The sequence below is a fragment of the Cardinium endosymbiont of Philonthus spinipes genome (assembly GCF_964030745.1).
Classification (GTDB): Bacteria; Bacteroidota; Bacteroidia; order Cytophagales; family Amoebophilaceae; genus Cardinium.
The window spans coordinates 692,056-749,726 of sequence record NZ_OZ034918.1 but is presented as its reverse complement, the minus strand read 5'-3'; the positions used below and the strand labels follow the sequence as shown (position 1 = coordinate 749,726).

The window sequence follows — 57,671 nt, the reverse complement described above, 5'->3', positions numbered from 1 at the left end:
TCACCGACCCGCAGAGAGATTCGGTAAAAACATTTCCTTATCACTATCACTATGCTGAATATCCTCTTCACCTTGTCTGTTTTTGTTTAATTTGATATCTGTTAAACCTGCTGGTTTACAAAAGAGTGGTTCACTAAAGTGATAAGCTTCTGCATTTTTCTTCACATTGAGGCCGTTGCAATAGACCTTTACGATTTGCCATAAAAAGTATCTTTTTATTTTTTAGAAGAAGGTAAAAAAAGGTTAAATTCTATTGATTTTTTTAGGTATTGATGCTTAAAACTTTTAATAATATTGTGTATGTCGCTCAAGCAAACTAAGCAATTAAGTTTTTCAGATATTTCCGCCAATAAGCGTAAGTGCAAACACACTTTCTTTGATCAAATCAACAAGCTAGTTAATTGGTCAGTAGTAGAAAAAGCACTCCGATTACATTATCCTAAAGGTTTACGTTTATCAGGCAAACCGGCCTATAGTCCTCTGCTTCTATTCAAAATGCTATTGCTACAGACGTGGTATGGCTTGAGCGACTATGCAGTCGAAGAAGAAGTGAATGATCGTATCACTTTTAGCAGATTTTGTGGTATTTCGATGGATAGTTCTGTTCCAGATCATAGTGTACTAAGTAGATTTAGAACTACCCTTACAGAGAAGAATGCTTTAGAAAAGTTATTGCATATCATTAATAATCAGCTATCTGATCATGGTGTATTGGTTCAAAACGGTTCAGCAGCTGTAGATGCTTCTATTACCCCTACCCCTAGACGCCCTAAAGGTAAAAAAAGCTACGATCTGCATGAAGATGGAACCATAACCACAGCTGAAAGTTATCAAAAAGGAGTAGATCCAGAAGCAAGTTGGATAAAAAAAGGCCATCATCTCTACTATGGCTATAAGCGGCATGTTCTTGTGGAAAGCAAAGAGGGGTTGGTGCTAGCCGTAGGTACCACAAAAGCATCTAGTCATGATAGTGGGCATTTACAGGTATTATTGGATAAAGTAAGGCTAAAATCAGGCAGCAGACTCTATGCAGATAAAGGCTATAGCGGGTCGCCCAACGAAAATTTACTAAAGAAAAAGAAGTTAAAATCAGCTATTCAGAAAAAAGGGGCTAGAAACAATCCTTTATCACCCACTGCTAAACGGTTTAATAAATTAGTATCTAAAACGCGCTATAAAGTAGAACGGGTATTTGGAAGTATTAAAAGTTGGTTCCGTAGCTCAGGAGCCAGATATATAGGCCTTGCTAAAACCCATACGCAACATGTTATGGAGGCAATAGCCTATAACTTATATAGGTCCCCAAACATCATATTAAGAGGTATCTAGGGGAATGGTGTGTCCAAAATAGATTGAAAATGACTAAAAAATCAGTAAATAAATAGTTTTATACCACTATAACATCAAATATGGCAAGGAAATAACCCTGGAAGATTAATCAAAATTATACCTTCAACCTATCACAACGGCCTCACATTTTTCATACCAAACCTACCTGGCATCCCTCCATTTATCGAAGCCAATAATTGATAATGTCCACTATAGGCTAGATATTTATAGACTGGACTATTCTTTTGATCTAAATCTGGATAGTGTGCGCGAATAATCTTTGAATCAATCCAAGAACTCATCATACCAGTTCTATCCTTACCACTTTTACAACTAATGCCAATATGTTCTCCTAATAGCATCTTACATAATGCACAATCTGCAGCAAGGTTGGCAAAGCAATTATCATTTAGCGTAGTGTTTTGTTTCCACAAATTGCTTGCATCAAATTGTTCAGCAGCTTTGTTTAATCTTTCATGTGATTTACAATATTTTTTATTTTTTGAATCTTCTACTTCCTTGTTGTGAACAAGACTTTCACTAGACCCTGGTAAATTACTTGGTAGTGTACGAACTAGGTCCTTAAATATAGGTTTGGTTGCTAGTTCATTGATTGAGAAATTCATAAATTGATCAGGCCCTACTGCTTTTCGCGTATCTTCTACAATCTTTTTTTCACTCAGCTTCTTTAAGAATGGTATATTCTGTCCGCCCATATTACGATTTAAGGATAGCCATACCATATTGTTGAACTTTTGTCGGACTTGTTCCCAGTTCTGTTGAGTAATTTCCCAGTCAGCTGCTCTAGATTCCTCATCTTCGCGTGCATAAGGTGACGCTAATGATCCACTGTGGAAATAATGGCCTAATAGAATCTTATGATTTTGATCATAATACCAAACTTTTTTTTCATATGCATTTCTACACCCTATAATATCTCGAAGTTGGGTTGGAGTATAATGTTTATCATCTAAAAACTTATCTACATAGGCATTAAACAACTTTTTTTCAAATTCGTCTAAACGCTTAAACCAATGTTCCGATGCTCTGTTTCGTATTTTCTCTTTCTGTTTTTCTGTTAGTGGGAAACTCTTTTTATCTTCTAATTCAAATTCTTTTCCTTTTATCTTAAAGACAGTAGTAACGTCATAGTGTGTATCCTCTAGTCCAACATAATTTTCTGCTAATCTTAGTTGTTTGTTTATGATATCTAGAGCGACTCCCGGAAAGAGGTTATTTTGTAAATACAATACAACTGCTTCATTTATATTTTTGATTGTCTGTATCCAATGAGCTTCTTCTGCTGCTTTTTGGTTCTTTTCATAATCATGATAACGCTCAAATTCATCCTTATAATAATGAAGAAACCTACTGGCATCATCTACAATTTCAGACTCATTTTTTTTATACAATTCACAGACTTTTTTTGCGGCACGATATATATTGAGTCCTATAACGACATAGTCTTCTATAGCGTATAGGCTATTACAGCTATTTCCTACTACTCGTGTCAATTTATCTCCTGAAAGCTGCCATGTACATCCCCTGCTTTTATCCGCTTCTTTGCGCATTTCCTCAATTTCTTTTTTTAAGTCAAAACTTACATTTGTTTCTTCAGGCTTACATAAGGGTGGTATCGGTGGTGTAGGCTCATCATTAGATGCATAACCAGAACTATAAGTAGGCTCATAACCAGAACTATAAGTAATATCAGTATTAAGATTAAGATTAAGTTTAGGCCTAAATTCCGGAATAGACATGTAATTTGTTGCTATTGCATTGCCTAATGGCAAATCAGATACTTTAGAATGACTTAGAACTTGTTTGCCCTTACAAAGACCGCAGAAAAATAGTAAAAGAGGGAACAGAATAATAGTCCGCTTGCACTTACCTTGACTAGCTAAAACATCCACCAAACTGCACTGACCGCTTATTTTGATTGCCATGAATTAAACTTGAAAGTTATGCTGTTGATGTTACTGAATATTTTCATGGATGCATGACCATATTGCTTTCCCATAAAATATTTAGAAAAGCAAAGATAGTAAAAAACCATATTAATTGATTATGAAGATTAATATTATATAGGCTTCCTAAGTCAATTTTGTTTCCAGTAGAAGTTTTATAAACTTACATCTTATAAAATAGCGTTAAGTTTGTATGCACTTTTCCATGATACGGTTCAGGCATAAGCATTCTATACATCGCCTATGAAGCAGTTGATTAAAGCAAAACTAAAAGGAGACCCCATCATATGGGCCATTGCATTGGTATTGTCTAGCCTAAGTATTCTAACCGTCTACAGTGCTTCTAGCTCTTTAGCCTATAGACAAATGCACCATAATACCGAATATTATTTGCTTAGGCAGACCCTGCTCATAGGCGCTGGATTATCCGCTATGTGGCTAAGCCATCGGGTGGATCACCGCTACTATGCTGCTATGGCAAAAGTTGCGCTTTGGATGTCCATACCACTATTGTTGGTAACTTGGCAATATGGTTTAAAGTTAAATGAAGCTTCTCGTTGGCTGAATATCCCTTTTATCAATAAATCCTTTCAACCATCTGACCTAGCACAACTTGCGCTCATTATACGCATGGCCCATATGTTGGCCAAACAACAAAAAAATATCACTTACTTTAGAACTGCTTGTTTGCCTATGTTAACCTGGTCTGGCTTGATTAGCGGTTTAATCGCCTTAACCAATTTCTCTAGCGCCATTCTATTATTTGGTACTTGTTTGGTACTCATGTTCATCGGCAGAATTCCTATTAAGTACTTACTGATTATTATAATTTCTGGTCTCCTAGTTGCAGGGGGGGCATTGACCTGGGGGCAACGTGGCGGAACAGCCATCAAACGGATAGAAAATTTTCTCAAAGGTAATGTCTCCTTTCAAGCTGAGCAATCTTACATTGCTATTGCAACAGGCGGACTGGCTGGTAAAGGACCTGGTAATAGCACCCAACGTAACTTCTTGCCCCACCCCTACTCCGATTTTATTTATGCCATCTTAATTGAGGAATATGGCCTCATAGGCGGTATATTTGTTATAGTGCTTTATTTGCTTTTGCTCTATAGGGCCATCGCTTTGCTGCCTACAGCAACTAGTTACTATGGAGGCATTTTGGCTACCGGAATAAGTCTTTTACTTGTATTACAAGCTTTATTGAACATGGCGATTGCAGTAGGCCTTGGACCTGTCACAGGGTTGCCATTACCATTCGTGAGTATGGGTGGCACCTCACTTGTCTTTACAGGTATTGCACTTGGCATTTTATTAAGCATCAGTCAAGGAGAAATCGATACAGAGCTACTGAGTGTAAAAAAAGAAGTTGCTGGTATTCGCTATAATAGGTATAAAAAAAATCCCAAATAATTAAGATGGCACGTTAATGTTTTACAGCTATTTTTTTTGTATATTGTCAGGATTCCAACCTTACCGTTGTAAGCTGGAATCATGCTTAAAAAGCATAAATTGAGGGTTGCCATATAGCATCCGTTCGAGAAACGCAGGTTTGTGTAGCCTTGAATTTCTCTTTATTCTTCCTTTTTGTACGTATTTTATTGTATACGTGTGTATGTTTTAGTGATCAATGGATAGTAATAAATTAGTAGAATCATTTGCAGAATTTGCCAAATCTAAAAATATTGATAGGCCTACCGTCATACGTATTTTAGAAGATGTATTTCGTGCGGTTATGCTGAGCAAATTTGGAAATAGTGATAATTTTGACATCATTATCAATCTTGATAAAGGAGATTTGCAGATATGGCGTTTTCGTGAAGTTGTAGCTGATGATGCAGTAGATGTAGGCGCGCCTAATAAAATACCCCTTTCAGAAGCTAGAAAAATAGAGGCCGATTTTGAACTAGGGGAAGAGTTATCTGAGGAAATTAAAATTTCCGATTTTGGCAGAAGGCTCATACTGACTGCCAAGCAAATGCTTATACAAAAGATCCGAGAACTAGAAAAAGAAGCCCTGTATAATAAATACGAACAGCTAGTAGGTTGTTTGATTTCAGCTGAAGTAAATCAAATTTTGGGTAAAGAAATCATCTTATTAGATGATGAAAACAATGAGCTTTTTTTACCAAAATCAGAGCAAATACCTAAGGATCAATTTAAAAAAGGGGAACATATTCGTGCAGTCATTTGCAGAATAACATTTAACAATGCAATTCCTCGCGTCATACTCTCTAGAACATCTCCTCTTTTCTTAGAAAGGCTATTTGAAAATGAGATTCCTGAAATCCAGGATGGGCTTATTGCCATAAAAAAAATTGTAAGAGACCCAGGAGCACGCGCTAAGGTAGCTGTTGAGACTTTTGATGACAGGATTGACCCAGTTGGGGCCTGTGTAGGTATCAAAGGATCTCGTATACATGGCATTACCAAAGAGCTCCAATATGAAAACATTGATATCATCAATTATACTGATAACTTAGAACTATATATTGCGCGTACCCTCCACCCTGCATGTATCAATCGAGTCGAGCAAAATGGTGAAAGGGTATCTGTCTACTTAGAGCCCGATCAAGTCGCATTAGCCATTGGCAAAGGAGGTCAAAATATCAAACTAGCAGGCCTGCTCATTGGCAAAGAAATAGATGTTTATAGAGATATTCCCAGTCATTTAGAGCAAAATGATATTCCGCTTTCTGAGTTTAGTGATACGATTGAGCCTTGGATTTTGGAAGCGTTGCATAAAGTCGGTTTAGACTCAGCCAGAAGCGTTTTAGCCCTATCTAAGGAAACCCTTGAGCAACGTGTTGACTTAGAAGAGGAAACAATAGATGAAATCTATGCTATATTAGATCAGGCGCTTAATGGTTAACCTAAATATGCCTTCTAGATAGAGAACAATAGCCCATGAATGAAGAAAAAAACATGCGACTCAGCCAAGTGGCTCGAAAGTTAAATGTAGGAACAGAGACAATTGCCTCTTTTTTAGCCCAAAAAGGGTTTGCAGTAGACAATAAGCCCAATGCTAAAATAACGGCTGAACAATTTAATATACTGGCTGCTGAATTTATTTCAGCTGGTGTAGATAAACAAGAAGCCGCGCATGTAACCATCGGCAAAGCCTACCCCAGCCTTTCTGCCCCTACTGGTAAGCATGATCAGATAAAAAGCAAAGAACCTGCCAAGAAAGCACACACAAAAGTTAAAAACATCACGCAAGAAGAGACTGTCCTCCCTGATCATTACGAAGCTTCTGTTCCTGTTTTACCTGGCTTAAAGGCTGTTGGAAAGATTGACTTAACCCCTGAAAAAAATAAAACCGAAGGTGACCTCACTTCAGTTGATGCGGAAACCTTACCAGTTGCTCCACCAACAAGAGGCTCTGATGCTACATCACAGCCATTGGACAAAGCAACGGAGCAAGCTCCTGACAAACCAGATAAAATATCTTTTTCAGAACCACTTAAAAGACCTACTATAGTAGGTAAAATGACCTTACCTGAACACACTTTTAGAAGGCAGCACCATAGCCGTGGCACTTCATCACAAAAGCTTCATGGTGCAATAGACTCCCCTAAAACAGGAGAGCCAAAGCCACAAGTTAGAATAAAAAGCCCCATAAATCCCACTATTACATCTAGGCCTATCGGTAGTAAAGCTAAATTTACTACTACTCCCGTACGTAGAGAGAAGGATACTAAAATAAAAACAACCCCACAGGAACAAGAAGGCGTATCTGCTCAGGAAATAGAAAGCCAAATTAAAAAAACCTTAGCAAGATTGCACCAAACTGGCGGAGATGGAGCACGCTCTAAGTATAAAAGAGATAGACGTAGTGCCCATCTAGAAGCTGAAGAAAAACGTCAACGTCAGGAAAAAGCAACAGAAAAGGTTTTAAAAATTACGGAATTTATTTCAGCCAATGAATTAGCTTCTTTTATGGATGTTACCGTAAATGAGGTGCTTTCTACCTGTATGGCGTTAGGTATGATTATCTCTATCAACCAACGTCTGGATGCAGAAGCCATTACCGTTGTTGCAGATGAGTTTGGCTATAGCGTAGAATTTGTTGACCTCCATAACGAAGAAGCCTCTAAAGATATAGAGGAAGAAGGTGGTGAGCTTGTGGAACGTCCGCCTATTGTAACCATTATGGGCCACGTAGATCACGGAAAAACTTCATTACTAGATTATATCCGTACTACGCAGGTAACTGCAAAAGAGGCTGGTGGCATTACACAGCACATTGGGGCCTATGATATTACTACCGATCAAAACAAAAAAATTGTGTTTTTAGATACACCTGGTCATGAAGCTTTTACAGCTATGCGTACCAGGGGGGCACAGGTAACCGATATTATCGTGATTGTGGTAGCGGCAGATGATAGTATTATGCCTCAGACTAAGGAGTCCATTAGCCATGCGCAAGTAGCGGGTTGTCCCATTATTATTGCCATCAATAAAATTGATAAAACGCAAGCCAACCCAGAAAAGGTTAAAGAAGATTTAGCCAACCTCAATATCTTAGTAGAAGATTGGGGTGGAAAATACCAATGCCAAGAGATTTCGGCCAAAACAGGGAAAGGGATAAATGAGCTTTTAGAAAAAATTCTTCTGGAAGCATCGCTATTAGAGCTACAAGCAACCCCTTCTAAAAAGGCAAGGGGTACCATTCTGGAATCCTTCCTAGATCCCGGTAGAGGGTATATATCGACTGGCATTGTACAAGATGGCACCTTACGTGTAGGCGATATTGTGCTAGCTGGTGTCTACTATGGAAAGGTCAAAGCGATGTTAAACCACCAAAACATTCCCCAAAAAACAGCCTCCCCTGCAACCTCTGTACAGGTATTGGGCTTAAATGGTGCCCCTAGGGCAGGGGATACCTTTCGTGTGATGGATAGTATAAAAGAAGCAGGAGAACTGGCACAAAAAAAGCAACAGCTGTTGCGCGAACAAGCATTGCGTACCAAATCCCAGCTTACCCTTGATGAAATTGGGCGCCGCTTAACGGTAGGAAACTTTAAGCAACTAAACATTATCATTAAAGGAGATATGGATGGCTCTATTGAAGCATTAGCGGACGCATTGCTTAGGTTGTCTCATGAGGAGGTAGAGGTAAATATTCTACACAAGGGCGTAGGGGCAGTTTCAGAATCTGATGTACTCCTGGCTACTACTGCTGCAGCCATTATTATTGCTTTTCATATTAAACCATCTGCGCAAGCCAAAAAATTGGCTGAGAGAGAGGGAGTAGAAATCAAACAATATTCGATTATTTACAGTGCTATAGATGATGTGCGTGGTGCAGTAGAGGGACTTTTAGCGCCTACTATAGAAGAAGCACCTACTGGTCGCGCAGAAATTAAAAAGATCTTTACTTTTTCAAAAATTGGTAATATTGCAGGTTGTCAAGTACAAACAGGTTTTATCAAACAATCCAATCCTATACGCGTCATCAGGAAAGAGCAGGTTGTATTCACGGGTGTGATCCATACTATAAAGCATGGACTAGAAGAGATTAAGCAAGTAAAATCTGTTTCTGAATGTGGTATACATATTAAAAATTTTGACGAGATTGAAGTGGGGGACATTATAGAAGGTTTTGAGCGGAAGGAAATCAAACGCGAGCTCTAGGCCCGTAAAGCGCCCTTTTGCGCAATGTTACTGAGCAATAAATAAGGGTAACTTATGGAATTTTTTGTCTTAAAATCTGAAGCAGAAACTAAGCTTATTATGGTTTTAGTCTTTTGGGGCATTCGATGGCTATATAGCCATCTGAATGGATCGAATGATGTAGTATCCAATGAGGAACCAGATCAAGATGAGATAGAAGATCAGCCAGGAATCAAGGAGTACCCTCCTATTACGACAATACCCATCACTAGAAAAATGACAGATAAAACGCCTCAAGCTGCACCTTTATTCCAGAGCGTAACAGCAAAGCCCAACTCCTCCCAACCCGCTTCTAGCTCCATAACGGAGTGCAAAACCTCTTTTAGTAGGAAACAAAAATTATTTAGAAATGGACTGCTCATGCATGCATTTATCCAACGAAAATACTTTTGAAAGATTACAGATGAAAGATTACAGCCTACCCATACCCTCTCTAACAGAATATGCCGTTACCGTTACAAACGAACAAGCTAAGCTCCGTATAGACAAGTTTTTATCAGAGGCTTTGCAAATCAGTCGAAATAAAATTCAAGAAGCGATTACTGGTCAATCGGTTACTGTCAATAGGCACCTTATCAAGCCCAACTATGTCGTTCAGCCTGGAGATGCAATAGTAGCCCATATACCTACACCCATTGATATAGAAACGGTTACGCCAGAAGAGATACCATTGGATATTGTATATGAAGATGATCATCTGCTGGTTGTCCATAAACCAGCCCAAATGGCAGTACATCCAGATAGCGCACATCGCACTGGAACGCTCGCCCATGCATTACTGTATCGCTATAAGCATCTGCCTTTAAAAGACAATATGGCTACCAGACCCGGTTTGGTACATCGAATTGATAAAAACACATCAGGCCTATTGGTAGTGGCCAAAACAGCAGATAGCCTGGCTGATTTGGCCCGTCAATTTTACAACCATACGGTAACACGGACCTACTATACATTGGTTTGGGGCACCCCCCAACATGAGACTGGAACGATTCATATCAATGTAGGTAAAGACAGTCATAACTATCAAAGAATAGCAGCTTTTCCAGACAACCAACAAGGAAAAAGAGCGGTTACCCATTATCAAGTCATCAAACGGCTCCACCATGTTTCGCTTGTAGCCTGCAGATTAGAAACAGGACGTACCCATCAGATTCGTGTCCATATGAAGCATATAGGCCACCCTGTCTTTGGTGACCTTCAGTATGGGGGCAATGTGATCGTTAGTGGCCAACGGTATGCCTCCTATAAGGCCTTTGTCCAAAACTGTTTTAAGCTGATGCCTTACCAGGCACTACATGCAGCGGTACTTGGATTTAACCACCCAATAACAAAAGTAGCGCTCTCATTTGAAGCCCCTTTACCAGAAAATTTTGTTAAACTAATAGAGAAGTGGGAAAAATATGTAACCGCTCATAGGCATCATGTGGCGTAAGCTAACCCGTTGGATCAAACAAGCTTTTCATTTTTCTAATCGGGAAAGCAATGGTTTGCTCGCCATGATTACGCTGATGCTACTTTGCATCATTGCACCTAAGGTATACAAGTTATACTATACATACACCCATAAGCCACTGGACCATAGCGCAGCTATTGCGTTTTTAGAAAAAAAATTAACGCTACTGCAAGCAAACTCTGGTAAAGTATCCCTGATTAACATCAACACAGCCACTCCAGAAGCGTTACAAGAGATAGAAGGCATTACAGCACAGCTGGCCGTTCGCATCCTACGGTATAGAAACAAACTAGGTGGGTTTATTTGCTTCGATCAATATAAGGAGGTATATGGTCTATCGAACCATCTTCAAACACGATTAATCAAACGGACAACTATATGCACCTACTATAGGCCTAAAAAATTATCCTTAAACCAAGCAAGCTTTAAAACATTAGTCGCTCATCCTTATATTTCAGCTGCTATGGCCAAAGCCATTATAGATTATAGAAAACGAGCAGGGAAGTTTATAACTCTTCATACCATACAAAGGCTACCAGGGTACCATGCTAATTGGGGGAAAAAAATAATGCCTTATCTTACACTTTAACAACTTTCCTTTTTTTGATTTTTAGCCCAAAATCCCTACCATTATAATTGGTGTGCTAGGCTGACAACTATTTTTAATCTTTTTAAGAACGCATCCTTTATGATCTACTTCAGTATGGCCTTATTTATAGTAGCCGCTTTTTTATCCTTAACGCTGGTGGTAGGTATTTACTTTAGTAGAAAAAAAACCACCTTTCGGGAATATGCAGTGGGGAATAAACAATTTGCTACCGCCACCCTAGTTGCTACAGTATTGGCTACTGATTATGGTGGAGGAGGCTTAATACGTAATGTAGAGTGTATTTATGAACTTGGCTTATTTTGGATCATTGTTATACTTTTAAATTGTTTTGGTAATTGGTTCATTGGTAGATTAGCATTGCGTATGGGGCCATTTATGCAACACCTCTCTATAGCTGAAACAATAGGTAGTGTGTATGGTATCTATCCACGGATTCTTACTGCTTTGGTTAGTATATGTAGTTGTATCGTTATCATTACTAGCCAAATGATTGTAATGAGCAAGGCCATTGAAATTTGTCTGGTATTGACTAATCCCTATGTAATCACTGCCCTTGCAAGCTTACTCCTGATCTTCTATTCCACTTTTGGAGGTATTCGTGCCGTTACCTTTACAGATGTATTGCAGTTTCTAACCTTTTCCATTATTATTCCCCTTTTAGCTTGGTGTATGTTTGCAAAAGCAGACAAGCCAGCTGCAACCATTATTCCTATGCTACAAGGCCATACTAAATTTCAATTTAGTAGTCTACTCCATGGCTATACCATACTCATAGCGCTATTGTTGCGTGTGTTAAGTGCTTTAACATCTCGAGTAAGTCCACACACTATGCAACGGGTGTATATGGCTTCTGGCCCTATTCAGGCTCAGAAAGTTTTTTCATATGCTACTCTTTTTAGCCTTGTTATAACTTCTTTTATCACTTTAATAAGTCTATTTGTTTTTGTAAAAGCACCAGATTTACCGAAGGAAGCAATTTTGGAATATATAATGAACCACATCCCTCCTTTTTTTAAAGGATTTGTGACCATTAGTTTGCTGGCTATGGCAATGTCCACAGCTGATTCTTGCTTAAATGCTTGCTCTGTTATGGTTGGCCATGATATCGTGAAAAGTCTACAAAAAGGAAAAGAAATTACAGATGGCTATCAACTTAAAATAGCTAGACGGGCTACATTAGTGGTGGGTCTATTGGCTATGCTGTTAGCTTTTAAAAATCAAGACCTGTTAAAATTACTGTATTGGTCCCTTAACTGCTCTATACCTATCGTAACAGCTCCTTTTATCTTAGCTGCTTTTGGTTTTCGAGGGACTACTCGTACTGCTTTAGTCGGTATGGCAACAGGTGGACTGGCTATTGTAGCTTGGAACAAATGGGTTAAACCTTCAACAGGTATGGATGGCTCTTTCCCTGCTATGGTAGCAAATGGCCTAGCTATGATGGCAGCCCACCATTTATTTAAACAACCTAAAGACACGGGGTGGATGGATCCGGATTACCAGTTTAAACAACTCCAACAAGCTCATAGACGCAAACGTGTGGAACGAAAAGAAGCTATTAAAAATGGCTGGACCAATAAAAAAGCTATTTTACTCAAACTGATGCCCAGTGATCGTACCATACGCTTAATAGGTCTATATATGGTCGCTACTGCTATTCTAGATTATTGGTTTATTAGGCCCGATCACATCTATTGGGCGATTTGTCAAGTCCTTGTGGGGGCGCTTTTTACCTCTTCTAAAACCTTTTTTAGCAAAACCATTCCAGCTTGGTGCATGGGTGTGTGTTGGCTAATAGGACTAGCGGTTTACCTCCCTGTAAATCTACTTGAGCACTGGTGGAACCTGGTAGACCCGGTCTTTACCACATCCTTGTCGTTGGCCCATTGTGCGGTAATCTTATCGCTCTTTCCCCTCTATCTGGGTATAGGGGTTGTAACTGGTACATTACTACTGGCGCTTTATCCTATTTCCGTGGGATTTACGCTGCCCATGTTGTGTACCTTGTTGCCACTATTTGTGGTGAGCCTATTAATCGTTGCGATTATTATTTGGTTTAAAGTCAACCAAAATATTTACATAAATAAAATTCTTTACCTTGAAAATCATGAAAAAATAAGAAAATCCCAGCAACTCAAAGCCTCTCTTTATGATGCAGCTGCAGGGCCTACGGTTGGTAAGGCCAAAGGGTATGGTGCCATTCTAACGGAGGTAATAGGTAAGATTGAGGAATCTATTTCTTTTTTAGATAGCAATATTCCGCTTTATAAACAGGACTTTCAAAGTATTATCAATAAGCTCTACGATTGGGCGGCCTACTTCAATAGAAGGGCTAAAGCTAAAAAGCATGCACTGTTGCAACCTACGCAGATCACATTAGATAAGTTAATACGTAAGGTAGAGTTGGCCTTGTCGCAAGAGGTGACTGATCCACCTAGACTACTGGTAGAAACCATAACTAGTGCCAATGGGGGGGCATCCCCTTATATGGTATGTGATATCCATCAAGTAGTCTACTTATTGGTTAAGGCTGTTTTACGTGTCGGTAAGCTACAGGAGGCGGTTAGACCCGTTGTGCGGATACAACTCCATTCGACTGCTTTGCAGTTTAAGCTAGCCGATCCTGTTGATGGCAGCCAACCTGTATGCATTCTTTTTCAAGCTACGGCTTTGGTAATCAGCCAGGCTACTGCTGCTCCTGAAACACTACCTAAAGTGAAGCAGACCTATGGCGATGCCATAGATGCGATCGACCCTCAAGGTAAACCAGAAACACCACCCTCTATAGACTTGCAACAGGAAACCTTATCCAGTATTGTTGGTGCCCATTATGGCTATTGGGAAACGTTGGGTGGAAAAAAGCACCCCTCGATGCTGTTGGTATTGCCTAATGATGTCACAGATATCCTAGGTAGGATGACTACTACACTCCCTCTAGATGCCTTAACCTTAGAAGCACCCGCCACCCCTAAGGAGCAAGCCGATTCGATGATGGTACTCATGAAGTTCCATGACTATGTTTGCAAGTTCTCTTATCAGATGGATCCTGTGGATGTGGGCACTATTTCTGGATTGCTTTTATTGCTGAGGCAACATTTTGGTTTTAAACGACATGCTTCTGGTCAATTGTTTTATGTGCGGGCGGTAGGGATTGCTGAATTGGTAGTAGAGTGGGCTTTTCACTCTCCTAAAGTAATCTATGCTGCTTTGTTGTATGAACTGGTGCGTCGTACCTGTTTACCGCTTTCTTATGTCAAGGAACATTATAACTTAGGCGTCTATGCTTTTGTCTTGAATGTGGTAGGGATCGATAAACGGCAATCGCTAGACCATCCTTCTTTGCTATATGTGCAGAATCGACTGAAAGAAGCGATCAAGGAAGAACATATACAGCTTTCTGTTCTATTTATTAAACTGGCAGAACGGCTCTATGACCTACGCCATGCAGCAGGTTATATCCATCCAACAGAGGTGCAACATATGGCACAAGAAACATTGGCTATAGATGTGAAACTGGCCAATACGTACTTAGGCCCAGAGATAGCCACAGTATTAGAAGTAGCAGCTAAAAAGGCTCTGAAGGTAGGAAACAGTATCGAAAAAAATAACAAAAGGGATACAAGCAGTTAGTTACTATGTAAACAGATGGTAGCCTTTTTAGAGATGATTGGTTATATTGCAGCGCATTCACTCTTGGACCTCTTTTAAAGCCTACTTCTAATGGTAATTTTGGTTTCGCAAGGGTGGGGTATTCAAATCTATCATCATTATGATTCAAAAAGAACAAATTATAGCAGCTATTAAACAAGTGTATGATCCAGAGATACCAGTAGATGTTTATGAACTAGGACTTATCTATGACATTACCATCTTGCCGCTCAATAACATTGAGGTCTTAATGACACTTACTTCTCCCAATTGTCCAGCAGCAGATATCATACCTAGCCAAGTAGAAGAAAAGATTAAAGCGATAGAAGGAGTGCATGAAGTAAAGGTAGATATTACCTTTGAGCCTCCTTATACAATAGATCGAATGTCTCAAGCAGCTAAGTTAGAATTGGGATTTGCTTAATTTTGCCTTACTGGAGGTATCCTATTTTTCTTTTGTTTATTCAATGGCCCCAAATAATTATAAAGTTCAGCCAGCTACGCCTAAAAAAAGTGCTCCATCCAAGCCATTTATATTAGACCAACGTACTAAAATAACCATTGGATTTTTTCTACAGGGGATTAGTATTTTTTTAGCATTTTCCTTCCTGTCGCATCTTATTCATGGCGCTAAAGATCAGCATCTTATTGAATCTTTTCGGTCTTTAGGTTTCAAGGCATCTAGTCTGGCTATTTCCAACTGGCTGGGTTTTACGGGTGCTTTTATAAGTTATTATTGTATCCATATCTGGTGGGGCATCACCGCTTTTATCTTTTTGCCTTTTCCATTTTTAACAGGCATAAAAATGGTCACACAAAAAATTTGTCCTCACCTTTCCTTATTAAAAGTGATGATGGCTTCTATTTTTCTTGTATTATGGTTCAATATTTTACTAGGCTACCTATACACACTCTACCCAACTGCCACCTTACTGGCTAACCATCTAGGAGGAGTGGGCTATACGCTTGGCACGTTATTTAAAGGACTATTAGGCTATGGCACTTTTATCTTGCTTTTTATTGCCTTGCTCATCTTCATGGTGATATTTTTCAATGTAACTTCTTTTCCGTCACCTCGTTTATTTGCACGGAAACATACACAAAAAGAGCATAGATATTCACCCAAAGAGGAAAATAACAGAGAAAGTGATCCATTTGAATCAGAAAGTGAGCCGCCATCTAGTAAAAAAAAAATCAATGACAGCGAACCTACCCCTACAGATGCAGCAGATACAAATCTGAAAATCAGTATAGAAACGCCTGACAAAAGCAATATAGACTTTGAAGTAGTCGCCCCTCAACCATCCTCTAAAAAACTGCCTCAAGCCTCCTCCTCTCCTACACCTTCGACAATGCCCCATATTCGAAGCGAAAACTACGATCCAACCTTAGACCTATCGCACTACAAATATCCTTCTTTAGATCTATTGGAACGATATGAACAAGAACAGCTATCTGTTACACAGGAAGAGTTGGCTATCAATAAAAACAATATTGTACAAACCCTACAAAACTTTAAGATTAATATTGCCAAAATTAAAGCTACTATTGGCCCTACCGTTACCCTTTATGAAATTGTACCTGAAGCAGGGGTAAAAATTTCCAAGATAAAAAACCTGGAGGACGACATTGCCCTCAACCTAGCTGCGTTAGGGATTCGTATCATTGCGCCCATACCAGGGAAAGGCACCATTGGCATTGAAGTACCCAATAAAAATAGAGAAGTCGTACCGCTTCAGGAGATGCTTGCCTCTGAAAAGTTTTTAAAAGGGAAGATGGATTTACCTATTGTATTGGGTAAAAGTATCTCTAATGAGCTGTTTATTGCAGATTTAGGCCGCATGCCTCATCTACTTATTGCAGGTGCTACTGGGCAAGGCAAATCTGTCGGGCTCAATGTGCTATTGACCTCTTTGATTTATAAAAAGCATCCCTCCCAATTAAAACTGGTATTGGTAGACCCTAAAAAGGTAGAACTTTCGCTCTATAACAAATTAGAACGTCATTTTTTAGCCAAATTACCGATCAGTGAAGAACCGATTATTACAGAAACCAAAAAGGTAATTCATACCTTGAATTCTTTATGCATTGAAATGGACCACCGCTATGAACTACTAAAGGAAGCGGGCACACGTAATATTAAAGAATACAATGAAAAGTTTATAAAAAGGATACTAAACCCTCAAGAAGGCCACCGTTTTTTACCCTATATTGTATTGGTGATAGATGAGTTTGCCGATATGATGATGACAGCAGGTAAGGAAATAGAGGTACCCATTGCACGACTGGCCCAATTGGCACGTGCCATTGGCATCCATCTTGTTTTGGCTACACAAAGGCCTTCTGTGAATGTGATTACAGGTATTATCAAAGCGAATTTTCCTGTTAGGATTTCCTATAAAGTAAGCTCACGGATTGACTCTAGAACGATTTTAGATGCGAGTGGTGCGGAGCAATTGGTAGGCAATGGAGACATGTTGCTTTCCATGAATTCTGATATCATTCGTTTGCAAACGCCCTTTTTAGATACAGAAGAGGTAGAACGTGTTTGCAGCTATATTGGTGCACAGCAAGGCTATGCATCTGCCTATATGTTACCTACTTACGATGAAGAGGATAAAGAGGATATGGTATCTGTAGATTTGCAGGCAACGGATCCCTTATTTGAAGAAGCGGCCAGGTTGATTGTATTGCACCAACAGGGCAGTACTTCTTTGATCCAACGCAAGCTGAAGTTGGGCTATAACCGCTCTGGAAGACTTATAGACCAATTGGAAGCGGCAGGTATTGTAGGCCCCTTTGAGGGCAGCAAAGCTAGAGAAGTGTTGGTGCCAGATGAGGCAAGCTTAAATGAAATCTTAGGACGGTTGCCGCACAAAGAGTAAATCCCCAAATCGTCCTTTGTAGAAATTGATATTTAATCTGACAATCAGTAAAAATTAGGTATCTGCTTTTTCTAGTTAAGCAGGTAACTATTTTTTGTTATTTACATATTTCTCAACTATCGTTCACTCAATGCTGTTAACCTAAAAATTATACAATTGGTTTTCAGTTGTATAAATAATATTAGCCAGTTTAAAACTAAAACATACGGAAAATAAGTATCTATTCACGTCACTGGTTAATAATGAATTGTATTCCACTTTTTTCTTGATAAAAAAGTGGACAAAAAATCAAGCCCTCGGCAAAAAGTTCCGGAACCCACCCCTTACAGATGGAAAAACAGAAGTCGCCCGCTACGCGGGCTTCAAAGGAATCTGTTTTTCCCAATCATCTGCAAGGGGTGGCTTCTATTTCGAAACTTTTTACAGGGGCATTTTATCACTATGGCCATAGTGTTGAACAGATACGAAAATAAAGTGAAAAATTTTTGTCCGAATTATTCAGTCCATTATACTACTCAACGTTTATACAAATCATAGACTTAACTTGACGCCTATGGTCCAACTAAGTGTGTGATTCGTATAGGTTGTTACCCTCCACGTGGCAGATTAAATATCAACTACTACAATTTTTATATCTGATATAACTTTATCTCTTTTCTGATCCTTGATAAACATCAAGATCAAAATTTGACCATTTACCTGTTTTTAAAAAGGCTGGTACAACATGGATATCTTTTAAGGCTTCAACATCAAAAAATTGAGAGGTTGTAACTGGACCATCTTTATCTGACCAATTTTTAGGCAGCTCATTTACATCTATTTCTGCGGAAAAATAGACCTCTATCTTATGTGCATTATACTTTTTATCAAAAAATTCTGCAACATGGACAATTTGGTTTGGTTTAACATCAAGTCCAGTTTCTTCTTTTACTTCTCTTACCATGCACGCTGGAAGCGTTTCACTTGGTTCTAAATGCCCGCCAGGTGTATACCAAAGCTTATAATCATTACTAACAAGTAGTAATTGCCTATTTTTTACTATTAGCGCTCTAGCTGTTACTTGTAAAGTATAGTCTTTCATTTTGTAATGTTTATTTGTATAACTTCAATATTAGGTACCTATTAAATCCATTATGTGATAAATTATATTTGGAAATCCTTTCTATATATTTATTGAAACAAATTATGCGTTATGTTTATGTACCTCCTTTATAACTACATTACATATAATAATTTCATTCGAAATGAATCTCTTTTCAATGCTTCATAGAAAAACTTTCTTAGCGTAAACGTATGCTCATTACCATCTATATCTGTTAATATACAAGGATTGTGATCGATTGTGCATAAACTAGTGCATGAAACCCATTTGAAGTCATCTTTCTCCCTATAAGTATCCTTATTTTGCCGATTGACTGCTTTACATAATACATCAGAAGGATAATAATTATTTATATTCAGTAAAATATATACTTCTTCTCTAATACGCCCATCCTTTTGTTTATATTTATTATAACAAACCACTCCATTATTCAATAAATCATTTGGATCCAATTGATATACGCCTCCACTTTCCTCTTTTGATTCGCGAATAGCAGCTTCTAAAAAACTTTCACCTGTTTCTACACTTCCACCTAATTCACACCATGTTGCCCCATCACGTTTACCTACTCGTTCTCTACCTAATAAGACAAAACTTTCTTGTTTGTCATTAGTATAACAAAGCAAAACACCAACACTGGCCTTTAGATTATTTTTTAATCTTCTTGCAAGTATAGTGCTACTGTCGTAACTACACACTGTTGAATCATATTCTAACTGTGCTTGGCTAGGAATTGATTTTCTATTAGGTTTATTCGTTATACAGCTGCAAGAAACAAGACATAGATAAAAAAGTATAAATAAACGAAACATAGCAAATAGGATTTTTTTAATCTGACTATTATCCACTATATAGTATATGTATATACATATATCATAACATTTAATACAAAAATTAAATGAATATTATCTGCCATTACCATGAAGGATGGAAGTATTCAATAAATTTTATTATAGTGTTGCACTAAAAACAATAAATACAGATAATCCATGGATATCGACCTATTGATCATAATAATATTCTTAGTCACTACACTGGCAATAGGATTATACTGTAGTAAGTCAGTTACTACATTTAAAGACTATGCAGTTGGCAGTAGAAATATGTCCACTTGGGTAGTTACTATCTCTTTAATAGCTACCATATATGGAGGGAATTTTTTACATACTCAACTAACTGGTTATTACTATCAAGGATTATATATGTTAATACTAAGTCTAGGTAGTCCACTTAGATTTTATTTAGCCTCTCGGTTCATTATTGTTAGAATGAAAGAGTGGCTAGGAGATTATTCCATTGCTGAATCTATGGGTAGGCTATGTGGGAGATCAGTGCGAATTCTTACAGCTATATTTGGTATTGTAGTAACGATAGCTAAAGTTTCTGCTCAGTTTAAGATTAGTTTAATTATTATTGAATCTATTACTTCTTGTAATGCACCAGCATATTCTAATTACTATACAGTTATTTTGGGCCTACTAGTTACGGCTTACACTATTTTAGGTGGGGCCAGGTCTGTAGCGCTAACAGATGTTTATCAATTTTGTTTTTTCAGTGTTTGTTTGCCTATTCTAACTTTTACTTTGTTATATAATTCTAAAAACCAATGGATTAACTGGCAAAAATTTGTCAATATGTCACAGTTTAATTTATCCCAAGTAGCTACTTGGGATATCTCTCCTACATGGGATAACTCCTTAGTTCATCTGTTTACTTATTTCATTTGGCATTCCATATTTACTTTTGATCCAGCGCAAATTCAGCGTTTTTATATGTCTTCTTCTATTCAACAAGCAACCAAAGTATTTTTCAAGAGTGGTACAATTCGGATCGTTTTTTCACTTCTATTTTTAGTTGTTATTGCTGCTTTATACACGAGTGGCAATAGTATTCCACCTAAACAAAAAATACTAGACTATATTATGCAGCTTAATCATTTTCCTGGAATCAAAGGGTTGCTTATAACATCTATTATTGCTTTATGTATTTCTACAGTTGATTCTTATTTACATACAGGTTCTGTGTTATTTGCTAATGATATATGGCCTTTCATAACCGGTTCTAGAGAACGAACTGATAAATATTCTCTAAGAGTTGTACGAATATCCTCTGGTTTAATAGGTATAGCTACCATTCTGATCACATTACACATGAGTAATATTAGACAATTTTTAAATAAAGTATTTTATTTCTATACGCCTTCGGTTACAGTTCCAATGATTATGGCTTGCTTTGGATTTAGACCTCGTTCAGCTGCTGTCTTATGGTCGATGGGAATTAACACGGCTATGACAGTTTACCATATCTTTATAAAAGGACAACCTATAAGAGAACGAGATGTATTTCTATCCCTTATATATGGTGCGTCCATTTTATTGATCCTTCATTACCTGCTACCTAAAAAGCCAAATACGGGTTGGGTGGGGATTCCAGATGATAGTCCAGTAAAACTACAAAACCAAGAAACCAAACGTTGGTGGTTAAGAAAATTATACTATTTTCAATCAATTTTTACTATTTCTTACTGGAAAGATATATTTCCTAAAAGCGCTACTACTTTCATAGCGTCAGGTATTTATTTTATTGTTTACAACGCCATACTACTTTTCTATGTGAAGCAAGTATATCTATTTCCTTACATATACTGGTATATATCTGTCATGGCTATAGGAACAGTAATAACCATCTATCCTACACTTCATGCTTATAAACAGGAAGGTAATAGTCTGTTGCATGGATTGTGGCCTATAGTTTTATATGGAGTCCTTTTTATTTCTGGCATCACCTATATGAAACTAAGCCATTTTGAACCTATGGCTTGCGCAATGTTTATAATCAACATAGGTATAAGTAGTCTATTATTGCCATATACCATAACAATAATAATGCTATCTGTCGTATTATTGATATATAAATGGATACCGCCTCATTTAGACCTTGTAAGTTGTAAAGAATGGATAACTACAGAAACAATGATAGGGTTAACCATTCTACTTAGTTGCCTAGTCTATCGATATTTAAGAAATAAAGTTAACAGACAATTACAAACTATAGCGTTAACTAGAATCTGCGATCAACAGTATACGCTAGCTTCTCTACATAATCAAGAAAACTGGAACAGATTAGATCCTACCTATAGCGGAAAAGTGTTGCAAGATATAGCTGATGAACTGGGCATACATGCAAAAAACCTACCTATAGAGAAACACCAGAAACAGTTATATGTATTTAGACAATCGTTACTAAAAAGAGCTAAGGAAGAACATACGTACACGTTAGATTCCAAATCTATCCATAAAGTTGACATAGAGAAACTGATCCTAAAATCTTATGAAACCGTTAGGAAACTAGATATACCTATACAGCTGCTTTTAACGAAAAAAACAAAAGAAAAATATTTATTAACCGACCCAACTATCTTTGAAAGATTATTGACTATAAATTTTTTAAACCTATGCCAGAGTAAATATACCATAGATCATACCGTTTATTTAACTATTTCAGACACATTGTTATCTTACCCTTTTCCTGAGCCTAACCAGGTATCCATATATAGTACCTCTGAGAAGCAATTAAGCGCTCCTATATTACCTGCACTCGCTTTTTCTATATCCACAGATACAGATAATCCCAATATAGCACCTACTTATGTAATTACAGATAAGATTAATTCATACTTCGTACCTAAGACCATCAATAATCTATATCAAGAAGAAAGTAGAAAAATTGTACAAGCTCATGGAGGATATATAGAAACCATAGAAACAGAAAGTGGTTTAGCCTGTTTCTATATATTACCTATTGATGGCAAAAAAGTTATGCAGTTTAAACGATATCATACCGATGACTTATCTAATAAGTTAGCAGAAACTGATGCAAGTTTAACCCAAGAAAAAGAGCTTATTAGCCTGCTTGTAAGCAACACAACGTTAACTGAACAAAAGGTAAAAGCAACCATTCACTTTATTAAGCAAGCACATGGCAATGTTATACGTAAGTCAGGTGATCCTTATTATACCCACCCCATGGGGGTAGCTAAGATTGTATTAGAAGCTACAAAGAATGCTGAAACCATTTTAGCGGCTCTATTACATGATGTAGTAGAGGATACAATCGTTACATTAGAGCAAATAGAACTACTATATGGAATGGAAGTTGCTTATATAGTAGACATGGTTACGCATTATAATACTTATGGTTTGCGATGGAAACTAGATAAGTCTGATAATCAAAATATATTAAATAAGTGTAAGGATATTCGTGTCGTTCAGATTAAGCTAGCTGATAGACTTCACAATCTAAGAACTATAGCTGCACGAAAACTAGAAGACCAAAAAAGAATAGCCAAAGATACTATGGACTTTTATATTCCATGGTCCCAAAAAAATAATATTTTAACTTGGTTATCAGAAATGGAAAATATATGTAATCAGATTTTAAATGGAAGTGTTCACTAAACCATATGCGTCAAGTTAAGGATTAAGTGATATTTCTTGTAGTCTATTTAGGCTAGAGATTCGGGTCTTTCTATACTTCTTTCAGGCAAAATCTTGACCAGTCCAATACTAACTTTTTAAAGAACATTAGTAAACTATTTAGTCGGCCCTGAAATATTATATATTTATTTGTTTATGAATATAAAAAACCGTATATTATAGTATATATAATAACCATTTTTAGAGTTTTTTTGTATAAAACCTTGCAAAATAGGGATGAAATCTAAGAGGATAAATCATTCTTGTGGTAGGCTTTTTGAGCAACGCTTATCTGGGATTCTTAATCCCCAACACGCCTTATTTCAGTTAGCTGATTCCATTCCTTGGCAATCCTTAGAATCAGATTTAGACCGCAGCTTTAGCTATGGACCCGGTCAACCTCCTTTACCTATTCGTTTGATTGTAGGCCTACTCATTATCAGTCATATGTACCAAGTTTCTGATGAGCAAGTAGTTGCTAGATGGGTAGAAAATCCTTATTGGCAATACCTTTGTGGCTATGATTATTTTCAGATTAAGGCAGCTTGTCACCCTAGTTCATTAACTCGTTGGCGTCAAAGATTGGGAGCAGAAGGTCTTAATAAGATCTTATCGATGACTATACAATTAGCCATTAAAAAAAAGTAGTCTGCCCAAAAGAACTTGAAAAAGTGATATCCGACACTACTGTAATGGAGAAAAATATTCGCTATCCAACTGATTCTTCGTTGCTTAATAAGGCTAGACAAAAACTAGTGGCTATAGCTAAGAAAACAGGCGTTAAACTCCGTCAAACCTACCAACGTCTAGGGCCAGCTATCAAACGTAAAGTAGATGGCTATGCACATGCTAAACAGTTTAAACGTTTAGCCAAAGGCGTTAAAACATTAAAAAACTATCTTGGTCGGGTGGTAAGAGATGTAGAACGCTCTATACAATCGTGTGATGAAGCAATACGCACCCAGTTTAGACATCTGCTTTCTATAAGTAAAAGGATTATTAACCAATCAAAAAAAAGTAAAAATAAAGTCTATAGTATCCATGAACCTGCTGTTTACTGCGTAAGTAAAGGTAAGGCTTTAAATCCCTATGAGTATGGTTGTAAGGTGCAATTTACGCTCACCCATAAACAAGGCTTGATTGTATCAACGGAAGCTTTACATCCTAATGAATATGATGGACATACCTTGCATAGAAGTTTATTACAAGCAGAAAAACTATCTGGTACTCAGGTAAAACACGTCTTCGTAGACAGGGGTTACAGAGGTCATAATATACCTAATAGTCAATGTAATATATTTATAAGCGGCTCTAAAAGAGGTATAACGCCTAGTCTCAAAAAAGCACTAAAAAGAAGATCTGCTATTGAACCACATATTGGTCATATGAAATCTGATGGTAAATTAGCGGTTAACTACTTGAAAGGAATATTGGGAGACAAACTCAATGCTATTCTATGTGCTATTAGCCATAATCTACGCCTTATTACAAGAAAAACATTCCTAATACCCACCTAATCAGGTAAAATAAAACCTATAGCACTAAGATGCTTTATCCTGAACTAACGTATACAGATACCAGGATTAGAATAGATACAGAACATGAAAAAATTGAAATGGGGCAGGTGATTATTTTTTTAATAAATAACTTGAAGTATGAATACTTCAGGGTCGACTATTTAAGGTAGAGACTATTCTTACGCTTCTTCCTGCTGATAGCTACTTGCAAAAATAATATCACCAGTTTTTTTACTAATCAAATCATAAGTGGAATAAGCCGATACAACTGACTTGCCTGAAAAAGCAATGCCCACTTCTACTACTTCATTTACATGAGGATGGTGTAATAATTCAGTATGGTAAGATTGATCTTGGATTTGTTTTAGCGCAACTTTTGCTACATTTTCCAGCTCTTCTTCCTTACGTAGATGTTTAAATTCCAATAGAATGGCTTTAGATGATTTTTGGGGAATCAATAGCACATCATAACGGCCAAAGCCACTTTCCCTATTAGAGCGTATATAGTATCTGTCACTAATGCTAGCCAGCATAGCTAGTACAAAGCCATGGTAAAAGCTTTCGCCTTGTTTAGCAGCATGCACATCAAAAAAGCTAGCACTTTGTAAGAGATAGGCGTTTAAATCTCGTGTAAATTCATTTATTTTACCAGAAAGTAAATGATTCAAAAAAGTATCATACCTATGCTGACTAGGAAATTTACTAAGCAACCATTCTTCAAAAAATCTATTATAGAGCCTGCGTACTTCATTATTAGGAATCTTAACTGAGCAATCATATAAATCACTATGCTTACTTAAAATACTTTTTTCAAAAGTTAAATAGCCAGCAAATAAAAGCAAACTCCATAAAGCATTTTCGCTGGTACCTAACAAATCAAAGGCAAGATGTTTATCAACAGCAACCTTTAAAGTTTCCTCTTGCATCAATGTTTCAAATTGCTCTTTAATGCTATTATTAGAGCTAAGAATCAGATGCTTGATTAGATCATTATTACCCGTATTGACCCAATAGAGATCAAAAAGGCCTTTCTCGCTTAAACAATAAATAATAGACCAAGGATTATACATAACCAAGCTGCCTACCCTATAGCCATTATACCAATTTTTTACTTGATCCATACAAATAGAAAGATCTTGTTTGGTAAATAAATCTTGAACTTCCATTTCGCTTAAACCAAAGTGGCTGCTATAGCCTTGATCTAAAATTGTATAAGTTTTCAGGTTATTCAATCCAGATAGCATACTATCCTTTGAAACACGCAATATTCCCGTTAAAACACCTCTTCCTAAATAATCATTATCTTTTAAGGCAGCACTAAATAGATTACGCATAAATGCGACCATCGCATCCAAGTGTTCTTTATTGCCATAAGCTTTGTTGAGTGGGGTGTCGTATTCATCTATGAGGATATAAACTTTTTGACCATGGTGTTGGTAAAGGCATTGACTAAGGAGTTTTATCGAATCCTCTAAAGCTTGTTGGTCAGCAGATTGATTAATAATATCTTTAAAAGTTTTTAACTGTGCCGTATTGAGCTTTGAACCCTTTAATAAATACTCAAATGAGCTAAACAGGAAAGATATTTGTTTGCTTATTTTGTTGTAAGCGCCTGCAAAGTTATCTGCATTAACATCCTTAAAACTTAGCATAATAACCGGGTACTTACCTTGATGTTGATCAATGTGGTTACCACCTTCTAACTTGCTAATCGCTAAATTATCAAATAGACCTTTTGTACTTACGCCACTAACCTCTGATGCAAAGAAATGCTGCAACATAGACATATTGAGTGTCTTGCCCCAACGGCGAGGACGAGCGATTAACGTAGCCTTCTCTCCTTTGTTTAAAAATTCAGAAATCATAGCTGTTTTATCACAAAAAAGGTAATTCCCTTTTACTAACTCCTGAAAGTTACTAACCCCAATCGGTAACTTGTTCATATTACTGTAGACCTGTTTAAAATAGTTAGGTTGTTATACATGAGTTCAATACAAATCAAAACTATAAAGCTGCTTGTTGCAAAACAACTTTATCAGAAGCATTTCTTTTATATGCTTCCATCCAAACCGGCAAAGAAGCTGCCCCTGTAGTAGCTAGATTAAGCACCATTTGTTTTAAATCTGGCCTAACATCCTTACTGGCCGGAGCCACTATCGCCTTGAACAGATAGGCTGAATGATTTTAAACCAAAGCCAATGCAATAATTTGAACGAGTACGCTTCATTAGCCTTATTAAGCTGACGCTGAAGCTTAGAAAGTTCAAGCTGAAGCCCACCAAGCTCACGCTTAAGCTTATCAAGGTCAAACTGAAGCTCACCAAGGTGAGGCTGAAGCGTATCAAGCGCAAGCTGAAGCTCACCAAACTGAAGCCCACTAAGTTCAAGCTGAAGGTTAACAAACGGAGCGTGAAGATCCTCAAGCTTCTCATGAACCTTTTTAATGTGCATGTCAAGATAAGCTGCATGAGGAAGCTTTAGCTGTGTCTGGCTCTCATTTTGCTGATCTAAAGTCTGATGCTCAAAAACCTTATTCTTACGTTTTTCTAGGTCTAGAAGTATATATATATACTTAAGGATAGTCGGATACAGTTCAGACATAGCCTCATATGTAGTAGTTGATATTTAATCTGACAGGCAGTAAAAATTAGACTGTATAGATGTCAGTTAAGTTTAGTTTGTCAGGTATGCTCTTAAGATACGCGATTTGATTATTTTTTTCAAAGGCTAGTTTTTTACTATCTTCCCAAGTTTGTATAGGCGTTTTACCGTAACAGTACTTTCCAGAATGTGGTCGCTCATGATTATAATAATGTAACCAGCTATCTAAATCTTGTTTCAAGACATCCAGGTCTGTATAGATCTTCTTACGCATAGCTGTATCAAAGAATTCCTGTTTCATCGTTTTATTAAACCGCTCACAGAACCCGTTGGTTTGCGGTGAATAGGCTTTAGTAACAGTATGTTCTATGCCTTCTATGCTTAAAAACAACTCAAAGGCATGATGCTCTATTTTACCTTTATACTCAGTACCACGATCTGTTAGAATGCGCAAGAGGGGTATGCTTTGTTCTTGATACCAAGGCAATACTCTATCATTTAACATATCAGCAGCTGTCAAGGCTGTCTTATCAGTATAGAGTTTTGCATGAGCTACCCGAGAATAACTATCTATAAATACTTGCGTATAAACCTTACCTATCCCTTTAAAGTTACCAACGTAATAAGTATCTTGACAGCCTAAATAACCAGGGTGTTCTGTATCTATTTCTCCACATGCTTCTTGTTCATGCTTACGTTTTTCTAATGCGGATAGCTGAGATTCCGTTAAAACAAGGCCATCTTGAGCCATTTTAGCTTCTAAGGCTTTAAGACGTTTTTTTATATTATTTAAGTCATTACGTAACCAGATAGACCTGACACCGCCAGGAGAGACCAGGATACCTTGTTGCTTTAGTTCATTAGATACTCTAAGCTGGCCATAGGCTGGATAATCTATCGCCATATCTACTACTGCTTTTTCTATACTAGGATCTACTCTATTAGCCATAATCGGCTTCCTACGGCTTATCTCTTGTAAAGCCTCTTGACCGCCTGTTTCATACAAGGCTTTGAAGCGATAATAGCTATCTCTACTATAACCCATAGTTTTACACGCCGATGAAATGTTCCCCAACGTTTTTGCTAGCTCCAATAAGCCTACTTTCGGCTTGATGATTTTTTGATGTAAATTCATAATAGTAGTCGGTATTTATATCAACACAAATTAATAAATGTCAGATTAAATATCAACTACTACACCTCATATATCTTTTTTTGACTGCTAAGACTTCTAACTACCTTGGCTTTAGCACCTATATGCTCGCTAGTCCCATTGTGTGTAATACAGTCAGCATGACCTATGCTAGTTTCAACATCTTTAATCTTTTTATCATAAACCTCCTTATAAACCGTTTTGAGCTTTTTCGTAAGACGAATAGAAAGAGATATACCCATATCCATCCCACCAGACATTAGATTCCTCTGAGCTATATTACACCCAACTGATAGAGCTAATGCCAGCAGATAACATACAAAAAACTTCTTATTTTCTACCATGACATACGAAATTTACTAGATGCTAAGAATTTTCCTAAAATATTAGCCACACGTTCATATTTTTTATATTCACAAGAAAAAGCAAGTGCCCATTCATAAGCAATCGCTACTGATTGAATAGGTAAATCTTTCGTATGAAAACTCAAGAACCATTTGAGAATATTGTCTCGAGACTCTATGACTGCAAGCTCAAATGGAGCATATGCTTGACCATGCTTTCTAACATAGACTTGATTTATATATTCTTGTGCATCAAGATTATTTAAGCATCCTTTAATAGTATCTAGATCATTATTGCTGATTGCAGTAGCAAGTGTAGCATATCTAGTTTGATCCACTAATGTGCTATTATGTGTTGAGTGATTCATATGGCTATCTATGGAGTGAGGCGTAGCTAATGTAGCGCACACAACGTAGCATAATTTGATAGCCTTCTCTTGAGCCATTTTATATTGATCACATTGCTCTTTATCAGATATATCCTCTAAATCTTCAACTACATCTGGATGCGCGACAACAGTTTGCCAAGCAATACGTATAATATCTGGTGATACACCATATTTCTTGCACACTTCAAGAATAACTATAGCACCATTTTGTTTTGCAACATCAGCCACAGTAAGACCATCATTATTTTTTATACTTAAAACGTTATATATCACTTCATTTGAGTGAACACCTGCCGAAAGCGCTAAACCCTCTAATTTCTTTAGAAGCTCTTCAAAAATCTCTTTATTGCAAACTCTGGCTGCAATATGGAATGGGGTATCTCCAGATACGCTATGCAATGAGCTATCTGCAGACAAATCGTGTATTTGTATAATTGAAAGTGTATCCACAAAACGACCTATTGTAATTACTAGCTTGTTATGCCTGCATTTATATACATTCTGCAAAAATGCTACAAGATTTACAGCCTCCCCCCCAGCGCTAACATGAGGTGAAGTACCCCTTTTGTTATCTGACCTATTGTTTGTAGAGTGGTTAGTAGAAGCAAGTGATTCATAATAGGAATCAGAAAATGAGGCTTCTCCACTTATAGAATCAGAATCATAGCATATTACATGCACCGCCATGCCCTGGTTATGATTAAATCTGACTATGTGACTACAGCCGTATATAAAGCATGACAAAAATAAATAGCAAAAAAAGAACATAAGAGCTTATAATAAAGATCTATTTGTTACTGATTGCACATAAGCATTAAAATCAAAGATAGATCTCAAACCAATAGATGCACTTGGTGAGATCGGTCATAATAAGCCCCTAAGCCACGGCATCCACTTATATGAATCAACCCTTGAAAAGAATGGAAGTAAATAGCTCGCCAAAATAGAGCAACACTAAAGCCAAAAAATAATGGATCATCCTATCTTTCAAACTATGCTTAACTTTCAAAAAACAACGGAATTTTTTTACGAAAAAAATTTTACCTTAAACCATTTGCATCTGTTAAAATCATATAATATGTATGAATAGAGTACAAAATTTTTTTCATTAAAACAACTGATTGGTTAAAGCAGCTAAAGTATATGCGCAGGGAGCATGCCCTGATAAAAAATAATTTATCGAAGGGGACGCTCGGCTAGCAACTGGTTAGCCATTTGCTTTTTTAGAAAAACCTAGCCATAGTGATGAATGGATACAAAAATAGCCTAAAAATGGCTTATCTAAGCGGATACCTGGGGAAAGATTTGGTAGTGAAATCAGCAAATGCGTTTAGCTGATATTTATAATAAGCTGTAATGGCTACCATAGCGGCATTATCTGTACAATAGGCCATAGCTGGTATAAAAATAGTCCAACGATGCTGCTGAGCCAATTGATTAAAGCGCTGCTGTAAATGGCTATTAGCCGCTACACCTCCTGCCAATGCAATGGTAGTAATACCGGTCTTTTGAGCCACCTTGACCAACTTATCCAATAACATGCCCACCAGAACGGATTGAATACTGGCACAAATATCAGCCCGATGGGTTTGCATATATTCAGGGGTCTTACTGCGGATAAAAAGAGAAAAAGCGGTTTTAATGCCACTAAATGAAAAATCAAAAGCGGGCATATGGGTAGTTGGAAAAGCAAAAGCTCCAGGATTACCCCCTTGAGCATAGCGATCTATTAACGCACCGCCTGGATAGCCAAAACCCATTAAATGAGCGATTTTATCAAAGGCCTCTCCTACAGCATCATCTTGGGTTTCTCCTAAAACCTCCATAGAGAAATAATCCTGCACTAGGATAATTTGGGTATGCCCTCCACTAACGGTCAAGCAGAGAAAAGGGAAATTTGGCTTTGGATCATCGATAAAATTGGCCAATACATGTGCTTGAATATGGTGAACACCTATAAGCGGTATGCCCAATGCAAAGGCCAACGATTTGGCAAAGCAACTGCCCACTAAAAGTGGACCCAATAATCCTGGACCTTGTGTAAATCCAATGCCATCTAATGCATCCTTTTGGATGGCTGCTTCTTCTAGCGCAGCGGTTACAACAGGAATAATATTGGTTTCATGGGCTCTTGAGGCAAGCTCTGGGACAACGCCACCATATTTTTGATGGATCAATTGGCTCATGACTACATTGCTAATGATCTTGCCATCATGGATTACAGCAGCAGCTGTCTCGTCACAAGAGGATTCAATACCCAAAATGGTTAATGGATGATGCATAATGTTTTATCAAGAAAAAAATAGTATAAGCCCTTACCCCTCATGCAATGCAGCGACAAGTTTTTTTTGCTTTAACACTTTAAGTGCAAAGTATAACCCAATAGAAAGGCTGCCAAATATCAATAGATTGGGAAATAAAATGACTTGCCAATGGCTATAAATGGGCACGTAACGCATGTAGTAAAGGGCTGGTTCAAGTGTAACACACCGATAGTGATCTTGTAAATGACACAACCCGATCCCAACTATATTGCCATATAGCATTCCCAAAGATAAAGTACGTAGGCTATTATAGAGCAAGATGGCATTCACTTGTCCATTATGGGCACCCAAAACCTTTAAGACACCCACCATATAACTACGCTCCATCAGTTGAATCATAACGGTAGCCACCATTGTGCACCCTGCCACCAATAGTATAAAAACAATAAAAATCGTTGTATTTTTCTCAATAATCGCCAACCAATCATAAAAACGAGCATACTGACGCGAGGTGCTCATCAGGCGTAAATCATGGTCTATAAGACGCAAAATAGTGTCGCGTAATGGTTTGGTTGGCCTCATACCATCTTTCAAAAAAATGGTATATCCATTTACGGTTTCTACAGACCAATTATTCAACCGTTGTAGCAGGCGCATATCACAAAAAGCCAAATGTTCATCTATATCGCTTAAATAGGTGCAGTAGATGCCTACAACTTTTAACTTGCGGTAGCGTGCAGTAGGATGGACCGTATGGACCACAACTGTATCGCTCAACTGAATGGAACATTTTTGGGCCAGGTGATGGCTAATACATAGCTCATTTTGAGCGGTCTCCTTGGTTAGATCAGGCAGCCTACCTGCTATCAGATAATCTTCTAGTGTTATATGGGCTGCCCTAGGGTCGATCCCCTTGCATAATATGCCCTCTACCGCTACACTTGTATGCGTAGACCTCTTTCGAAACTTGGCTGCTAATGGCAATTTGGGGACTGCTCTATGCTCCTCAAATATACCTGAGTATGCTGCGATGCTCGACTGCGCTTCTCCTAAAAATTGCTGATCATAAATAGCTCTTGAAAGCGGTCTAATGAGCATAAGCTTTTGCGTAAATGCAGCTACTTTTTCAATGGCATTAGGTAATTCAGCAATCAGACAACCTACTTGGGAAGCTTGTAGAGGTGGGGGCTCATACGCATGCTGGATACCGCTATATTTGGTAATTTCAAAGTCTCCAGCAAAAGCGGTTATTTTTTTTGTAATTTCTTTCTGAAATCCAAACATTACCATTAATGCGATTAATATAGTCGCGGTACCTATGGCAATGCTTAAAGTAACTATTTTATCTATCGAAGCAGTAAAAGTACCACGACTACGTTTCCTAACCCGACTTGCAACAAATCCAATCCAGCAAATGGTCTGAAACGATAACATAGAGGGAACTTAATAAGCCTGTGCAAAAACCACTCGCCCTTTGGAGGGTTTCCCTGAATAGATACAATAGCCTGGCTCCTGGTTTCCATCTAATGGTATGCAACGAATGGTGGCTTTTGTTTCCGCTTTAATTTTTTCTTCTGTTTCGGTAGTACCATCCCAATGGGCCATTAAAAAGCCCCCTGTACTAGCAATAAGCTTTTTAAAGGTAGCATAATCATCCACTAATAAGGTGCGCTGTTGGTGTGCGGTAAGGGCCCGCTGATAGATTTGGTTCTGAATGGTTTCTAACCAATCTATCACTTGTTGGACCAAATGATCCATAGGAATGGTTATTTTCTCCTTTGTATCCCTACGAGCCAATTCAACCGTTTTGTTTTTCAAATCATTAGGCCCCAACGCTATGCGAATGGGAACGCCCTTTTGTTCATATGCTGCAAATTTATAACCTGGCTTACGGGTATCACTATCATCTAACTTTACACGAACCTCTTGAGTAATCAATAATTTTTGCAAATCAACCAATTGAGCCACTACTGCGGCACGCTCTGTCTCTGTTTTATAAATCGGAACCATCACTACCTGTATAGGAGCAATTTTAGGAGGCAGTACCAACCCGTCATCATCGGAATGGATCATAATCAATGCACCCATGAGTCGTGTCGTAATGCCCCAAGAAGTACCCCATACATAATCACGCATACCGGCTTGATTGGTAAAGGTGACATCAAAGGCTTTGGCAAACCGCTGACCTAGGTAATGGGAAGTGCCGGCCTGAAGGGCTTTGCCATCCTGCATAAGGGCCTCAATGGTATAGGTTGTCTCCGCACCAGCAAAACGCTCATTTAGGGTTTTAGTACCTTTTATTAAAGGTATAGCCATATAATCTCTAATGATGCGCTCATACAAATGTAACATTTGTAAAGCTTCTGTTTCGGCTTCTGCCTGCGTAGCATGAGCGGTATGGCCCTCTTGCCATAAAAACTCTGTGGTGCGTAAAAAGAGCCTCGTACGCATTTCCCAACGGACTACGTTGCACCACTGGTTTAGTAAGATAGGAAGGTCTCTGTAAGATTGAATCCAATGCTTATAGGTACTCCATATAATCGCTTCTGAGGTGGGACGCACAATAAGTTCTTCCTCTAGCTTGGCAGCAGGATCGACTACCACACCACGGCCATCTTCGGCTGTTTTTAAGCGGTAATGGGTCACCACGGCACATTCTTTGGCAAAACCTTCTACATGGTCCGCTTCCTTACTGAAGTAAGACTTTGGAATCAATAAAGGGAAGTAGCCATTTACATGGCCTGTTTCTTTAAAAGCAGTATCAAAAATAGTTTGTAGCTTTTCCCAGATGGCATAACCATAAGGTTTGATAATCATACAGCCTCGTACAGAAGCATGCTCTGCCAAACCTGCACGTACTACTAATTCATTATACCAAGCAGAAAAATCAGATGCTCTTGTAGGTAAAGGGGTCATATTTCAATATAATGGATCAAAAAAAGGAAGAAAACCAAACCTATAAGCCGGGTTCTGTAGTGCGCCATAGCACACTGCTTGTCATTTATCTGGGATCATAATCGCTTATGACCTCTAGCGGCCCACCCACATACCTTTAGACCTCTTTCGAAACTCGATTATAATCGCTTGTCAAAGAGGCCTATGACGAACGAGCAGCCCGTCACGCTATAACGTAGGCATGCCTATTTGGCCTTTCAATCCCTAAGGTTTACCCTGCCTCAATGGTCGCCCATAGAGCGGTGAGCCCTTACCTCACCTTTTCACCCTTACCCTCCTTATTACAGAGAGCGGTTTATTTTCTGTGGCACTTTCTGTCATATAGATGGACCTCTATATGCCTTCCCGTTAGGAAGTAGGGTGCTCTGCATTGCCCGGACTTTCCTCTTTGACCTTTTATGGGAACCAAAGCGACAAGCCAGCTTGGCTTTCTCGTGGCTAATTTACAATATGGAACAACCTATTCCAACGAATACCCCTAAAAAAGGAGTTGCTTTTATCTGAAGACAACAAGACCATAACTGCTTTGCCCACAATATGGTCTTCTGGAATAAACCCAACGAATCTAGAATCACCAGACTGGTCTCGGTTGTCTCCCATTGCAAAATAATAATTCTTAGCAAACGTATAGTGGGTTACTTCCTTGCCATCTATCCAGCATGCGGTTTTAGTGAACCGAACAGCTTTTTTTCCCTCGAATCTTTGTATGATCGGGCCATATAATAGAATATTTTGTGCATCCATTGGAATAACCATCCCTTTGCTAGGCACCTTCACTGGGCCAAAATTATCTTTGGTCCAGTGAAAGGTAGGATGAAAAGGATAAATACTCGACTGAAAAACCCCTGCTTGATCTTCTACTGGATCTACCGATTGTATGCAAGTAGGCAGAATGGTAGTAAGTTGCTTAACTTTTTCTGGTGTAGTATAAATCGTATAGCCTTCACGACCAGGAACAGTAGATCGTATAGGATTTTTAATGTCATTTTTTTCAAAAAAAGCAGCTGTCAAGATGCGCTTGGTCTTCATAAAGTAACAATACTGCACGCTAACTGTTGTATCAGCTAGCGTGTTATTAACATAGAGTTGCTTATGGGCTATATGGACCAGATCACCAGGTAGTGCGATGCAACGCTTTATCCAATATTCACGTAAATCAGGAGGTTCCTGACCTACTGGCGTATTAAAAACAATAATATCATTGCGTTGGACTTTGCTGAATCCAGGCAAACGATATTGAGGCAATTCAATCCAGTTAATATAAGAGGGAATCTTTGTACCTGGAATGGTTTGATGGGTAATGGGGATTTGTAATGGAGTGGCTGGCGTACGGGCACCATAGTGTAGTTTACTCACCAACACAAAATCTCCCGGTAATAGGGTTGGCTCCATAGAGCCAGAAGGTATCACATATAGCCCAACCACCATCCAACGAATTAAGGCAGCTACCATAGCGGCAAAAAACACAGAGCTTAGCCACTCCCGAATGGCAGTTAGCGTTGAGCCACCGCTTCCCTGTTTTTTAGCTGAAAAAGAAGTCTTCATTCGTACGCTTCGTTATAAAATATCTTACCATAGTGGAGTGGATTGCAATATAACACACTCTTACCAATTTTGCCAAAAAAAGCAGACAGCTGTATAAACAACTAAATTTTTAATTTAAAAATACAATCCTCAAACTTAAATGCATTTCCGTTCAGCCAATAGTGAGGAACGGGGAAGTATGCTATACAATGCTTTGCTAGGTTAGGTTGACAACCTCTTTAAATTCTTCATAAGTGCCAGGAAATACCTTAACTTTTTTATTTTCGATATACCAAATTTTATTGGCAACCTGTTGAATAAAATTACGGTCGTGTGATACAAATAAGCACGTGCCTTCATATTGCTGTAGCGCTTGCCCAAGGGTATCAATGGACTGCATATCTAAATGGTTGGTGGGTTCATCCAGTAGTAGAAAATTGGCTTGAGAGAGCAATACAGTTGCTAAGGCAACCCGTGCTTTTTCACCGCCGGAGAGCACCTCTATTTTTTTAAATACATCATCCTTAGTGAAAAGAAACATACCAGCTATGGCACGAAGTTCTTGCTCTGTGCGTTCTGCCCCATCATTACTGCTATGGGCACGCAATGCTTCTATAATGGTATGCTCTAAATTTAAGGCCTCTAACTGATGTTGGGCATAAAAAGCCATTTCTACATTATTGCCAAAGCTTCTCTGCTGCTGTTCAGCTGCCTCATGCTCGGCTATAATACGCAACAACGTAGTTTTACCCCGTCCATTTGCACCAATTAAAGCAATTTTATCACCCCGGTTAATTTCTACAGCGGCATCTTTTAGAATCGATACAGCACCATAAGATTTATTGATTTTTTCTATTACTGCAATAATTTTGCTAGGATTGTGCTTAATCGAAAACTGGAATTTAATGGTTTTACGATGTGCAGTAGGTGCTTCTATCTTCTCTACCTTATCCAATGCCTTAATCCTAGACTGCACCAACTTGGCCTTACTGGCCTTTGCTCTAAAACGATCTATAAACTCTTGCGCATGCTTGAGCTGTTTTTGTTGATTGGCATAGGCATTTTCCAGTAAGGTACTTCTTTCTGATTTTTGTATTTCGTACTCACTGTAGTTACCTACATAAACGGTAAATTTTTTATCAGCAATCTCTACAATCTTAGCAGTCGTACCATCTAAAAAACTTCTATCATGTGAAACCACAATAAAAGCACTATCGTAGCTTTTTAAATAGGCTTCTACCCACTTGATAGAGACCAGATCCAAGTGGTTGGTAGGTTCATCCAAGATCAATAAAGAAGGTTGTTGCAAAAGCAACTTGGCAAACATCACCCGCATACGCCACCCACCTGAAAACTCAGATAGAGGACGGTCCAAATCTTTAGTCGAAAACCCCATACCCTCCAACATGGCCTCGGTCCTTGACTGCATATCATATCCCCCTATTCTTTCAAAGGTTTCTTGGAGATTTGATAATTGTGTAAGCAGATCATCGGAATAGTTGACCTCCATCTGTTGACACAAAGATTCAATCTTTTTTTGCGTAACCAATGCTTCACTAAAAGCTTCCATGGCTACATTTCGAATACTATCCTGAGATTGATAAGAAAGCAAGTCCTGGTTGAGAAAGCCAATAGAGCATTCTTTTCTTCGAGTAATTTTACCACTATCTGGAGAAAGGTCTCCCGTAATAATTTTTAACAAAGTAGATTTGCCAGCCCCATTGGGTCCAATTAGGCCAATCTTATCCTTGGGTTTAATATGCAGCGCAGCCGAATCATACAAAGTGCGCTTGCCCAAATGGTAGGTAAGGTCATTGATTACAATCATGGAATTTTATTAGCTTGAAAATATTAGGAGAAAGGTATAGCTTCCAAATAGCACCGCAGGAAACGATATCAAACCGTTCTATATCATAGAATGCAAATATAAGATATTTTTTATGAATAGCCCTCTTTCGAAAAAAGCTAGCTGAATAGATAGCTGTTAGGCGTCAAAAGAGGGCTAATATTCTACAAGTTTTAATATATTCGATGCCTATAAGCTATGAACCATTTTCATGAAGCAAGAAACCTCACCCATTACTATACCCCAGCGTCCAGATTGGTTGCGGGTTAAACTACCGATAGGTAAGCACTATAGAGCTGTGCGTGATATTGTAGATCAGCACAAGCTACACACCATTTGCACCAGCGGTAACTGCCCTAATATGGGAGAATGTTGGGGAGCAGGTACGGCTACGTTTATGATATTGGGTAATATTTGTACACGGAGTTGTGGCTTTTGTGCAGTAGCTACTGGCAGACCTACTGTTTATGACAAAGAAGAACCCAAACGAGTAGCACAGGCGATTCATCTAATGGGGGTTAAACATGCGGTTATCACTTCGGTAAATAGAGATGAGCTAAAGGACTGTGGCGCAGAAATTTGGTATCAAACGGTTAAGGAGATTAAAGCCTTAAATCCTGCCACTACTATAGAAACATTAATTCCAGATGTAAAGGCAATTTGGTGGGCGCTAGAGCGCATGATTAGTGCGGGTCAGGAAGTGGTCTCGCACAATATAGAAACGGTAGAAAGGCTTTATAAAACAGTTCGTCCACAAGCTAAATATGCGCGCAGCTTAGAGCAACTTAAACGGATTAAGGCATATGGAAAACGTTCTAAATCTGGTATTATGCTCGGATTAGGCGAAACAGATGAAGAAGTCTATCAGGTTATGGATGACCTACGCGCGCATGGTTTAGATGTATTAACACTGGGACAATACCTACAACCTACCAAACAACATCTTGAAGTAGCCACCTTTGTACACCCAGATAAATTTGCTCATTTTAAAGAAGAGGCGCTCAAGCGTGGATTCTCTTACGTAGAGTCAGGACCACTTGTACGTTCCTCTTACCATGCAGAACGACATGTTTAAATGGAAGCAGCGCAGTCAAGCACCGCAGCATACTAGATCTATTTGAGGAGCATAGACAAGCTGTATCTATTCACGTCACTGGTTAATAATGAATTGTATTCCACTTTTTTCTTGATAAAAAAGTGGACAAAAAATCATGCCCTCGGCAAAAAGTTCCGGAACCCACCCCTTACAGATGGAAAAACAGAAGTCGCCCGCTGCGCGGGCTGCAAAGGAAGCTGTTTTTCCTAATCATCTGCAAGGGGTGGGTTCTATTTCGAAACTTTTTACAGGGGCATTTTATCACTATGGCCATAGTGTTGAACAGATACGACAAGCTTCGACACCAAAATTGCCATTAGAAATAGCTTTTGCAGCAGGTCTATTCTTGTTTTTCTCTTTCTACTTCCTTTATTTTACAAATATTCAATGCAGCTTTAGCTGCTTCCTCTAATGCCTGCCCTATCTCTGGCCCTAAATAGGTATCAGCCAGCTTTACATCTATAGACAAGGTTTCTTGTGCCATATGTTGCACCTCTGGTAGATGGATATAACCTGCTGCATGGCGTAGGTCATAGAGTCGTTCTGCCAGTTTAATAAATAGAACAGAAAGCTGTACATGCTCTTCCTTAATTGCTTCTTTCAAACGATTCTGCACATAAAGTAACGAAGAGTGATCTAACGCTTGACGTTTATCGATCCCTACCACATTCAAGACAAAAGCATAGACTCCTAAGTTATAATGTTCCTTGACATAAGAAAGGGGCAAACAAGTACGACGTACCAGCTCATACAACAAAGCAGCATAGATTACTTTAGGTGAGTGAAAAGCCCACTCTACCACCAACTCAGCAATCCCTACTGCTCGTACATAAAACAATTGACCAGAAGCATGTCGTTTAAAACCAAAATGTTGCCTCAGCAATAAAAGCAAACCAGAAATCGTCCCTACATCTACAGGATCCATCTGATAAGAGGACTTGCAAACATAATCATGGAACTTCATGAGTACCATCATCGAATCGGCTTGCTCTTTAGGGGTAACAGGTGCTTCTAAGGTTAGGGCATCTAAAGGGAGTGTAATAGTCACCTTATTGAAGATATCTGTGACATCATTAGGCAGCACCAGTAGCATGGCAGATTGTTGTTGGTCACCAAATGTCTCCCAATAGCCATAATGGGCGCCAACAATACTGGATAAGGTTTCCTGTTGCAGGTCTATGGAAGGTGGCGTTCCTTGTTTCCCTTTAGGACCAATCGCATCCATTTCATCATCATAGACCTGTTTCACTTTAGGTAGTGCTTCAGGTGCAGCAGTAGCTTGGCTGATTACCAGGGCAGTAGCTTGAAAAAGGATGTATGCAGGCAGGCTGCTATCAACAGGATCAGCTTGTTTAAACTGCAAAGAAGTATCGTGTAGTTGTATTTTAACAAGTGGCATACCAGATCGATCTAACTTAGCAATCCGTAAAACTGCCTGAACCAATAAGTAGACCACTTGATAGATGTCGCATACCATATAAGCAGATAGCTTCTCATCGGAGCCGCTTACTTTTTCTACCAGTAATCTAGGTGGATCAGCCACCTCGTGCGACAAGGCCAATTCCAACTTACGGATCAACTTATCTAATGTAATCTGCGTAGGCTGCAACAACGCATGCTTTTTGGCTTTGGCCCTTCTATTGAAATAAGCCACCCAATCGTAGAGCTTATTGATAATACTTTGAAAATCCTGTTTATAAAGCGGAACATTGCTATCTAAAAAAGAGATAGACTCCTCAATCTTGCCTATTACTTGCGTTAAAATAGCACCATACCCTTTCGCCTTACCAGCCGTAGGAACTGCAGCTGCATCATAGAGAGAGGCTTTTAGTTGTTGAGACTCTCTATTTTTTTCCTGATTTTCAAGGTAAAGAATTTTAGCTTTATAGTGATTGAGCTTTCTTTTAAAGGAAATAGCGATGGCAAATACCAGTAGCATTGCTAGAAATAGCAGGAATAGGGGCAATAATGGATAACAAGAAACTCTAATAAAAAATATTTTATAAAAAACTACTAATGAAATAGCTGTTACAACACCTATACCCAAGTATAGAGGCAATACCCATAAGATTAAAGCAGCATCCATTAAAAATATGGATAAGTTAAAGATCAGATCCCCTACATTCCACCAATCTCCACCAAGTAAACTTAAAGGAAGATAAATCACTAAGGCCATTAGCCAGCATAGGCCAATACACCAGTCTGGAATGGTTCTTATCTTTTTCGAGATATCATAGACAAATGGATAACCTATAAGACAAGCTGCCAACAAGAGTTGTAGCATAATCCAGTAGACATTATGCATAATAGGCACTATAAAATAAGACAGTAAGATAGTAATGACAATATAGCATCCTACATATACCATCGTAATATGGTTAGATTTCAGCTTAGATAAAATAATTTTTCTATTGGCCCAAGCATTTTTAATCGCTTCTTTGCGTTCCATTCGCTTGCGTGCACGTTCTTGTTGCAGTTGTTTAAACTGGTCATCTGGACCACCCCAGCCTGCCTCCTCCGGCTGTTTAAATAAATAGTGGACAGCGATCATGGCTAAGCCGTTGGCTAGCATAGCAATACAAGAACCATCTATTCCTGTTAGTGGTTGAATCCACTTGTCCCAAGTTAAAATGGCTAATAGACCAGTCACCATACCGATTAAAGCGGTACGGGAAGTGCCTTGAAAGCCAAAAATAGCTAAAATAAAGGGGGCAGATACTATAGGTATGGAACAATTAAGGGTCCAACAGAGTAATCTAAACAGATCCTTACACTTAAAAGCCAAAAGCATAGCCAATAGACCCACCACTAGTGTAGCGCGTCTAGCAACTTTAACTTGCAATGCATCAGTAGTTGCTTTTTTATTTTGAAGGCGCTTCACTATATCATGGCTAATCATAACAGAACAGATATTCAAATAGGAATCAGCTGTAGACATAGCCATAGCGAGTAAACTAATGGCAAGCAGGCCTTTAAAAAAAGAAGGAATATGAGTCATGATATAGTCCCAAACCTCTGCTTTCTGTAAATCTGGTGCGTTTACAAAAACAAATATACCAACTAGCGTTATCAGGGCTATTATAATCACTTCAAAAAGAGTTGAATATAAAAAAACCCTTCTTGCTTGGATGGGGCCAGAAGACATATATACCCTTTGCACGTTTGGAGGATTTATAGCGGAAATTGTATTAGACAAACATAGTACAATCAAGGCTATCAAATTAGTATTCCAATGGAATACAGTACTAAACTGAAATTTTTCTTGCTGCTGTAGATAAGGAATTATTTCTTCAAATGGTTTTCCTACTGCTCTGAGCATATACCAAGTCAAAAGGGGAATGATAATTGAAAAAGTGACAAATTGCAATAGGTCAGTAAAGGTAACTGAACGAATACCCCCAAACATAGAGTAAATAATAACTATTAAAGTCGCAAAAGCAGTAATAACATTAATATTAAGATTCGCTACATTTACACACATATTAATAGCCATAGTTATTACATTAATTTGAGCAGTAACCATAACAATAGAAGCACAAATACTTGACAGAGCGGTAATGATCCCAACATATTTACCATAGATACTACCCATAGTATCAGCCATAGAGAGATGCTGCATAAATCGCCCCATACGTAGTGCTAACGAACCGACCAGCCAACAGCTAAAAGGAGCCAAAAGCATCAAGGTTATCCACCAGAGACCAATGTTATGCACTTCCTGCACATTACGTATTAGCCCTCCTCCACTAAAAGCAGTAGCCAATACTGTAGCTACTAAAGTAGCCGTAGAAAATTGTTTATTCCCCACTGCATATTCTCGAAAGGTGGTTTGTTTTCTACTAAAAACAATCCCTACCACCAAGGTTAAAAGCAAAAAAGCAGCCACTGTAATTAGGGATACGTTGAAGCAAATCATACAAGGTCAGTCGTTAAAAAGTGAATAAAAAATATGTATAGGTTCTGTACAGTTAAACGTCGTACGTGTAAATTATTTTTTAACTGTATTACACGCTACTTTCAAATTTAATTAAAAATTATGCCATAGCCTCATTCCAATTATGCATAGGAATGACCTATTTGTGTTTCGTAGAGAAGCATTACTATGAAAAAAAAAGTGATAATAAAAGCTTCATATAAAGACCTTCTGCAAAGCCTATTTCTAATGGCAATTTTGGTGTTGAAGCTTAAGGTCTTAAGATGAAGGCAGACTACTTTAGATCGGTTTTCGGGAGCAGATCTCAAACTGTCTTAGGCGGCTGTCATTAAGCGCAATGGTCATGAGCGCATAGCGAAAAGTGTGCAAAAAATTGCTTATCTTTTTTTAAAGCAACCAAAAAAGCGCGTAGTGCATGGAGCCGCTCAACAACCTCTGCTGGTGCAACTGTAAGACCAGTACTATGTTTTTGAATGACCTTTCGTGCCCCTGCCAAGCTATATCCTTTTTCTTTAACCAGTGTATAAATATAGCGTAGCTGAGCAATATCTTTTTCTTGATACCTTCTAGCCCCCTTGCTATTCTTATTGGGATGGAGGATGCCCATAAAAGCTTTTTCCCAAAAACGTATTAAAGAAGTGGTTACGCCAAAATGGCGGGCTACCTCCTGAATGGTAAAATACTTTTTTTCCATACCTTCTAAAAATTCGAACAAAGGGCTTGTGTTTGATGTGCAGCTTGTTTACGCACTGCTTCATATTCAGCAGCAGTAAGCTCCCCTACAAAGTATTGCACTGGGTTCACACGACGTCCATTGTGGTAGACCTCATAGTGGAGATGAGGGGCAGTAGAATCCCCTGAATTGCCCACTGTACCAATTTGTTGCCCCCTGGTCATACGTTGCCGCTCTTTAATCATTATGGTATGCATATGGGCATAGTGGGTTTGAAAGCCGTTGCCATGCTCAATAAGCAAATGGTTGCCATATCCTTTCTTATCTTTTTTCACCCATTTAACATAGCCATCCGCAGCAGCGTAGATCGGCGTATGAATAGGAGCTGAGAAATCAACCCCCTCATGCATCTTGCGAATTTTATAGATTGGATGGGTGCGCATACCAAAATGGGCCGATATTCTTTTCAAATGTTTTTTAGAAACGGGAGGGAAAGTAGGTGTAGAAGCGAATTTGGCAATCTTGTTCTTTGCAAGGTTGAGTATTTGATCGTAAGACTTCTTTTGAATGGTTAACTGACTAGCTAGTTGATCTACCTTAGACAATGTTTGTGCAATTAATGTATCCTTCCCTAAATGGGCATATTTATTTACGCCTCCCATGCCTCCTCTGCGTTCTTCAGGAGATATCGGTTCCGTATTCAACAATACCCTATAAATGTTATTATCTCGCTGCTGCAAGGCAGTTAAGACCGACAGGCTACTTTCTATTTTTTTTTGTACGATATGGTAATAAGCCTTCATGCTTTCATTTTCCTGTAATAGCTCTGCCTCTCTGGGAGAAACCGTACTACCTTGATAATACTTCACCATGGCGCCAGCTAACCCCACTGAAAAAACTATAAAAACAATACTACGTAAAATGTAAGCCGATATAGATGTGTGTACACGCTCATAGCTACAAGTAGCAGGGTTATAATAGTACTTGGTTTTAAGCATAAAAAATATATAATTACAGAGAATATAGACCCAAGCTAATTTAATTTAGTAAAATTGAGCAACATAATCAACTATAGACCTTCTGCACAAGCTATTTGTGATCAGCAATTTTTAGGAGAAGCGCGGTCGAGCACCGCAGCATACTAGATGTATTTGAGGAGCATAGACAAGCTTCAACACCAAAATTGCCATTAGAAATAGCTTTTGCAGAAGGTTTTATTATTGGGCTTTGAACTGCCTGAGGACGCAATATAAAAAAGCGACTTTCTAAAAGCAAATTAGAAAGTCGCCTCTAATAGAAGAAAAAAGAATTAAGGATATTATTTTACTTCTTCAAATTCAGCATCTGTCACATTGCCGCCACCTTCTTTAGGGTTTTCCTGTTCCACATTGGAAGTGGCTGGTTCTGCCTTAGCCTGTGATTTTTGGTAAACCTTAGCCATTACCTCGCTCCAAATCTTATTTAGCGCTTCTAGTGCAGGATCAATAGCAGCAATATTCTTTTCTGCATGAGCCTTTTTCAGATCTGCCAATGCAGGTTCTATATTTTTCCGGTCTTCCTCCTCAATTTTATCACCCAATTCCTTGAGCTGCTTTTCTACCTCAAATATAAATGAATCTGCTTGATTTATTTTATCTACTTGCTCTTTTTCTGCTTTATCTGCCGCTGCATTGGCTTCTGCTTCCTCCCGCATCCGTTTAATTTCATCTTCTGTTAAACCAGACGAAGCTTCAATACGGATCTTTTGTTCCTTTCCAGTACCTTTATCTTTTGCAGAAACATGCAATATACCATTAGCATCCACATCAAAAGTAACTTCTATTTGTGGAATGCCCTTGGGCGCAGGTGGTATATCAGATAGGTGAAACTGACCAATGGTACGGTTGTGTTTGGCCATAGGCCTATTGCCTTGTAGCACATGGACCATAACAGAAGATTGGTTATCTGAAGCGGTAGAAAATACTTCCGATTTTTTTGTTGGAATAGTCGTATTGGCTTCAATGAGCTTGGTAAAAACACCTCCTAACGTTTCAATACCTAGGGATAGTGGAATCACATCAAGCAATACAACATCCTTTACTTCTCCAGTGAGCACACCTCCTTGAATTGCTGCTCCTACAGCCACCACTTCATCAGGATTGACTCCCTTGGAAGGTTTTTTACCAAAAAAACGCTCTACTTCTTCTTGGATTTTTGGAATACGGGTAGAGCCGCCCACTAAAATAACCTCATCAACCTTACTATGTGGATCAGCGATATCTCCAAAGGCATCTTTTAAAGCTTGCCTACAAGGGGTTAGGGTACGCTTGACCAAGTCATCTACCAATTTTTCAAACTGTGCTCTAGAGAGCTGCTGTACCAAGTGTTTAGGCACGCCATCAATGGCTGTAATATAGGGGAGGTTAATCTCTGTGGTGGTTGCACTAGAAAGCTCAATTTTAGCCTTTTCCGCAGCCTCTCTCAAGCGCTGTAGCGCAGTTGGATCCTTTCTTAAATCAACCCCCTCATCCTTTTGAAAGCTATCAGCAAGCCAATCTGTTATTTTTTGATCAAAATCATCTCCACCCAGATGAATATCCCCATTGGTAGATTTAACTTCAAAAACGCCATCACCCAGCTCTAGAATCGAAATATCAAAAGTCCCCCCTCCAAGGTCAAATACAGCAATGGTGATGTCTTGGTTTTTTTTGTCTAGGCCGTAAGCTAAAGCAGCAGCAGTTGGCTCATTAATGATCCGCTTTACCGCCAAACCGGCGATTTCTCCCGCCTCTTTAGTAGCTTGTCGTTCTGCATCGTTAAAATAAGCAGGTACGGTAATCACCGCATCCGTAACGGTAGTACCTAGGTAGTCTTCCGCAGCGCTTTTCATCTTTTGCAAGATAATAGCAGAAATCTCTTGCGGGGTATAGAGCCGATCACCAATCCGCACACGGACCGTATTGTTCGCTCCGTTTTCTACCTTATAAGCCACTTCGTTGATTTCATTGGCCACACTATTGTAACCCTTGCCCATAAAACGCTTAATCGAACTTATGGTATTATTAGGATTGATAATGGCCTGACGTTTAGCAGGATCACCCACTTTACGTTCGCCCTTTCCACCATTTAAAAAAGCTACTACAGATGGCGTAGTTCTTTTACCTTCATTATTAGGAATCACTACTGGCTCGTTGCCTTCCATAACGGCAACACAGGAGTTGGTGGTTCCTAAATCGATTCCAATTATTTTTCCCATGTCTAATTGCTATTTTGTTTGTATTAAATCCTTGCCTCTATCGTAGAGCAACCTATTTAGCTTTATTGTATAAAGGGATAATACAAAGTCCATGCCAAATCTATTATCTTCTAGAAAATTGTGTCAAAATGGCATAATAGGTCTAAGCTACAGCGGCATTGTGGCTAAAAAAGTATGCGCACTATTTTTTTGAAAAGCTTTTCTCATACCGCTCTGGATGGCTTATAATATCTCTGGCTTGTTGCAACATTTGGGTTGCATAGCCCTGCTCTTCCAGGATATCTATAGCAATGGTTTGGTTAGAGGCGCCGGGAATTACCTTGTACGTGTACTGAATTTTGCCATCTTTTCCTATAGGTTTGATAAAAACCTTATAATTTTTAAACCCCTTTTGAGGCTCACGTCCTTCTAAAAGCATCACGATTGGATAGTGGGTAGCCACAATATTCAGGGCGTTACCATATCTTGCAATATAGTTTAATACGGAATATTCTGCTGCTGCCCCTTCTACTGGATTGGTACCACTAAAGGGTTCGTCAAAAATAGTAAAGCTAAACTCATGGTCTTTTAATGGCTTTAATAAATTTAAATGAGACTGAAATCGATCCACTTCTGCTAAGAAGAGTGACTTTCCAGCTGCAATATCATCAGTAATATCTATATAAGTGTTTATTTTGCTAAATGGGGTCATCTCACAGGACTTAGCTGGTGCAATGCCAAAGGTTTGACTCAACAAAACAGTGGTGGCCACACCGGTTAAAAAGGTAGATTTGCCACCTGCATTGGGACCAGTTAAAATGATGTTTTGTGTTTTAGTTGCACTATCCATGACCACATCATTGCCAACAGCGGTAGTAGGGGTTAACATGGGGTTCCACATTTCAACCAGCGCCAACCGAGGTTTTGTATATGCTTTGGGGGACAAGAACTTAGTAAAGGTATAGGCATGTGGCCCACCCACCGCAGCTGTTTCTTTCATAAGGGTGGCGATAGACAACAAGGCATCTAACGCTCCTAAAGCATACATGGCATCGTGAAAGACAGCCTTATACTCCACAAAGAGTTTATAACTAGCCAATAGCTTCCCAGCATTATCCCATAAATAAGACCAAGAACGAAGGGGTAATTCTTCTAAATAACGCAATAAGTTACCTACCTCAGAAGATTTGTTTCTGCATGCTAATAGTTCTCTGATAGGCTGAAGTTGTAGACCATATAGCGCCTCTAATTCAGCATTTTGTTCAATCAATACATTGATTTTTTTAGCAGTAGTCAAAAAGGTTTGCACATCTGCCATACGCAAGGCAAGGTTTTTCAATACCCCTGAGTACTCCTTGTAGTTGCGGTATCCTTTGTAATATTGCCAGAAAGAATGGATAGTATACATACCACTGTTAAACCACATCGAGAACTTAGTGTCGACAGAGATCGATTTTTTTAATACTTCCCTGCCAAGATAACAAAGATTGTACAAGGGAATAAACAGCCAATAGAGCTCTGCGTAGAAGAGACCACGTGGAACATCCTTACCCTTAGCAATACGCTTAGTAGCAACAAGATAGGATATCTCTGTAAAAGGCAGCCCTATTATTATAGGATACCAGATATAATTAGTATAAATATTCCAAACATCTCGTAGTAATATCTTTCTTCTTTGTAGCAAAAAAGCCGATTTGTTTGCAGCAGCAGAAGGCTTATAAAATAGATTGGTCAAATATTTATCATACTCTTTGGTATAAAGCGGATCTGTTTCCGTCCAAAAAGAAAGCATCCCTTTTTCAGATGATTTATAACGTTGAAGCTCGCTTTGTAAATCATTATATAACTGCTTGTTTTGAAGCAAAAAATCTATACACTGCTGACGTTTGGTAAGCACTTCTATATCAGCAATGGGCGCAGCGATAAGTGAAGCAAGTGCTCCCTCCCCTAAAACAGTAATCGTCTTATTAATGCGGGACAAAACATGATAGGTTGGTGTAGTAGTAGTTCCGCAAAAAAGGTGTAGGTCATTCCAAGCATATGGGTTCAACAGCTTACCTGCCTGCTGATACTGATCTTGGTAGTAGCTGCTCTCAGCAAAAACTTCATTGAATACCAATGCACGCGCTGCTCTTGGTGAAAGATGCACGTCTGTAATATTGGTATCGGATGCTTTAGCTTTCTTAGCGAACAGCGCCTTTGTCAAAGGCTCTGGTGCTTCAGGGAATGATTTTAAGTAGTAGTCAGCTACTTGTATAGCCATGGAAGGACGCTTGTCAACAGCTTCAACAGAAACTGGTAAACAAAAGATAAATGCTGTTGATATAAACGAAATGATGCGCATGGATAGAAAAATTAAATAGTATATGTATACACCACCTTAGCTTTCGCCTTCTAAAGCAAGCTACGGTGAACACAAACCTATGAAAAAAAACCAACATTTGGGTAAGTCACAATTTGGCGCACAAGATATGGAACATCTACAACTTTTTACTAAATTGTGCTTGGAAAACAAATTGAGCAAACCACTATGGCGCAACATACATCTTTATCGTGGTTTAAAAAATGGTTACAGGTTATTTTTCCCATACAGCAAGGAGAAAAGCAAAAAGTTTTCCTTCTCCTTCTTTTAAAATTTCTTATTTCTTTTGTTTACTGCATTTTAGCAGCACTCAAAGATACCGTTTTGGTAACAGCCAACCACTCTGCTGCTGAGGTTATTCCCATTATAAAAGGTTCCATTATCTTTCCTATTTCCATAGGGGTCGTATTGTTGTATGCCAAGCTACACAATTGCCTAAAACAGGCCACCCTCTTTTATAGCACCATTTTGTTTTTTTTAGGGTTGGTTCTTTTGTATGGTTTTGTGCTATATCCCCATGCAAACAAGGTAAGCCCGCATGCTATGGCAGATTGGTTAAGCATCTATACAGGGGGCAAGTATTTGCACTGGATTGCTGCATTTCGCCATTGGATTCACGTACTGTTTTTTGTAGTGGCAGAACTTTGGGGGCAAGTGGCACTCATGTTGCTTTATTGGAGTTTTGTCAATAATGTTTGTAAAATGCAAGATGCCAAACGATTCTATGCTATTTTAATTGCTGCAGGAGATGTTGCACTAATCATTACCGGTCCGCTGGTCTTAGCCTACACTAAAAAGTATAGCCATAGTGACTTTGTATACACGATACAAGCATTAATAGGGTATGTTGCCTGGTGTTGCCTGGCCATCCTCTTTACCTATTGGTTTGCCAACCATACCATAAAACCAGATGGAGACAGCTTGAACCATAACACCGCTACTCCTCCTCAAACCCTACGGTTATCCCTATGGGATAGCTTAAAGCATGTGGCCACTTCTCGGTATTTAGGCAATATAGCCATTATGGTAGTTGCCTGTGGGCTTTCTATAAATATTGTAGAAGGAACGTGGAAGTCTTATCTAAAAGAAGCATTTCCAAAAGCAGTAGCCTATCAAAGTTTTGTATCAGAGCTGAATTTTTGGACAGGGATTATTGCCTTGATCATCTCTCTATTCTTTAGCGGGGGTATTCTCAGACAATTTGGTTGGAAGACAACTGCACGCATTGCACCAGTGATCATTGGGATTACTGGTAGCCTCTTCTTTTTAATGAGTTACAGCAAAAGTCATGCGCCCTGTTTAACCCATTGGGTGGGATCTAAATTGGTGCTATACATCGTAATCTTTGGTGGCATGCACAATATAGCCGCAAAGTCTATCAAATATGCTTTTTTTGACAAGACCACACAAATGGCTTATATCCCGCTTGATAGAGAGACAAAAATTAAAGGAAAAGCGGCTGTAGATCTGCTGGGCTCTCGTTTGGGCAAAGCAGGCTCCTCTTGGATTCAAATTGCATTGCTTGAATTGATGCATACCAATAGCATCCAACCTCTTTCAGGGATATTACTGCTCTTTTTAGTCATCACTACTATTGCTTGGTATCGAGCTACTGGTTCGGTGGATAAACAATTGCATGTATTAGAGGCAAGAGAGGCAAAATAAAAAAATATCTATTCACGCCTCTGACTGGGCCCCTTATCTCCTTCGATAAAAAGTATCTATTCACGTCACTGGTTAATAATGAATTGTATTCTACTTTTTTCTTGATAAAAAAGTAGACAAAAAATCAAGCCCTCGGCAAAAAGTTCCGGAACCCATCCCTTACAGATGGAAAAACAGAAGCCGCCCGATGCGCGGGCTTCAAAGGAATCTGTTTTTCCTAATCATCTGCAAGGGATGAGTTCTATTTCGAAACTTTTTACAGGGGCATTTTATCACTATGGCCATAGTATTGAACAGATACGATAAAAAGTCTAGCCTGATAGTAAATAGCTGAAAAGAGATAAGGGGGCTTTATAGCGTTCCTGTTGCAACTTCACACCTTCACCATCAGAGTTGCGTGATTTTTATGCTATTTCTTAGAGCCTTAACCTCATTTAATAGCTTGTCTAGTTCTTTTTTGTACAATTCCTCTTTCTTAGAGTATGCTGATGTTTCATACTTATCTATTTCACTATACAAATGGATTAACTGGAAGAATGGGAATGTTGGGCCATTTATTAATACTTTGAGGCGTCTTAGCTCATCTATTTGCTTATCTGTTAATGGACTATCAAATTTTTTCCGAAGCTCTATTATCTCATTGATTACTTGTTGTATTTCCTTTGCCTTTTCTATCCATTTATTTGTCTTTGTTATCAAAGTCAAATGTTGCATATTTAATGCATTATTGCCTATAGTTTCCAGATAGGTTTTTAAACCTTTCATTACGTTAATAAGCTTTGTAGCCTCTTTATTATTTGTGCTACTTTCATCAATAGATTCATAAATATTGTCCGTGTCCAATGCTTCGTCATCCTCCTCTTGCTCACAAATGGTTTCACAAACTCTATTGTTAACAATATTACTTGTATTCAATGATGCATTATCTTCTCTTCTGTTATCAATAGATTCATAAATATGTTCGCCGGTATCGTCGTCATAACCGAACTGCTGCCCATCATCTTTTAGATTTGCGTAAATATGGTTCGCCATATTGCCACCACTATTATGATATCCCTGGTCATCATGCTCCTTAGTAGCGTGGCTATATGCTTGTTTTTGATTTTTAGTGCTATTGATCATTCCATAATTTGTACTTTCATATATAGGCTTCACTGTATACCCGATTTCATACCCTTCGTTCTCTGCTTCAGTATCACTTCCATACCCTTCATCGTTGTCTATAGAGAAGGTCTTTTTCTCTTTTTGTAAGCGATCTATTATGGTATTATAGAGCGCTGTTAGATCCTCTCTGGATGACAGATTGTCTTCAGATAAGTTTTTTGCTACTTTTTTCAAGCAATCTTTTAGGGTATTATAGAGTTCTTGTATATCTTTTTTAGATGACTTATCACCTTTTAATAAGCCTGACTCTACTTTTTGTAAGTAATGTTTTAAAGTGTCAATGGAATCTTTGAGATGCTTGTTGGATGAACCATTATCCTTGGGTAAGGATTCTTCCAATTTTTGCAAGTAATATTTTAGTGCCTTATGGGAACCTTTGGCCTCATTACCTGCTTGATGAATGCCCATACTCTTATTTTTTGAGGTATCTATTGTTTGGATTTTAGCAGCATATTTCTTGAGATTTTGGTCAAATCGTGGCTTTGTAAGCTGGGTACACATATTTCCATTTAGCATAAACAGACTGCTGGTTACTAAAAGTTTCGATTTTTTCGATGTTTTGTTTTTTATGAATTGCATTTGTTTTATTTTATTTAGATAATTTGTATATTTGCTAGGTGTTATACAGACTATGCCTTAATTTATATGCAGGCTTAGGCAGTGTTTATATAAAAAACACATAATGCTGATTAGTAAAGTTTTAGCATTAGATTGGTGCACTGTGTAACAGAACAAGGTGTTGGTGATCAGCCATACTAGTATCTGCTCACATCATTGGTTGGTAATGAATTGTATTCCACTTTTTTGTTGATAAGAAAGTGGACAAAAATCCCAACAAAAAGTGCATGCCTTCATATTGCTGAATAGATGCAAAAAACACTCCTAAAAACAGAAAAAGTCACCCTTTAAAGAAAGCTGCAGCAAGAGCGCTCGCCATAAAGACGAACAAAAAAGCAACTTAATAAAAGGGTTCTAGAGCATCCATAATGAATGGTAAAAAAATTTTTATAATTATCCAAATATTAGTGTCCATTCATCACTATGGCTACACTTTTCTGAAAAAGCAAATGGCTAACCAAAATTACCAGCCCCGCGTCTCCTTCGATAAACAGTCTGGCCCGATAAGTAAATAGCTAGTATCCATTCACGCCTCTGGCTGGCCGCCTTATCTCCTTCGATAAAAAGTCTGGCCCGATAGTAAATAGCTGAATCGATACATTTTTCAGCGGGAAAATCGTGAACTCAGCCCGCAAGCGGGCTTCAAACAGACGATTTTCTAATCCGCTTCTAAGAAACTTCAAGTACATGTTTCCGTTTGGCTTACCATTACATAGCCCAATTCTTTTGCTTTTGTGATTAAATATTTTAGGGTCCTTTCTTTGTATTTTTTTTCATAATGTTCTATTCCTTTATCGACATAGCCTTTCCCAAATTTTAGCATGTTATAAAAAGTACTCGCTATTTTTCTTGCCGTAGCAGTAATCGCTTTAGGGGCTCCTAATCGGGTTTTCATTCTTCTACCATATGCCCCAAGGGCACTTTTACTATTTAATGCTGCTTGTGCTGCCATTCTAAAGGCATTTGCAGCACGATTAATTACTTTACGTGTTCTTGTACTTATTACTTTTTCTCCTGTTATTCTATTGGAAGGACTTAAACCTAGCCATGAAGAAAAATGTTTGTCTGTTGGCCATTTATGCGGGTTCATGCCAACTTCTGAAACAATAGTTTGTACTGTTAAAGTGCTAAGGCCAGGAATTGTCGTAAAATCAACGCCTGTTACGCGATATAATGCTTCATGCAGACCAAACTGCGGCTTGTTTTTTGTAGAAGTAGCTTTGCTTTTAATACAAGGTGGGCCTGAATCAGATTTTGTCTCAAATTGTTTATAATAATCTGCAATAGCTTTATCACATTCTGCTATTGCTTCCTGATATATAAGGTATAGCCTATGCTCCTGCCTTAGAGAAAATAGATGCTCTGCTCTATAGTCTCCTGTCAGGGCTTTTGCAATCGTAGCCTCATCGCTTTTAATTCTACAGTCTTTTAATGAAGCCAATTTAGCAGCGTTGCGCTCGCCTGACAGTATCGATTCGATAATCCGAATACCTGTTACACCCGTAATATCTCTTATTACTTTGTGTAATTGAAGATTCATTTGAGACAGTGCTTTTTGCATACGATTAATATGAATAGCTGCTGTTTTGACCAGACTTTCTCTTTGTCTAATGTAGCTACGTAAGACACAGATCTCATCATCTGGCCTAAAAGAGCCTTGGAGTAGACCATAGCTATGTAATTGTTGTAACCACTGACAATCTTGTACATCTGACTTCCTACCAGGAACATTTTTTACATGTTTTGCATTCACTAATAGAACACTAAAACCATAAGAATCTAATATTTGGAATAACGGAATCCAGTAAACTCCGGTTGATTCCATAGCTACTGTGGTCACTTCACAGGCTTGCAACCATTTTGCTAAATTATGGAGATCTTCTGTAAAGCACTTAAATTTTTGAACTCTTTGTTCACACCTGCCTTCAGGTACACATACATAATGTATTTCCGAACCTATATCAATACCTGCTGCGTTAGGATGAATAATGTGCAATGATTCTCTTTTTTTTCCTTTTTGCATGACAGTATGCTATTTATATAATTTTATTATAACAAACAGAAGTGCTTCAGCTTGGAACAGCTAAATAAATACATTCTTCTAATCGGGGTTATAGTACCACCATTGGTTCAACCGCTCCTATCCAAAACCATGCTGAAAAACGGGCACTTTAAGCACCAGGGAAACAATCGATCATAACTGCAAAAGCACTCCTGAATGAAAAATATAGTACAAAACTTTTAGAAATATCATAACGCCATAAATAAGTTTCTTGCTTAGGTATAACCCACAGCCGTGGGTGGGGGCTGAAAAATATATCGCTCAGGGGTTAGTGTTTTACTAGAGCGCCATTTTTTTATCGAAGGAGACGCGGGGGCTGGTAATGGACTAGCCACTTGTTTTTTCAGCCAAACGTAGCGTATGCGTTTAACGCTATGTCCATAGTAGAAAAATGCCCCTGTAAAAAGTGGGGAAATAGGCCTCATCCCTTGCAGATGATTAGGAAAAACAGATTCCTTTGAAGCCCGCGCAGCGGGCGACTTCTGTTTTTCCATCTGTAAGGGGTGAGGTCCCCCAACTTTTTACCGAGGGCTTGATTTTTTGTCCACTTTTTTATCAAGAAAAAAGTGGAATACAATTCATTATTAACCAGTGACGTGAATAGATACAATAGCTAAGCCAAATCTTTTATCGGTGGCCATAAGTGCTGGGTATACCAATACTCGATATAAAAAATGCTGTTCTATTTAATAGTCAATAATATTTATCTCTTAAGTTGACACCATTGTCTGAACAGATACCCTGCTTTTTTTTTGAAAAGCAGAGACAATCCATCCCCCTCCTATTACATCTTCTGCTTCATAAAAAACAGCAGCTTGGCCAGGAGTAATGGCATGCACACCTGCACCAAAAAATACATGCATTTGCTCCCCTACCTGCTCAATCACAGCGGGGGTTCCTGGGTCGTTATACCTCACCTTGGTAAGGGTATCCAGTTTTTTGCCCTTTAGATCTATATATTTGGATAAATTAAGCCGATCTACATACATACCCTCCCGAAGCAGTTGGTCAAAAGTGCCCAATACGACTCGATTGGTCTCCTTGTCTATGGCTGTTACATATACAGGATAACCTAAGGCTATATGCAACCCTTTCCGTTGACCAATGGTATAAAAGGGATAGCCTTCATGCTGTCCTACTACGGTACCATCCTCTAATACAAATGCACCACCTTTAACCTTTTCTTCTAACCCAGGTACTTGTCGTTTTAAGAATCCACGGTAATCATTATCGGGAATAAAACATATTTCGTAGGACTCAGACTTATTAACCAAATCTGTGAAGCCACGTTCAGCAGCAAATGCACGAATAAAAGATTTGGTAAATCCACCAAGTGGCAGTAAAGTCCTGCTAAGGCTTTCTTGAGAGACTCCCCATAGGGCATAGGATTGGTCTTTTTTAGGATCTATGCCCTTGGAAATGATATAACGTCCCCCTTCTTCTCGTACTTTTGCATAATGACCAGTAGCCAGATAATCACAATCCAACTGATTGGCACGTGCCAAAAGTGCATCCCATTTGATATGGGTATTGCACAATACACATGGATTGGGCGTTCTACCAGCTAGATATTCTGATTTAAAATGGTCAATGACGTGGCCTCCAAATGCTTCTCGTATATCCACCACAATATGTGGGAAGCCCAATTCAACTGCCACATTCCTTGCATCATTGATGGCATCTAAGCTGCAACATCCCGTCTCTTTTTTCTTACCACCACTGCCTGCATAACTCCATGTTTTCATGGTAATGCCTACTACTTCATAGCCCTGCTCATGCAGCATCACAGCGGCTACAGAGCTATCTATGCCACCACTCATGGCTACCAGTACACGTCCTTTTTTACTCATTTAGTTGCCTCTTAGGGGTTGTTAATCTTAATTTCTAATAAGGGTATGCATGTTAGCATCTGTTCACGCAATGGCGTCAACTTAAGGAATTTATCTTATTTTTTTACTCAGCACTGTGGTTGAAAACGCATTTTTTCTAGTTTTTTAAGGAACTTCATTACACGCCTGTGGCTGGGCCCCCGCTGAAAAAGATATCGCTTAGGGGTTAGTGTTTTACTAGGCCTCTTGCAAAACCTATTTCTAATGGCAATTTTGGTGTCGAAGCTTGTCTATGCTCCTCAAATACATTAAGTATTCTGCGGTGCTCGACTACACTTCTCCTAAAAATTGCTCATCACAAAGTAGGTTTTGCAAGAGGCCTACTAGAGCGCCATTTTTTATCGAAGGAGACGCGGGGGCTGATAATGATAAGAAAAGCTATTGTGGCCACCGATAAAGGAATGCGGCGCTTCAGTAAAGCGGAAGTCTTTAAATAATCTGTTTTTCAGCGGATTAGAAAAACAGCCTGTTTGAAGCCCACATTAGTGGGCAAGTTCTGTTTTTCCCGCTGAACAACAGATTATTTCATTGCCTTTACTGCGCGCCAAATCTTTTATCGGTAGCCATAAGTGCTGCGTATACCAATACTCCATGTAAAAAATGCTATTCTATTTAACAGTCAATAATATTTATCTCTTAAGCCCGCGCCATTGTCTGTTCACGCCACTGACTAATAATGATTTTTGCCCACTTTTTTATCAAGAAAAAAATGGGCAAAAAATCACACCCTCCGCAAAAAGTTTACTACTATGGCCGGCCAGACTTTTTATCGGTTGAACGCATACAAAGTATGCATTCTTTTGGCTAAAAAACAAATGGTAAGGAAATAAATAAAAGTAGAAAAAGCCACTTCATGCACCTAAGCAACAAGTGGCTTCTTGAGTATAAAAGGAAAGGCTATGCACCCACGCCAATGCGCTTGAATGCAGTAACAGTTAAGGTTGGAGCAATTGTTTGAAGATATTGAGCTACAGTCAACTTACCATTTTTTACAAATGGTTGCTGCAATAATGTATTTTCCTGAAAAAACTTATGTAACCTACCTTGTGTGATTTTCTCTGCCTTGGCTCCATCACACCCCTCCTCCATAAGCTGCGCCTGAATAACAGCCGATTCCCTCTCCACGATCGCCTGGTCTACTTGATCTTTATCAACCGCTACGGGATTCATAGCAGCTATTTGCATGGCAACATCTCTACCCGCAGCAATCACCTGCTCACCCTGAGCGCCTTGTAATCCGACCAATACAGCTAACCG

At 38.6% G+C, this 57,671-nt stretch carries 40 protein-coding genes, 1 other RNA gene and 1 pseudogene (2 of these 42 only partly in view); 18 read left to right on the top strand and 24 right to left on the bottom strand.

Annotated features, from left to right (window positions below; all coding sequences use genetic code 11):
• Both AAHM81_RS03195 and AAHM81_RS03190 read left to right on the top strand, forming a co-directional pair.
• Window positions 1-27, top strand: partial view of an NTP/NDP exchange transporter gene (locus tag AAHM81_RS03195; protein ID WP_342265068.1) — the 3' portion only. The gene continues 1,494 nt to the left of window position 1, outside the view; the window shows 27 of its 1,521 coding nt (coding positions 1,495-1,521); its start codon lies off the left edge, out of view; the stop codon is at window positions 25-27.
• 273 nt (window positions 28-300) lie between these two features.
• Complete coding sequence (locus tag AAHM81_RS03190; RefSeq protein WP_342264943.1) at window positions 301-1,329, top strand: IS5 family transposase; 1,029 nt, start codon at window positions 301-303, stop codon at window positions 1,327-1,329.
• Between the two features lie 131 nt (window positions 1,330-1,460).
• Here the strand turns inward: AAHM81_RS03190 and AAHM81_RS03185 are convergent, their stop codons facing one another.
• The gene (locus AAHM81_RS03185; RefSeq protein ID WP_342265067.1) at window positions 1,461-3,275 is read right to left on the bottom strand and encodes an inositol phosphate phosphatase SopB; all 1,815 of its coding nucleotides are present in this window, start codon (window positions 3,273-3,275) and stop codon (window positions 1,461-1,463) included.
• 264 nt (window positions 3,276-3,539) lie between these two features.
• Between AAHM81_RS03185 and AAHM81_RS03180 the strand changes: the two genes are divergently transcribed.
• The 10 genes from AAHM81_RS03180 (at window position 3,540) to AAHM81_RS03135 (ending at window position 18,041) form a co-directional block, all read left to right on the top strand.
• On the top strand, window positions 3,540-4,709 hold the full coding sequence (locus tag AAHM81_RS03180) for an FtsW/RodA/SpoVE family cell cycle protein (RefSeq protein WP_342265066.1): 1,170 nt from the start codon (window positions 3,540-3,542) through the stop codon (window positions 4,707-4,709).
• 217 nt (window positions 4,710-4,926) lie between these two features.
• On the top strand, window positions 4,927-6,168 hold the full coding sequence (nusA, locus tag AAHM81_RS03175) for a transcription termination factor NusA (RefSeq protein WP_342265065.1): 1,242 nt from the start codon (window positions 4,927-4,929) through the stop codon (window positions 6,166-6,168).
• A 35-nt stretch (window positions 6,169-6,203) separates the two neighbouring features.
• On the top strand, window positions 6,204-8,933 hold the full coding sequence (gene infB / locus AAHM81_RS03170) for a translation initiation factor IF-2 (protein ID WP_342265064.1): 2,730 nt from the start codon (window positions 6,204-6,206) through the stop codon (window positions 8,931-8,933).
• Between the two features lie 54 nt (window positions 8,934-8,987).
• On the top strand, window positions 8,988-9,365 hold the full coding sequence (locus AAHM81_RS03165; RefSeq protein WP_342265063.1) for a hypothetical protein: 378 nt from the start codon (window positions 8,988-8,990) through the stop codon (window positions 9,363-9,365).
• Window positions 9,337-10,404: an RluA family pseudouridine synthase gene (locus AAHM81_RS03160; protein ID WP_342265062.1), complete on the top strand. Its 1,068-nt coding sequence runs from the start codon at window positions 9,337-9,339 to the stop codon at window positions 10,402-10,404. The genes AAHM81_RS03165 and AAHM81_RS03160 overlap by 29 nt, the downstream gene beginning before the upstream one ends.
• Window positions 10,394-11,014 (top strand): ComEA family DNA-binding protein, encoded by a 621-nt coding sequence (locus AAHM81_RS03155; protein ID WP_342265061.1) that lies wholly within the window; start codon window positions 10,394-10,396, stop codon window positions 11,012-11,014. Before AAHM81_RS03160 ends, AAHM81_RS03155 begins: the two co-directional genes overlap by 11 nt.
• 114 nt (window positions 11,015-11,128) lie before the next feature.
• Complete coding sequence (locus tag AAHM81_RS03150) at window positions 11,129-14,665, top strand: sodium:solute symporter family transporter (RefSeq protein ID WP_342265060.1); 3,537 nt, start codon at window positions 11,129-11,131, stop codon at window positions 14,663-14,665.
• 139 nt (window positions 14,666-14,804) lie between these two features.
• Window positions 14,805-15,107 carry an iron-sulfur cluster assembly protein gene (locus AAHM81_RS03145; protein ID WP_342265059.1) on the top strand — a complete coding sequence of 101 codons (303 nt, stop codon included), beginning with the start codon at window positions 14,805-14,807 and terminating at the stop codon, window positions 15,105-15,107.
• Window positions 15,108-15,150: 43 nt separating this feature from the next.
• Entirely contained in the window at window positions 15,151-17,568 is a 2,418-nt protein-coding gene (locus AAHM81_RS03140) for an FtsK/SpoIIIE family DNA translocase (protein WP_342265058.1), read from the top strand.
• A gap of 329 nt (window positions 17,569-17,897) precedes the next feature.
• Window positions 17,898-18,041, top strand: a complete 144-nt coding sequence (locus tag AAHM81_RS03135; RefSeq protein WP_342265057.1) for a hypothetical protein — start codon at window positions 17,898-17,900, stop codon at window positions 18,039-18,041.
• A 173-nt stretch (window positions 18,042-18,214) separates the two neighbouring features.
• Here the strand turns inward: AAHM81_RS03135 and AAHM81_RS03130 are convergent, their stop codons facing one another.
• Together AAHM81_RS03130 and AAHM81_RS03125 are read right to left on the bottom strand one after the other, a co-directional pair.
• Window positions 18,215-18,649, bottom strand: coding sequence for an NUDIX hydrolase (locus tag AAHM81_RS03130; protein WP_342265056.1), 435 nt, complete (start codon window positions 18,647-18,649; stop codon window positions 18,215-18,217).
• Between the two features lie 134 nt (window positions 18,650-18,783).
• Window positions 18,784-19,482 (bottom strand): NUDIX hydrolase, encoded by a 699-nt coding sequence (locus tag AAHM81_RS03125; protein WP_342265055.1) that lies wholly within the window; start codon window positions 19,480-19,482, stop codon window positions 18,784-18,786.
• Between the two features lie 177 nt (window positions 19,483-19,659).
• Here AAHM81_RS03125 and AAHM81_RS03120 point away from each other — a divergent pair, with 177 nt between their 5' ends.
• Both AAHM81_RS03120 and AAHM81_RS03115 read left to right on the top strand, forming a co-directional pair.
• Window positions 19,660-23,127, top strand: a complete 3,468-nt coding sequence (locus AAHM81_RS03120) for a sodium:solute symporter family transporter (RefSeq protein WP_342265054.1) — start codon at window positions 19,660-19,662, stop codon at window positions 23,125-23,127.
• Window positions 23,128-23,382: 255 nt separating this feature from the next.
• Window positions 23,383-24,650 (top strand): annotated as a pseudogene (locus tag AAHM81_RS03115) (IS5 family transposase); the annotation flags it as partial.
• Between the two features lie 191 nt (window positions 24,651-24,841).
• Here the strand turns inward: AAHM81_RS03115 and AAHM81_RS03110 are convergent.
• The 11 genes from AAHM81_RS03110 to AAHM81_RS03060 all read right to left on the bottom strand — a co-directional run bounded on the left by AAHM81_RS03110 (window position 24,842) and on the right by AAHM81_RS03060 (window position 37,719).
• Complete coding sequence (locus tag AAHM81_RS03110) at window positions 24,842-26,605, bottom strand: AAA family ATPase (RefSeq protein WP_342265053.1); 1,764 nt, start codon at window positions 26,603-26,605, stop codon at window positions 24,842-24,844.
• A 210-nt stretch (window positions 26,606-26,815) separates the two neighbouring features.
• On the bottom strand, window positions 26,816-27,262 hold the full coding sequence (locus AAHM81_RS03105) for a hypothetical protein (protein ID WP_342265052.1): 447 nt from the start codon (window positions 27,260-27,262) through the stop codon (window positions 26,816-26,818).
• A gap of 46 nt (window positions 27,263-27,308) precedes the next feature.
• On the bottom strand, window positions 27,309-28,397 hold the full coding sequence (locus AAHM81_RS03100) for an IS481 family transposase (RefSeq protein ID WP_342265051.1): 1,089 nt from the start codon (window positions 28,395-28,397) through the stop codon (window positions 27,309-27,311).
• Window positions 28,398-28,456: 59 nt separating this feature from the next.
• Window positions 28,457-28,759: a hypothetical protein gene (locus AAHM81_RS03095; protein ID WP_342265050.1), complete on the bottom strand. Its 303-nt coding sequence runs from the start codon at window positions 28,757-28,759 to the stop codon at window positions 28,457-28,459.
• On the bottom strand, window positions 28,753-29,829 hold the full coding sequence (locus tag AAHM81_RS03090; RefSeq protein WP_342265049.1) for a hypothetical protein: 1,077 nt from the start codon (window positions 29,827-29,829) through the stop codon (window positions 28,753-28,755). The genes AAHM81_RS03095 and AAHM81_RS03090 overlap by 7 nt, the downstream gene beginning before the upstream one ends.
• 596 nt (window positions 29,830-30,425) lie before the next feature.
• Window positions 30,426-31,430, bottom strand: a complete 1,005-nt coding sequence (tsaD, locus tag AAHM81_RS03085; protein WP_342265048.1) for a tRNA (adenosine(37)-N6)-threonylcarbamoyltransferase complex transferase subunit TsaD — start codon at window positions 31,428-31,430, stop codon at window positions 30,426-30,428.
• Between the two features lie 33 nt (window positions 31,431-31,463).
• Window positions 31,464-32,846: an ABC transporter permease gene (locus tag AAHM81_RS03080; protein ID WP_342265047.1), complete on the bottom strand. Its 1,383-nt coding sequence runs from the start codon at window positions 32,844-32,846 to the stop codon at window positions 31,464-31,466.
• A 9-nt stretch (window positions 32,847-32,855) separates the two neighbouring features.
• Window positions 32,856-34,328 (bottom strand): proline--tRNA ligase, encoded by a 1,473-nt coding sequence (gene proS, locus AAHM81_RS03075; protein WP_342265046.1) that lies wholly within the window; start codon window positions 34,326-34,328, stop codon window positions 32,856-32,858.
• 27 nt (window positions 34,329-34,355) lie between these two features.
• Window positions 34,356-34,797, bottom strand: an RNA gene (rnpB, locus tag AAHM81_RS03070) — RNase P RNA component class A.
• Window positions 34,798-34,805: 8 nt separating this feature from the next.
• Window positions 34,806-35,912, bottom strand: a complete 1,107-nt coding sequence (lepB, locus tag AAHM81_RS03065) for a signal peptidase I (RefSeq protein ID WP_342265045.1) — start codon at window positions 35,910-35,912, stop codon at window positions 34,806-34,808.
• A gap of 196 nt (window positions 35,913-36,108) precedes the next feature.
• Window positions 36,109-37,719: an ABC-F family ATP-binding cassette domain-containing protein gene (locus AAHM81_RS03060; protein ID WP_342265044.1), complete on the bottom strand. Its 1,611-nt coding sequence runs from the start codon at window positions 37,717-37,719 to the stop codon at window positions 36,109-36,111.
• A 229-nt stretch (window positions 37,720-37,948) separates the two neighbouring features.
• Between AAHM81_RS03060 and lipA the strand changes: the two genes are divergently transcribed.
• Together lipA and AAHM81_RS03050 are read left to right on the top strand one after the other, a co-directional pair.
• Entirely contained in the window at window positions 37,949-38,812 is an 864-nt protein-coding gene (gene lipA / locus AAHM81_RS03055) for a lipoyl synthase (RefSeq protein WP_342265043.1), read from the top strand.
• Between the two features lie 175 nt (window positions 38,813-38,987).
• A complete protein-coding gene (locus AAHM81_RS03050; RefSeq protein ID WP_342265042.1) occupies window positions 38,988-39,245 on the top strand; it encodes a hypothetical protein in 258 nt (85 codons plus the stop codon).
• Here the strand turns inward: AAHM81_RS03050 and AAHM81_RS03045 are convergent.
• The 5 genes from AAHM81_RS03045 to AAHM81_RS03025 all read right to left on the bottom strand — a co-directional run bounded on the left by AAHM81_RS03045 (window position 39,174) and on the right by AAHM81_RS03025 (window position 48,998).
• Window positions 39,174-42,749 (bottom strand): sodium:solute symporter family transporter, encoded by a 3,576-nt coding sequence (locus AAHM81_RS03045; protein WP_342265041.1) that lies wholly within the window; start codon window positions 42,747-42,749, stop codon window positions 39,174-39,176. The genes AAHM81_RS03050 and AAHM81_RS03045 overlap by 72 nt on opposite strands.
• A gap of 346 nt (window positions 42,750-43,095) precedes the next feature.
• Window positions 43,096-43,461, bottom strand: a complete 366-nt coding sequence (locus AAHM81_RS03040) for a MerR family transcriptional regulator (protein WP_342265040.1) — start codon at window positions 43,459-43,461, stop codon at window positions 43,096-43,098.
• A gap of 5 nt (window positions 43,462-43,466) precedes the next feature.
• The gene (locus tag AAHM81_RS03035; protein WP_342265039.1) at window positions 43,467-44,438 is read right to left on the bottom strand and encodes a M23 family metallopeptidase; all 972 of its coding nucleotides are present in this window, start codon (window positions 44,436-44,438) and stop codon (window positions 43,467-43,469) included.
• 320 nt (window positions 44,439-44,758) lie between these two features.
• Window positions 44,759-46,675 (bottom strand): molecular chaperone DnaK, encoded by a 1,917-nt coding sequence (gene dnaK, locus AAHM81_RS03030; protein ID WP_342265038.1) that lies wholly within the window; start codon window positions 46,673-46,675, stop codon window positions 44,759-44,761.
• A gap of 181 nt (window positions 46,676-46,856) precedes the next feature.
• A complete protein-coding gene (locus AAHM81_RS03025) occupies window positions 46,857-48,998 on the bottom strand; it encodes a MutS-related protein (protein WP_342265037.1) in 2,142 nt (713 codons plus the stop codon).
• A 186-nt stretch (window positions 48,999-49,184) separates the two neighbouring features.
• Here AAHM81_RS03025 and AAHM81_RS03020 point away from each other — a divergent pair, with 186 nt between their 5' ends.
• Both AAHM81_RS03020 and AAHM81_RS03015 read left to right on the top strand, forming a co-directional pair.
• A complete protein-coding gene (locus tag AAHM81_RS03020) occupies window positions 49,185-50,681 on the top strand; it encodes an Npt1/Npt2 family nucleotide transporter (protein WP_342265036.1) in 1,497 nt (498 codons plus the stop codon).
• A gap of 165 nt (window positions 50,682-50,846) precedes the next feature.
• Window positions 50,847-50,987 carry a hypothetical protein gene (locus AAHM81_RS03015; RefSeq protein WP_342265035.1) on the top strand — a complete coding sequence of 47 codons (141 nt, stop codon included), beginning with the start codon at window positions 50,847-50,849 and terminating at the stop codon, window positions 50,985-50,987.
• A gap of 81 nt (window positions 50,988-51,068) precedes the next feature.
• Here AAHM81_RS03015 and AAHM81_RS03010 read toward each other — a convergent pair whose 3' ends face one another.
• The 5 genes from AAHM81_RS03010 to tsf form a co-directional block, all read right to left on the bottom strand.
• Entirely contained in the window at window positions 51,069-52,424 is a 1,356-nt protein-coding gene (locus tag AAHM81_RS03010) for a hypothetical protein (RefSeq protein WP_342265034.1), read from the bottom strand.
• Between the two features lie 718 nt (window positions 52,425-53,142).
• A complete protein-coding gene (locus tag AAHM81_RS03005; RefSeq protein ID WP_342265033.1) occupies window positions 53,143-54,486 on the bottom strand; it encodes an IS110 family transposase in 1,344 nt (447 codons plus the stop codon).
• 254 nt (window positions 54,487-54,740) lie between these two features.
• Window positions 54,741-55,019: a hypothetical protein gene (locus AAHM81_RS03000; protein WP_342265032.1), complete on the bottom strand. Its 279-nt coding sequence runs from the start codon at window positions 55,017-55,019 to the stop codon at window positions 54,741-54,743.
• Between the two features lie 216 nt (window positions 55,020-55,235).
• A complete protein-coding gene (gene mnmA, locus AAHM81_RS02995; protein ID WP_342265031.1) occupies window positions 55,236-56,375 on the bottom strand; it encodes a tRNA 2-thiouridine(34) synthase MnmA in 1,140 nt (379 codons plus the stop codon).
• A 936-nt stretch (window positions 56,376-57,311) separates the two neighbouring features.
• Window positions 57,312-57,671, bottom strand: the end of a protein-coding gene (tsf, locus tag AAHM81_RS02990) for a translation elongation factor Ts (RefSeq protein WP_342265030.1). Its footprint extends 474 nt past the window's final position; only the last 360 of its 834 coding nucleotides appear in the window; its start codon lies off the right edge, out of view; it ends in the stop codon at window positions 57,312-57,314.

Bases quoted from the DNA above. Each gene is read 5' to 3' on its own strand.
- infB (WP_342265064.1), top strand. From the start codon at position 6,204: ATGAATGAAGAAAAAAACATGCGACTCAGCCAAGTGGCTCGAAAGTTA.
- AAHM81_RS03150 (WP_342265060.1), top strand. From the start codon at position 11,129: ATGGCCTTATTTATAGTAGCCGCTTTTTTATCCTTAACGCTGGTGGTA.
- AAHM81_RS03010 (WP_342265034.1), bottom strand. From the start codon at position 52,424: ATGCAATTCATAAAAAACAAAACATCGAAAAAATCGAAACTTTTAGTA.
- mnmA (WP_342265031.1), bottom strand. From the start codon at position 56,375: ATGAGTAAAAAAGGACGTGTACTGGTAGCCATGAGTGGTGGCATAGAT.
- AAHM81_RS03095 (WP_342265050.1), bottom strand. From the start codon at position 28,759: ATGGTAGAAAATAAGAAGTTTTTTGTATGTTATCTGCTGGCATTAGCT.
- AAHM81_RS03190 (WP_342264943.1), top strand. From the start codon at position 301: ATGTCGCTCAAGCAAACTAAGCAATTAAGTTTTTCAGATATTTCCGCC.
- dnaK (WP_342265038.1), bottom strand. From the start codon at position 46,675: ATGGGAAAAATAATTGGAATCGATTTAGGAACCACCAACTCCTGTGTT.
- proS (WP_342265046.1), bottom strand. From the start codon at position 34,328: ATGACCCCTTTACCTACAAGAGCATCTGATTTTTCTGCTTGGTATAAT.
- AAHM81_RS03120 (WP_342265054.1), top strand. From the start codon at position 19,660: ATGGATATCGACCTATTGATCATAATAATATTCTTAGTCACTACACTG.
- AAHM81_RS03130 (WP_342265056.1), bottom strand. From the start codon at position 18,649: ATGAAAGACTATACTTTACAAGTAACAGCTAGAGCGCTAATAGTAAAA.
- AAHM81_RS03140 (WP_342265058.1), top strand. From the start codon at position 15,151: ATGGCCCCAAATAATTATAAAGTTCAGCCAGCTACGCCTAAAAAAAGT.
- AAHM81_RS03050 (WP_342265042.1), top strand. From the start codon at position 38,988: ATGGAAAAACAGAAGTCGCCCGCTGCGCGGGCTGCAAAGGAAGCTGTT.
- AAHM81_RS03155 (WP_342265061.1), top strand. From the start codon at position 10,394: ATGTGGCGTAAGCTAACCCGTTGGATCAAACAAGCTTTTCATTTTTCT.
- AAHM81_RS03025 (WP_342265037.1), bottom strand. From the start codon at position 48,998: ATGCGCATCATTTCGTTTATATCAACAGCATTTATCTTTTGTTTACCA.
- AAHM81_RS03100 (WP_342265051.1), bottom strand. From the start codon at position 28,397: ATGAATTTACATCAAAAAATCATCAAGCCGAAAGTAGGCTTATTGGAG.
- AAHM81_RS03165 (WP_342265063.1), top strand. From the start codon at position 8,988: ATGGAATTTTTTGTCTTAAAATCTGAAGCAGAAACTAAGCTTATTATG.
- nusA (WP_342265065.1), top strand. From the start codon at position 4,927: ATGGATAGTAATAAATTAGTAGAATCATTTGCAGAATTTGCCAAATCT.
- AAHM81_RS03045 (WP_342265041.1), bottom strand. From the start codon at position 42,749: ATGATTTGCTTCAACGTATCCCTAATTACAGTGGCTGCTTTTTTGCTT.
- AAHM81_RS03160 (WP_342265062.1), top strand. From the start codon at position 9,337: ATGCATTTATCCAACGAAAATACTTTTGAAAGATTACAGATGAAAGAT.
- AAHM81_RS03060 (WP_342265044.1), bottom strand. From the start codon at position 37,719: ATGATTGTAATCAATGACCTTACCTACCATTTGGGCAAGCGCACTTTG.
- tsaD (WP_342265048.1), bottom strand. From the start codon at position 31,430: ATGCATCATCCATTAACCATTTTGGGTATTGAATCCTCTTGTGACGAG.
- AAHM81_RS03145 (WP_342265059.1), top strand. From the start codon at position 14,805: ATGATTCAAAAAGAACAAATTATAGCAGCTATTAAACAAGTGTATGAT.
- AAHM81_RS03015 (WP_342265035.1), top strand. From the start codon at position 50,847: ATGGAAAAACAGAAGCCGCCCGATGCGCGGGCTTCAAAGGAATCTGTT.
- AAHM81_RS03135 (WP_342265057.1), top strand. From the start codon at position 17,898: ATGGAAAAACAGAAGTCGCCCGCTACGCGGGCTTCAAAGGAATCTGTT.
- AAHM81_RS03110 (WP_342265053.1), bottom strand. From the start codon at position 26,605: ATGAACAAGTTACCGATTGGGGTTAGTAACTTTCAGGAGTTAGTAAAA.
- AAHM81_RS03000 (WP_342265032.1), bottom strand. From the start codon at position 55,019: ATGGAAAAACAGAAGTCGCCCGCTGCGCGGGCTTCAAAGGAATCTGTT.
- AAHM81_RS03125 (WP_342265055.1), bottom strand. From the start codon at position 19,482: ATGTTTCGTTTATTTATACTTTTTTATCTATGTCTTGTTTCTTGCAGC.
- AAHM81_RS03005 (WP_342265033.1), bottom strand. From the start codon at position 54,486: ATGCAAAAAGGAAAAAAAAGAGAATCATTGCACATTATTCATCCTAAC.
- AAHM81_RS03105 (WP_342265052.1), bottom strand. From the start codon at position 27,262: ATGTCTGAACTGTATCCGACTATCCTTAAGTATATATATATACTTCTA.
- AAHM81_RS03180 (WP_342265066.1), top strand. From the start codon at position 3,540: ATGAAGCAGTTGATTAAAGCAAAACTAAAAGGAGACCCCATCATATGG.
- AAHM81_RS03080 (WP_342265047.1), bottom strand. From the start codon at position 32,846: ATGTTATCGTTTCAGACCATTTGCTGGATTGGATTTGTTGCAAGTCGG.
- AAHM81_RS03185 (WP_342265067.1), bottom strand. From the start codon at position 3,275: ATGGCAATCAAAATAAGCGGTCAGTGCAGTTTGGTGGATGTTTTAGCT.
- lepB (WP_342265045.1), bottom strand. From the start codon at position 35,912: ATGAAGACTTCTTTTTCAGCTAAAAAACAGGGAAGCGGTGGCTCAACG.
- lipA (WP_342265043.1), top strand. From the start codon at position 37,949: ATGAAGCAAGAAACCTCACCCATTACTATACCCCAGCGTCCAGATTGG.
- AAHM81_RS03035 (WP_342265039.1), bottom strand. From the start codon at position 44,438: ATGCTTAAAACCAAGTACTATTATAACCCTGCTACTTGTAGCTATGAG.
- AAHM81_RS03040 (WP_342265040.1), bottom strand. From the start codon at position 43,461: ATGGAAAAAAAGTATTTTACCATTCAGGAGGTAGCCCGCCATTTTGGC.
- AAHM81_RS03020 (WP_342265036.1), top strand. From the start codon at position 49,185: ATGGCGCAACATACATCTTTATCGTGGTTTAAAAAATGGTTACAGGTT.